Source organism: Lutimaribacter marinistellae, from assembly GCF_042648365.1.
In the GTDB taxonomy this organism is placed as follows: Bacteria; Pseudomonadota; Alphaproteobacteria; order Rhodobacterales; family Rhodobacteraceae; genus Lutimaribacter_A; species Lutimaribacter_A marinistellae.
On record NZ_JBHRXI010000004.1, the window covers coordinates 485,340 to 541,814 of the forward strand.

55 protein-coding genes and 1 riboswitch (2 of these 56 running past the window's edge) are annotated in these 56,475 nt (G+C 60.6%); of the genes, 34 read left to right on the forward strand and 21 right to left on the reverse strand.

All coding sequences use genetic code 11. From position 1 onward, the window contains the following. Nucleotides 1–499 carry the 3' portion of a ParB/RepB/Spo0J family partition protein gene (locus tag ACFORG_RS06845; protein ID WP_386734734.1) on the forward strand. Its footprint begins 335 nt before the window's first position, so the window shows 499 of its 834 coding nt (coding positions 336–834); the start codon falls outside the window, past its left edge; the stop codon is at nt 497–499. Here ACFORG_RS06845 and ACFORG_RS06850 read toward each other — a convergent pair. From ACFORG_RS06850 to rph, 4 genes are read right to left on the reverse strand one after another with little or no spacing between them, the layout of a single operon-like run. After that, nucleotides 489–845 carry a YbaN family protein gene (locus ACFORG_RS06850; protein ID WP_386734642.1) on the reverse strand — a complete coding sequence of 119 codons (357 nt, stop codon included), beginning with the start codon at nt 843–845 and terminating at the stop codon, nt 489–491. The two genes, ACFORG_RS06845 and ACFORG_RS06850, sit on opposite strands and share 11 nt — an antisense overlap. Then, nucleotides 842–2,002, reverse strand: coding sequence for a radical SAM family heme chaperone HemW (hemW, locus tag ACFORG_RS06855; RefSeq protein ID WP_386734643.1), 1,161 nt, complete (start codon nt 2,000–2,002; stop codon nt 842–844). Before hemW ends, ACFORG_RS06850 begins: the two co-directional genes overlap by 4 nt. Further along, a complete protein-coding gene (rdgB, locus tag ACFORG_RS06860) occupies nt 1,992–2,606 on the reverse strand; it encodes an RdgB/HAM1 family non-canonical purine NTP pyrophosphatase (protein WP_386734644.1) in 615 nt (204 codons plus the stop codon). The genes hemW and rdgB overlap by 11 nt, the downstream gene beginning before the upstream one ends. Continuing rightward, on the reverse strand, nt 2,603–3,316 hold the full coding sequence (gene rph, locus ACFORG_RS06865; protein WP_386734645.1) for a ribonuclease PH: 714 nt from the start codon (nt 3,314–3,316) through the stop codon (nt 2,603–2,605). Before rph ends, rdgB begins: the two co-directional genes overlap by 4 nt. Nucleotides 3,317–3,438: 122 nt before the next feature. On the opposite strand from rph, the gene hrcA reads away from it, so the two are divergent. Further along, on the forward strand, nt 3,439–4,503 hold the full coding sequence (gene hrcA, locus ACFORG_RS06870; RefSeq protein WP_386734646.1) for a heat-inducible transcriptional repressor HrcA: 1,065 nt from the start codon (nt 3,439–3,441) through the stop codon (nt 4,501–4,503). 10 nt (nt 4,504–4,513) lie between these two features. Continuing rightward, the gene (locus ACFORG_RS06875) at nt 4,514–5,077 is read left to right on the forward strand and encodes a nucleotide exchange factor GrpE (RefSeq protein WP_386734647.1); all 564 of its coding nucleotides are present in this window, start codon (nt 4,514–4,516) and stop codon (nt 5,075–5,077) included. A 30-nt stretch (nt 5,078–5,107) separates the two neighbouring features. On the opposite strand, the gene mutS is transcribed toward ACFORG_RS06875, so the two are convergent. Further along, nucleotides 5,108–7,723, reverse strand: coding sequence for a DNA mismatch repair protein MutS (mutS, locus tag ACFORG_RS06880; protein WP_386734735.1), 2,616 nt, complete (start codon nt 7,721–7,723; stop codon nt 5,108–5,110). 174 nt (nt 7,724–7,897) lie between these two features. On the opposite strand from mutS, the gene ACFORG_RS06885 reads away from it, so the two are divergent. Both ACFORG_RS06885 and ACFORG_RS06890 read left to right on the forward strand, forming a co-directional pair. Continuing rightward, nucleotides 7,898–10,156, forward strand: coding sequence for an NADP-dependent malic enzyme (locus ACFORG_RS06885; RefSeq protein ID WP_386734648.1), 2,259 nt, complete (start codon nt 7,898–7,900; stop codon nt 10,154–10,156). Between the two features lies 1 nt (nt 10,157). Continuing rightward, nucleotides 10,158–11,033: a ribokinase gene (locus tag ACFORG_RS06890; RefSeq protein WP_386734649.1), complete on the forward strand. Its 876-nt coding sequence runs from the start codon at nt 10,158–10,160 to the stop codon at nt 11,031–11,033. Here the strand turns inward: ACFORG_RS06890 and msrA are convergent. Next, complete coding sequence (msrA, locus tag ACFORG_RS06895) at nt 11,030–11,692, reverse strand: peptide-methionine (S)-S-oxide reductase MsrA (RefSeq protein ID WP_386734650.1); 663 nt, start codon at nt 11,690–11,692, stop codon at nt 11,030–11,032. The two genes, ACFORG_RS06890 and msrA, sit on opposite strands and share 4 nt — an antisense overlap. A 148-nt stretch (nt 11,693–11,840) precedes the next feature. Here msrA and ACFORG_RS06900 point away from each other — a divergent pair, with 148 nt between their 5' ends. The 3 genes from ACFORG_RS06900 (at nt 11,841) to ACFORG_RS06910 (ending at nt 14,172) form a co-directional block, all read left to right on the forward strand. Continuing rightward, entirely contained in the window at nt 11,841–12,563 is a 723-nt protein-coding gene (locus ACFORG_RS06900) for a sulfotransferase-like domain-containing protein (protein ID WP_386734651.1), read from the forward strand. Between the two features lie 134 nt (nt 12,564–12,697). Beyond that, on the forward strand, nt 12,698–13,657 hold the full coding sequence (locus tag ACFORG_RS06905; RefSeq protein WP_386734652.1) for a Hint domain-containing protein: 960 nt from the start codon (nt 12,698–12,700) through the stop codon (nt 13,655–13,657). Next, nucleotides 13,654–14,172 (forward strand): toxin-activating lysine-acyltransferase, encoded by a 519-nt coding sequence (locus tag ACFORG_RS06910; protein WP_386734653.1) that lies wholly within the window; start codon nt 13,654–13,656, stop codon nt 14,170–14,172. Before ACFORG_RS06905 ends, ACFORG_RS06910 begins: the two co-directional genes overlap by 4 nt. Here ACFORG_RS06910 and ACFORG_RS06915 read toward each other — a convergent pair. After that, entirely contained in the window at nt 14,169–14,579 is a 411-nt protein-coding gene (locus ACFORG_RS06915) for a DUF1810 domain-containing protein (RefSeq protein ID WP_386734654.1), read from the reverse strand. The genes ACFORG_RS06910 and ACFORG_RS06915 overlap by 4 nt on opposite strands. Before the next feature lies 1 nt (nt 14,580). Next, complete coding sequence (locus tag ACFORG_RS06920) at nt 14,581–15,807, reverse strand: argininosuccinate synthase (protein WP_386734655.1); 1,227 nt, start codon at nt 15,805–15,807, stop codon at nt 14,581–14,583. A 150-nt stretch (nt 15,808–15,957) separates the two neighbouring features. Here ACFORG_RS06920 and ACFORG_RS06925 point away from each other — a divergent pair, with 150 nt between their 5' ends. Further along, on the forward strand, nt 15,958–16,728 hold the full coding sequence (locus tag ACFORG_RS06925) for a hypothetical protein (protein WP_386734656.1): 771 nt from the start codon (nt 15,958–15,960) through the stop codon (nt 16,726–16,728). A gap of 53 nt (nt 16,729–16,781) precedes the next feature. Continuing rightward, nucleotides 16,782–18,008, forward strand: coding sequence for a threonine ammonia-lyase IlvA (gene ilvA / locus ACFORG_RS06930; RefSeq protein WP_386734657.1), 1,227 nt, complete (start codon nt 16,782–16,784; stop codon nt 18,006–18,008). 3 nt (nt 18,009–18,011) lie between these two features. Here ilvA and ACFORG_RS06935 read toward each other — a convergent pair whose 3' ends face one another. Further along, nucleotides 18,012–18,338: an Hpt domain-containing protein gene (locus ACFORG_RS06935; protein WP_386734736.1), complete on the reverse strand. Its 327-nt coding sequence runs from the start codon at nt 18,336–18,338 to the stop codon at nt 18,012–18,014. 209 nt (nt 18,339–18,547) lie between these two features. Here ACFORG_RS06935 and ACFORG_RS06940 point away from each other — a divergent pair, with 209 nt between their 5' ends. Next, on the forward strand, nt 18,548–19,783 hold the full coding sequence (locus ACFORG_RS06940; protein WP_386734658.1) for a PP2C family protein-serine/threonine phosphatase: 1,236 nt from the start codon (nt 18,548–18,550) through the stop codon (nt 19,781–19,783). Here the strand turns inward: ACFORG_RS06940 and ACFORG_RS06945 are convergent. Further along, a complete protein-coding gene (locus tag ACFORG_RS06945; RefSeq protein ID WP_386734659.1) occupies nt 19,720–20,208 on the reverse strand; it encodes an NUDIX hydrolase in 489 nt (162 codons plus the stop codon). The two genes, ACFORG_RS06940 and ACFORG_RS06945, sit on opposite strands and share 64 nt — an antisense overlap. A gap of 75 nt (nt 20,209–20,283) precedes the next feature. Here ACFORG_RS06945 and hslO point away from each other — a divergent pair, with 75 nt between their 5' ends. The 8 genes from hslO (at nt 20,284) to ACFORG_RS06985 (ending at nt 29,519) form a co-directional block, all read left to right on the forward strand. Further along, a complete protein-coding gene (gene hslO, locus ACFORG_RS06950; RefSeq protein ID WP_386734660.1) occupies nt 20,284–21,270 on the forward strand; it encodes an Hsp33 family molecular chaperone HslO in 987 nt (328 codons plus the stop codon). Continuing rightward, the gene (locus tag ACFORG_RS06955; RefSeq protein ID WP_386734661.1) at nt 21,263–21,859 is read left to right on the forward strand and encodes a CoA pyrophosphatase; all 597 of its coding nucleotides are present in this window, start codon (nt 21,263–21,265) and stop codon (nt 21,857–21,859) included. Before hslO ends, ACFORG_RS06955 begins: the two co-directional genes overlap by 8 nt. Beyond that, complete coding sequence (locus ACFORG_RS06960; protein WP_386734662.1) at nt 21,856–23,013, forward strand: CCA tRNA nucleotidyltransferase; 1,158 nt, start codon at nt 21,856–21,858, stop codon at nt 23,011–23,013. The genes ACFORG_RS06955 and ACFORG_RS06960 overlap by 4 nt, the downstream gene beginning before the upstream one ends. A 192-nt stretch (nt 23,014–23,205) precedes the next feature. Then, nucleotides 23,206–25,044 carry an ABC transporter ATP-binding protein gene (locus ACFORG_RS06965; protein WP_386734663.1) on the forward strand — a complete coding sequence of 613 codons (1,839 nt, stop codon included), beginning with the start codon at nt 23,206–23,208 and terminating at the stop codon, nt 25,042–25,044. Further along, nucleotides 25,041–26,873 (forward strand): ABC transporter ATP-binding protein, encoded by a 1,833-nt coding sequence (locus ACFORG_RS06970; RefSeq protein WP_386734664.1) that lies wholly within the window; start codon nt 25,041–25,043, stop codon nt 26,871–26,873. The genes ACFORG_RS06965 and ACFORG_RS06970 overlap by 4 nt, the downstream gene beginning before the upstream one ends. Before the next feature lie 39 nt (nt 26,874–26,912). After that, on the forward strand, nt 26,913–28,148 hold the full coding sequence (locus ACFORG_RS06975; protein WP_386734665.1) for a class I SAM-dependent RNA methyltransferase: 1,236 nt from the start codon (nt 26,913–26,915) through the stop codon (nt 28,146–28,148). 18 nt (nt 28,149–28,166) lie between these two features. Continuing rightward, nucleotides 28,167–28,946, forward strand: coding sequence for an ion transporter (locus ACFORG_RS06980; protein WP_386734666.1), 780 nt, complete (start codon nt 28,167–28,169; stop codon nt 28,944–28,946). 63 nt (nt 28,947–29,009) lie between these two features. After that, nucleotides 29,010–29,519 carry a L,D-transpeptidase family protein gene (locus ACFORG_RS06985; protein ID WP_386734667.1) on the forward strand — a complete coding sequence of 170 codons (510 nt, stop codon included), beginning with the start codon at nt 29,010–29,012 and terminating at the stop codon, nt 29,517–29,519. A 6-nt stretch (nt 29,520–29,525) separates the two neighbouring features. Here ACFORG_RS06985 and ACFORG_RS06990 read toward each other — a convergent pair whose 3' ends face one another. The 7 genes from ACFORG_RS06990 to cysQ all read right to left on the reverse strand — a co-directional run bounded on the left by ACFORG_RS06990 (nt 29,526) and on the right by cysQ (nt 37,414). Further along, nucleotides 29,526–30,956 carry a nodulation protein NodH gene (locus ACFORG_RS06990; RefSeq protein ID WP_386734668.1) on the reverse strand — a complete coding sequence of 477 codons (1,431 nt, stop codon included), beginning with the start codon at nt 30,954–30,956 and terminating at the stop codon, nt 29,526–29,528. 6 nt (nt 30,957–30,962) lie between these two features. After that, on the reverse strand, nt 30,963–32,663 hold the full coding sequence (locus tag ACFORG_RS06995) for a DUF5927 domain-containing protein (RefSeq protein ID WP_386734669.1): 1,701 nt from the start codon (nt 32,661–32,663) through the stop codon (nt 30,963–30,965). Further along, nucleotides 32,660–33,646 carry a glycosyltransferase family 2 protein gene (locus ACFORG_RS07000; RefSeq protein WP_386734671.1) on the reverse strand — a complete coding sequence of 329 codons (987 nt, stop codon included), beginning with the start codon at nt 33,644–33,646 and terminating at the stop codon, nt 32,660–32,662. The genes ACFORG_RS06995 and ACFORG_RS07000 overlap by 4 nt, the downstream gene beginning before the upstream one ends. 151 nt (nt 33,647–33,797) lie before the next feature. Beyond that, nucleotides 33,798–34,829, reverse strand: a complete 1,032-nt coding sequence (locus ACFORG_RS07005; RefSeq protein WP_386734672.1) for a glycosyltransferase family 2 protein — start codon at nt 34,827–34,829, stop codon at nt 33,798–33,800. A gap of 1 nt (nt 34,830) precedes the next feature. After that, nucleotides 34,831–35,820 (reverse strand): UDP-glucose 4-epimerase GalE, encoded by a 990-nt coding sequence (gene galE, locus ACFORG_RS07010; RefSeq protein ID WP_386734673.1) that lies wholly within the window; start codon nt 35,818–35,820, stop codon nt 34,831–34,833. Continuing rightward, nucleotides 35,817–36,617, reverse strand: a complete 801-nt coding sequence (locus ACFORG_RS07015) for a 3-deoxy-manno-octulosonate cytidylyltransferase (RefSeq protein WP_386734674.1) — start codon at nt 36,615–36,617, stop codon at nt 35,817–35,819. Before ACFORG_RS07015 ends, galE begins: the two co-directional genes overlap by 4 nt. Further along, entirely contained in the window at nt 36,617–37,414 is a 798-nt protein-coding gene (gene cysQ / locus ACFORG_RS07020; RefSeq protein ID WP_386734675.1) for a 3'(2'),5'-bisphosphate nucleotidase CysQ, read from the reverse strand. The genes ACFORG_RS07015 and cysQ overlap by 1 nt, the downstream gene beginning before the upstream one ends. Nucleotides 37,415–37,536: 122 nt before the next feature. On the opposite strand from cysQ, the gene ACFORG_RS07025 reads away from it, so the two are divergent. Next, the gene (locus tag ACFORG_RS07025) at nt 37,537–38,358 is read left to right on the forward strand and encodes an ABC transporter permease (RefSeq protein ID WP_386734676.1); all 822 of its coding nucleotides are present in this window, start codon (nt 37,537–37,539) and stop codon (nt 38,356–38,358) included. Between the two features lie 74 nt (nt 38,359–38,432). Further along, a complete protein-coding gene (locus tag ACFORG_RS07030; RefSeq protein WP_386734677.1) occupies nt 38,433–38,936 on the forward strand; it encodes an SH3 domain-containing protein in 504 nt (167 codons plus the stop codon). Here ACFORG_RS07030 and ACFORG_RS07035 read toward each other — a convergent pair. After that, a complete protein-coding gene (locus tag ACFORG_RS07035; protein ID WP_386734678.1) occupies nt 38,933–39,535 on the reverse strand; it encodes an alpha-ketoglutarate-dependent dioxygenase AlkB family protein in 603 nt (200 codons plus the stop codon). The genes ACFORG_RS07030 and ACFORG_RS07035 overlap by 4 nt on opposite strands. A gap of 213 nt (nt 39,536–39,748) precedes the next feature. On the opposite strand from ACFORG_RS07035, the gene dnaK reads away from it, so the two are divergent. From dnaK to radC, 13 genes are all read left to right on the forward strand, one after another. Then, nucleotides 39,749–41,659, forward strand: coding sequence for a molecular chaperone DnaK (gene dnaK / locus ACFORG_RS07040; protein WP_386734679.1), 1,911 nt, complete (start codon nt 39,749–39,751; stop codon nt 41,657–41,659). A gap of 76 nt (nt 41,660–41,735) precedes the next feature. Beyond that, the gene (gene dnaJ, locus ACFORG_RS07045) at nt 41,736–42,875 is read left to right on the forward strand and encodes a molecular chaperone DnaJ (RefSeq protein WP_386734680.1); all 1,140 of its coding nucleotides are present in this window, start codon (nt 41,736–41,738) and stop codon (nt 42,873–42,875) included. Nucleotides 42,876–43,026: 151 nt separating this feature from the next. Next, nucleotides 43,027–43,128: riboswitch (TPP riboswitch) on the forward strand. A gap of 51 nt (nt 43,129–43,179) precedes the next feature. Next, nucleotides 43,180–43,968: a bifunctional hydroxymethylpyrimidine kinase/phosphomethylpyrimidine kinase gene (gene thiD, locus ACFORG_RS07050; protein WP_386734681.1), complete on the forward strand. Its 789-nt coding sequence runs from the start codon at nt 43,180–43,182 to the stop codon at nt 43,966–43,968. Further along, entirely contained in the window at nt 43,965–44,936 is a 972-nt protein-coding gene (locus tag ACFORG_RS07055; RefSeq protein ID WP_386734682.1) for an FAD-dependent oxidoreductase, read from the forward strand. The genes thiD and ACFORG_RS07055 overlap by 4 nt, the downstream gene beginning before the upstream one ends. Beyond that, entirely contained in the window at nt 44,920–45,114 is a 195-nt protein-coding gene (gene thiS, locus ACFORG_RS07060; RefSeq protein ID WP_386734683.1) for a sulfur carrier protein ThiS, read from the forward strand. Before ACFORG_RS07055 ends, thiS begins: the two co-directional genes overlap by 17 nt. 3 nt (nt 45,115–45,117) lie before the next feature. Further along, nucleotides 45,118–45,888, forward strand: a complete 771-nt coding sequence (locus ACFORG_RS07065; RefSeq protein WP_386734737.1) for a thiazole synthase — start codon at nt 45,118–45,120, stop codon at nt 45,886–45,888. Continuing rightward, on the forward strand, nt 45,885–46,481 hold the full coding sequence (locus tag ACFORG_RS07070; RefSeq protein ID WP_386734684.1) for a thiamine phosphate synthase: 597 nt from the start codon (nt 45,885–45,887) through the stop codon (nt 46,479–46,481). Before ACFORG_RS07065 ends, ACFORG_RS07070 begins: the two co-directional genes overlap by 4 nt. Further along, a complete protein-coding gene (locus ACFORG_RS07075; RefSeq protein WP_386734685.1) occupies nt 46,478–47,443 on the forward strand; it encodes a HesA/MoeB/ThiF family protein in 966 nt (321 codons plus the stop codon). Before ACFORG_RS07070 ends, ACFORG_RS07075 begins: the two co-directional genes overlap by 4 nt. Before the next feature lie 10 nt (nt 47,444–47,453). Next, nucleotides 47,454–48,389 (forward strand): ABC transporter substrate-binding protein, encoded by a 936-nt coding sequence (locus tag ACFORG_RS07080; protein WP_386734686.1) that lies wholly within the window; start codon nt 47,454–47,456, stop codon nt 48,387–48,389. Further along, the gene (gene tenA, locus ACFORG_RS07085) at nt 48,386–49,066 is read left to right on the forward strand and encodes a thiaminase II (RefSeq protein WP_386734687.1); all 681 of its coding nucleotides are present in this window, start codon (nt 48,386–48,388) and stop codon (nt 49,064–49,066) included. The genes ACFORG_RS07080 and tenA overlap by 4 nt, the downstream gene beginning before the upstream one ends. After that, on the forward strand, nt 49,063–49,791 hold the full coding sequence (locus ACFORG_RS07090; RefSeq protein ID WP_386734688.1) for an ABC transporter ATP-binding protein: 729 nt from the start codon (nt 49,063–49,065) through the stop codon (nt 49,789–49,791). The genes tenA and ACFORG_RS07090 overlap by 4 nt, the downstream gene beginning before the upstream one ends. Then, nucleotides 49,788–50,519 carry an ABC transporter permease gene (locus ACFORG_RS07095; RefSeq protein WP_386734689.1) on the forward strand — a complete coding sequence of 244 codons (732 nt, stop codon included), beginning with the start codon at nt 49,788–49,790 and terminating at the stop codon, nt 50,517–50,519. The genes ACFORG_RS07090 and ACFORG_RS07095 overlap by 4 nt, the downstream gene beginning before the upstream one ends. A 36-nt stretch (nt 50,520–50,555) precedes the next feature. Next, complete coding sequence (radC, locus tag ACFORG_RS07100) at nt 50,556–51,311, forward strand: RadC family protein (protein ID WP_386734691.1); 756 nt, start codon at nt 50,556–50,558, stop codon at nt 51,309–51,311. On the opposite strand, the gene ACFORG_RS07105 is transcribed toward radC, so the two are convergent. The 3 genes from ACFORG_RS07105 to secA all read right to left on the reverse strand — a co-directional run. Continuing rightward, nucleotides 51,308–52,867: a phosphate ABC transporter substrate-binding/OmpA family protein gene (locus ACFORG_RS07105; RefSeq protein WP_386734692.1), complete on the reverse strand. Its 1,560-nt coding sequence runs from the start codon at nt 52,865–52,867 to the stop codon at nt 51,308–51,310. The genes radC and ACFORG_RS07105 overlap by 4 nt on opposite strands. Before the next feature lie 24 nt (nt 52,868–52,891). Then, nucleotides 52,892–53,887: a hypothetical protein gene (locus ACFORG_RS07110; protein WP_386734693.1), complete on the reverse strand. Its 996-nt coding sequence runs from the start codon at nt 53,885–53,887 to the stop codon at nt 52,892–52,894. 99 nt (nt 53,888–53,986) lie between these two features. Next, nucleotides 53,987–56,475, reverse strand: partial view of a preprotein translocase subunit SecA gene (gene secA / locus ACFORG_RS07115; protein ID WP_386734694.1) — the 3' portion only. Its footprint extends 235 nt past the window's final position; only the last 2,489 of its 2,724 coding nucleotides appear in the window; its start codon lies beyond the right edge, outside the window — the gene reads right to left on this strand; it ends in the stop codon at nt 53,987–53,989.

Here is a 56,475-nt window from a genome sequence, read left to right on the forward strand (position 1 = left end):
CGCCGATCTAAACGCGGTGGAAGAAGCCGCAGGCTTTCGTCAGCTTATGGATAAGTTTGGCCACACCCAGGAAAAACTGGCCGAAGCGCTGGGCAAAAGCCGAAGCCATATCGCAAACCTCCTGCGGCTACTGAATTTGCCGTCGGATGTGCAGGCGTTGATTGTTGAGGGAAAGTTGTCCGCGGGACATGCACGTGCCCTGGTGACAGCGGAAAATCCGTCAGAGCTGGCAAAGATCGTCGTCAAAGAAGGGTTGTCGGTTCGTGCAACCGAAGCCCTGGTCAAGAAAGCATCGGAAACTCCGGCAAAGCCGCGCTCCAAGACTGCATCCAGCACAGAGAAGGATGCGGATACCCGGGCTCTGGAAAAAGATCTTGCCGCAATTCTTGCGATGAAGGTGTCAATCAATCACAAAGACGGCACCGAGACAGGTCAAGTGGTTCTCACCTACGAAAACCTCGACCAGTTGGACGACCTTTGCGCGAAACTCAGCCGTTAGGTCTAGTCCAAATGAAAATCAGGACGCCGCCCAAGGTAACGACCTGAATAATAAGGACGTGCTGAGGCACGCTCAAAACCACGGAAATTGCAAATACGACGATGATGGAGATCGTTGCAGCGCGTTTTGCGCTAGGTCTGATTGCGCGGTGATGGTGCCAGTCCTCGATCATCGGCCCGAAGGTTCGATGCGTGATCAGCCAATGGTGCAGACGGCTTGACGACCGCGCAAAAAAGAAGGCTGCAAGCAGCATAAAGGGAACGGTTGGAACCAAGGGAAGCGCAACCCCCACCAAGCCGAATACGACGCAGATCAATCCGAACAAGGCAAAGAAATAACGTTTCATGAATCGGCCAAGAGGCGACCAAGAACTGCGTTCAGCACAGCCCGGCCTTGATCTGTTGCGCGGATCCTATCCCCGTTTTGCGACAGCATTCCCATTCCGGCGAGGTCGGCGATGGCAACGGAGGGGATTTCTTGGCCGGAGATGCTACCATGTCGGGATAGACTCAGTCCTTCACTCAGTCTCAACCCCATTACCGCGTGTTCGTACCCCATATCTTGTGGGGATAGATGATGTCTTGCCGATTCACCCGTTTCCTTGAACACTTGATCAAGCCATTTTCCTGGTGCGAGGTAAGTCTCGGTTGCAAGTTTTCGAGCTCCGATTGTGAGGCGGCCATGTGCACCCGGACCGATCCCAACATAGTCGCCATACCGCCAGTAAATCAGGTTGTGCCGGGACACGGCACCGGGGCGAGCATGATTTGACACCTCGTAGGCAGGTAAGCCGTGTGCCGAGCAGATTTCTTGTGTCGCATGATACATATCTGCCGACGTATCATCTTCGGGCAACCCTCGCAGCAGCCCACGCTTGTATCTGTCTCCGAACGCGGTGCCGGGTTCGATTGTCAGTTGGTACAGCGAGAGGTGATCAATCGCCATGGACAGGGCCTCATTCAACTCGGACTTCCAATCCGATAGCGTCTGATCCTGACGCGCATAAATGAGGTCAAAGCTAACCCTGTCAAAAGCAGTCCGGGCGATGTCATAGGCTATTTTAGCTTCTGCGACGCTGTGCAGACGACCTAAGCGACGAAGATCACGGTCATTAAGCGCTTGAACTCCCAACGAGACACGATTGACGCCGGCCTCCCGATAGGCAGAAAACCGGCCCGCTTCCACCGAACTTGGGTTTGCTTCGAGTGTGATTTCGATGTCGTTGGCAAAAGGCCAGTGATGACGGGCGCGCTCAATGACCTTGGCAACCGTCTCGGGTTTCATGAGCGAGGGAGTGCCACCACCAAAAAAGATCGTGTTGAGAACGCGTCCAGATGTTTGGTTTGCGTAACGATCAATCTCAAGTTCATAAGCTTCGGCCCAGCGGGCCTGATCGATAGTTCGGGTTACGTGGCTGTTGAAGTCGCAATAGGGGCATTTGGCCTCGCAAAAAGGCCAATGGACGTAAAGGCCGAAGCCCCCGTTTCGCCAATCATCCTCCAAAACAACCCTTCACGAACTTCTCCACTGCGCGTGCACGGTGGCTGATCTTGTTCTTTTCCCAGCGGTCCATTTCGGCATAGGTCTGATTGTACCCATCTGGAACGAACATCGGGTCGTACCCAAAACCTTCGGCGCCGCGCATTGGCCAGATCAAATGCCCCGGTGCGACACCTTCGAAAACCTCATCATGCCCATCCGGCCAGGCAAGAACCAGAGTGCAGCGAAACTGCGCGAGGCGCGGGTGGGGTGCTTTTCTTGCTTCCAGTTCGTCATTCGCGCGGGTCATTGCCTTGACGAAATCGCGGCCATAAGGGGTTTCTGCCCAGTCGGCGGTGTAGACCCCGGGTGCCCCTTCAAGTGCGTCGATCGTGATACCGCTGTCATCGGAGAGAGCCGGCAACCCTGTTGCCTTGGCAGCGGCATGGGCCTTGATCCGCGCATTTCCGACGAACGTGTCCTCCGTTTCCTCGGGTTCAGGAAGGTTCATTTCACCTGCACCTACTACCTTGACGCCGAAAGGCTCGAGGAGATGTGCCATCTCCTCGAGCTTGCCCTTGTTATGGGTGGCAACAAGCAGAGTATCGCCGTCGAACTTGCGGGTCATTTCGTGGCAGCCTGCTGCGCAGCGACCAGCTCGGCGACGCCTTTCTCGGCAAGGTCCATCAATTCACCCATTTGAGCTCGGCTGAACACCGAACCCTCGGCGCTCATCTGAACTTCGATCAGTTTGCCGGACCCTGTCATGATGAAGTTCCCGTCGACACCTGCTTCGCTGTCCTCGGGGTAGTCGAGGTCAAGGACTGGTTGACCCGCATAGATACCGGAGGATACCGCGGCAACAGGGTCAACAAGTGGGTCAGAGACGACATCGCCGGTTTTCATCAGCTTGTTTACGGCAAGCCGCAGGGCGACCCAGCCACCGGTAATCGCGGCGCAGCGCGTACCGCCATCGGCCTGAATCACATCGCAATCGACGGTAATCTGACGTTCACCAAGCGCGACGCGATCCACACCGGCCCGGAGGGATCGACCGATCAAGCGCTGGATCTCGACGGTACGACCGCCTTGTTTGCCGCTGGATGCCTCGCGCCGCATCCGGGTGTTGGTGGCGCGCGGCAGCATACCGTATTCGGCGGTTACCCAGCCCAGGCCGGACCCCTTGATGAATGGCGGCACTCGATCTTCGATCGTTGCGGTGCACAGCACATGGGTGTCGCCGACCTTGATCAGGCAAGACCCTTCGGCATGTTTGGTAAATCCGGTCTCGATTGAAACCGCGCGCATTTCGCTTAAATCACGTCCAGAGGGTCGCATGGCATTTCCTTTGCTTGGCGGCTTGGGCATAGCGCTGCGACAGGCCGCGATGCAACCCCGATTGACCTTTGTCGGCGGTCAGCTTTAATGACATTCCGACCGGAAACAGGCACCGGACAGCAATGAACGATACGACGAAACTTCTCGATGATCTTAACGATCGCTCACGCGAGGTGTTTCGACTGATAGTCGAGTCCTACCTCGATTCGGGAGAGCCGGTCGGTAGCCGCACCTTGACCCGAACGATGACCGAAAAGGTCAGCGCGGCGACCGTTCGCAACGTGATGCAGGATCTTGAATTTCTGGGCCTGCTGGACAGCCCACATGTCAGTGCTGGCCGCGTTCCCACGCAACTGGGATTGCGGATGTTCGTCGATGGTCTGCTGGAAATGGGTGATCTGAACAGCGCCGACCGCGAAAAGCTGGACGCGACGCTTGGCGGCAATTCCGGCGATCTCGGCACGGCGTTGGACAGGGTGGGGGCCGCTCTTTCAGGTGTGACACAAGGCGCATCGCTCGTCTTGACTCCAAAAAGAGAAGCGGCGCTGCGCCACATCGAGTTTGTCTCGCTCAGCCATGACCGCGCGCTTGTCGTGCTCGTGTTCTCGGACGGGCATGTTGAGAATCGACTGTTCTCGCCACCGCCGGGACAAACCCCGAGTTCGATGCGAGAAGCCGCCAACTTCCTTAACGCGTTGATCGAAGGGCGAACGCTGTCCGAGGCGAGGAATCTTATCCAGCGCGAGATCACGACACGCCGGCAGGAAATCGATCAGCTAGCCCGCGAAATGGTTGATAGCGGGCTAGCTGTCTGGGAAGGAGAGGATCAGGACCCTGCGCGTCTCATCGTGCGGGGCAGATCAAACCTGTTGTCGGAATCAGGTGGCGAAGATGAACTTGAGAGGATTCGCAGCCTCTTTGACGATCTCGAGCGAAAGCGCGACATCGCGGAATTCCTGCAACTGTCCGAAGAAGGTGACGGAGTACGCATCTTTATCGGCTCCGAGAACAAACTTTTCTCACTTTCGGGTTCCTCTCTGGTGGTGTCTCCATATATGAACGCTGACCGAAAGATCATCGGCGCGGTGGGAGTGATTGGACCCACGCGCCTCAACTACGGCCGGATCGTTCCGATCGTGGATTACACGGCACAGCTGGTCGGCAAGCTGCTTTCCGACCGGAGTTAGAGGTAAAGACATGGCAGAGCCAAAGAACGACGAGTTCCTGGACGATATCGAAAGCGCCGAAGCTGAAGCGCTTGCCGAAGAGATGGCGGAAATCAGTGACGAGGCGGCTGAACTGGATTCGCTGCGCGCCGAGCGTGATGCCTTCAAGGACAAGTTCATGCGTGCGCTCGCGGATGCCGAGAATGCCCGCAAGCGAGGTGAAAAGGCCCGTCGCGACGCCGAACAATATGGCGGTTCCAAACTGGCCCGCGACATGCTGCCCGTTTACGACAACATGAAACGCGCCCTGGAATCGGCCACGGAAGAACAGAAAGAGGTTTCGGCAGCCTTGCTCGAAGGTGTCGAATTGACAATGCGTGCCCTGCTTGACGTGTTTTCTAAGCACGGCATCACCATCATTGCCCCTCAGGTCGGCGACAGGTTCGACCCGCAGGTGCACGAAGCCATGTTCGAAGCGCCAGTTCCCGGTACCAAGGCAGGCGACATCATTCAGGTGTCAGGTGAAGGCTTCATGCTCCACGACCGGTTGCTACGACCGGCGCAAGTGGGTGTTTCCTCTACCCCGGCAAGCTGAAGTTTAATTCAGGCTATTTCTTCGAGGCGGTCAGGATCTGGCCGCCTCTTTCAGTTTGTAGACAAGGTCCAGCGCATCCTTGGGCGAAAGCTCGTCGGGGTGGACAGTTTCAAGCAATTCCACAATCGCTGAGGACCTAGGCGTCGGGGCAGGGGGTGGCGGAGCCGCCGAAAACAGCGGCAGATCGTCAATAAGGGCCTTCTGTTTTCCACCCTCGCGTTCCGATTTCTCCAGCTGATCCAGAACCACTCGCGCCCGTTCGACGACCGAAGAGGGCAGACCGGCCAGTTGAGCGACCTGCACGCCATAGGAGCGATCTGCTGCGCCACGCCGCACCTCGTGGAGAAAGATCACCTCTCCCTGCCATTCCTTGACCGCAACCGTGGCGTTCTCGACGCCCTCCAGTGATCCTGCGAGTGCGGTCAGTTCGTGGTAATGCGTCGCGAACAGGGCACGGCACCGGTTCTGTGCATGCAGGTGTTCGAGGGTAGCCCATGCGATCGAGAGGCCATCATAGGTGGCAGTTCCGCGCCCGATCTCGTCAAGTATCACCAGCGCCCGATCGTCGGCCTGGTTGAGGATGGCAGCGGTTTCCACCATTTCGACCATGAAGGTCGATCGCCCGCGCGCAAGGTCATCCGAGGCGCCCACGCGGCTGAAGATCTGGCTGACAAGGCCGATATGGGCCTCGTCTGCGGGAACATAGCTGCCAATCTGCGCCAAAAGAGAGATCAGCGCATTCTGCCGCAGAAAAGTCGATTTACCGGCCATGTTGGGCCCGGTCAAAAGCCAGATCGCTGCACTGTCCTCGGCACTCAGGTCACAATCGTTTGCAATGAAGCTCTCTCCGCCTTTCTGGCGCAACGCAGCCTCGACCACCGGGTGCCGACCGCCGGTAACGTTGAAAGCCCGGGTGTTGTCGACCCGTGGCCTGCACCAATCCTCACCCCGAGCAATATCCGCCAGCGCAGTTACGAGATCCAGTTCGGCAAGCCCACGAGAGGCCGCATTGAGACGGGCTGACTCGGCCAGAATTGCGTCAGAAAGCCTTTGGTAGAGCCGCTTTTCCATCTCCAGCGCCTGATTGCCGGCATTGAGGATACGGGTCTCGATTTCGCTCAGCTCGACAGTGGTGAATCGGACTTGGTTGGCGGTCGTCTGTCGGTGGATGAACGTTTCGGAAAGCGGTGGGGCAAGCATCTTGGCCGCATGGGTCGCTGTGGTTTCTATGAAGTATCCCAGCACGTTGTTGTGCTTGATCTTCAAAGACGCGATCCCCGTTGCATCGACATATGTTTTTTGGAAACCCGCGATGACGGACCGTCCCTCATCCCGGAGCGTGCGGGCTTCGTCCAACTCATCGTCATAGCCCGGTGCAATGAAGCCTCCATCACGTGCCAGAAGCGGCGGGTCGGCCACCAAGGCGGTGTCGAGAAGGGCAAGAAGGTCGTCGAAACCGGTGAGCGTGTGCGCGGCTTCGGACAGTAGCGCCGGCAATTCGGCGCCGCCAATGATGTCAGCGATCGCTTCTGCCTGCGTCAAAGCGTTTCTGATAGCGGCGAGGTCCCGGGGTCCGCCACGGTCGAGCGCCAGACGGGACAATGCCCTGTCCAGATCAGGCGTCTTTCGCAGCGCCTCACGCAGATCTGTCGAAATCAGGCTCTGATCAAGGGAATACGATATCGCATCATGGCGCGCCCGGATGGTCTCGAGGTTGCGAGACGGGCTGGACAGGCGCTGTTCCAGTAGCCGGCCGCCGCCGGGTGTCACCGTCCTGTCAATCACGGACAGCAACGATCCGGCCCGACCACCCGATAGCGATCGCGTCAGTTCCAGGTTACGGCGCGTCGCCGCATCGATTTGGACGACGCGATCCTGTGTTTCGCGCTGCGGTGATTGTAGCCGCGGAAGTTTGCCTTTTTGCGTGAGATCCAGATAATCCACCAGAGCACCCATCGCGGAAACCTCGGCGCGGCTGAAATTGCCGAACGCATCCAGTGTTTCGACCCTGAACAAGGCGCAAACGCGCTGTTCGCCGGAACTGCTGTCAAAAGCAGCGCGTCCGACCGGGGTAAGGGGCAGGCCGAGATCTTCGGCTATGTTGCGCAGCGCTTCCTCCTCGGATTCTGAAACGATCACCTCGGCGGGTGCAAGTCTTGCGAATTCAGGGCTCACCTTTTCAGGCGTGACCTCACAGACGTGGAACGCGCCGGTCGAGATATCGGCCCATGCAATAGCGGCCTCGTCTCTGATGCGCGCGTAACTGGCCAGAAAGTTGTGCCTGCGCGCTTCGAGGAGCGAATCCTCGGTTAGTGTTCCCGGAGTCACCAGCCGCACGACATCGCGCTTGACCACTGATTTCGATCCGCGCTTCTTGGCTTCGGCAGGGCTTTCCATCTGTTCGCAGACGGCAACGCGGAAACCTTTCCGAATGAGCGTCAGCAGATACCCCTCGGCCGAATGAACCGGCACGCCACACATCGGGATGTCCTCGCCACCGTGCTTCCCGCGTTTGGTCAGGGCGATATCCAGCGCCTCGGCCGCAAGGACCGCATCGTCGAAGAACATCTCGTAAAAGTCACCCATGCGATAGAACAGTAGGGCGTCGGCGTAGGCCTCCTTGATCTCGAGATATTGCGCCATCATGGGCGTGACGGTGGACACGGGGGCATTTCTCCAGTTCGGCCGGCTTCGGAACCGCGCGTGACCTTACAAATCCACCCGCTGCGACGAAAGGCGAAAACGCATGAGAGTTGAGGCAGGTCATGCCCTGCGTTAAGAGGCAAAAGCCCAGCCGCAAACCCACACGCCGGAGACATCATGCCCAAAGCCAAGATCACCAAGGAAGAGGCACTGGCCTTTCATCTAGAGCCGACGCCTGGAAAGTGGGAAGTGCAGGCCACGGTCCCGATGACCACGCAGCGGGACCTGAGCCTTGCCTATTCGCCAGGGGTGGCGGTTCCGTGCGAGGCGATCGCGGAAAATCCGGAAACAGCCTATGATTACACCAACAAAGGCAACCTTGTCGCCGTCATCTCAAATGGAACCGCGGTGCTTGGCCTTGGTAATCTTGGTGCCTTGGGGTCGAAACCGGTGATGGAGGGCAAGTCGGTCCTGTTCAAGCGTTTCGCCGATGTGAATTCGATCGATATCGAGCTCGACACCGAGGATCCCGATGAATTCTGTCGGGCGGTGCGCCTGATGGGTCCCACGTTCGGCGGCATCAACCTCGAGGATATCAAGGCCCCGGAGTGTTTCATCATTGAGCAGCGGCTTAAGGAAGAAATGGACATTCCCGTGTTCCATGACGACCAGCACGGTACGGCGGTGATCTGCGCGGCCGGCCTGATCAACGCGCTGCATCTCTCCGACAAGAAGATCGAGGACGTAAAGATCGTTCTCAACGGCGCAGGCGCGGCTGGCATCGCCTGTATCGAGCTTCTCAAGGCGATGGGCGCGCGCCACGAAAACTGCGTTGTCTGCGACACCAAGGGCGTGATCTACCAAGGCCGAACCGAAGGTATGAACCAGTGGAAATCGGCGCATGCGGTCCAGACCGAACTGCGTACGCTGGAAGAAGCGATGGAGGGTGCCGACGTGTTCCTGGGCGTCTCGGTCAAGGGTGCCGTGACACAAGACATGGTCGCGTCGATGGCCGACAATCCCGTGATCTTTGCAATGGCGAACCCGGATCCCGAAATCACCCCGGAAGAGGCACATGAAGTGCGCGTTGATGCGATCGTCGCAACGGGCCGCAGCGATTATCCGAACCAGGTGAACAACGTCCTCGGCTTTCCTTACCTGTTCCGCGGCGCGCTCGACATTCATGCGCGCGCCATCAATGACGAAATGAAGATCGCCTGCGCCCATGCGCTGGCCAAACTGGCGCGCGAGGACGTGCCTGACGAGGTCGCCGTTGCTTATGGCAAGTCCCTGACTTTTGGACGGGATTACATCATTCCCACACCGTTCGATCCCCGTCTTATCCATCGTATTCCGCCCGCAGTGGCCAAGGCGGGCATGGATACGGGCGCCGCGCGTCGACCGATCATCGACATGGAGGCTTATGAACTGAGCCTCAAGACGCGCATGGATCCGACTGCGAGCATCCTGCGCGGTCTCAGCGCACGGGCACGTCAAGCACAGGCCCGGATGATCTTTGCCGAAGGGGATGACCCCCGCGTTCTGCGTGCGGCTGTCACCTATCAGCGCTCGGGCTTTGGCAGAGCACTGGTCGTCGGCCGGCAGGACGATGTCAAAGCCAAGCTCGAAGCCGCAGGGCTGGGCGATGCTGTCCGTGAGATCGAGGTGGTCAATGCAGCCAATACCTCGCATCTCGAAACCTACAAGGATTTCCTCTACAAACGGCTTCAGCGTACCGGTCACGATCAGAAGGATATACACCGGCTTGCGGCCCGGGACCGGCATGTCTTTTCTGCGCTCATGTTGGCCCATGGTCACGGCGACGGTCTGGTCACGGGCGCGACACGCAAGTCCGCGCATGTTCTAGACCGGATCAACGACGTGTTCGACGCCGATGCAGCGCATGGCGCTGCGGGTATCACGGCACTTATCCATAAGGGTCGGATCGTACTTATCGGGGATACGCTGGTGCATGAATGGCCCAGTGCCGAAGATCTTGCCACGATAGCCGAGCGCGCGGCCGATGTTGCGCGTCACATGGGTCTTGAGCCTCGCGTCGCCTTCGTCAGCTTTTCGACCTTCGGATACCCCATATCGGAACGCGCCGAAAAAATGCACCGGGCGCCCCGTGTCCTTGAACAGCGCGGCGTGGACTTCGAATTCGAGGGCGAGATGACCGTTGATGTCGCGCTGAATTCTCGCGCGCAGGAAGCATATCCCTTTTCGCGGCTGAGCGGGCCGGCCAATATCCTGATCGTACCGGCGCGCCACTCGGCTTCGATATCGGTGAAACTGATGCAGGAAATGGGCGGTGCGAATGTGGTCGGCCCGATCCTGACCGGTGTTGGTAAACCGATCCAGATCTGCTCCACAGTCTCAACCGCAAATGACATCTTGAACATGGCGGTTCTGGCTGCCAGCGACATCGGCGGTTGACATGGCTGTCTGGAACCTCGGCTCGATCAACGCTGACATGGTGTATACCGTGCCCCATCTTCCGGGGCCCGGTGAGACCTTGGCGGCACTGGAGCTGAACAGGTTCCTTGGTGGGAAAGGCGCCAACATGTCGGTCGCTGCGGCCCGCGCGGCTGCACATGTGCGCCATATCGGTGCAGTCGGGCGCGATGGAACCTGGGCTGTCGAGCGGCTGATGGAATATGGCGTGGATACGCGCCATATCACGGTATCGGAGGAACAAACCGGCCATGCGATTATCGCGGTCGAGCCGGGTGGAGAGAACCAGATACTCATCTATCCCGGCGCCAATCGCGTTCTGGACATGGACCGTTTGAACGCCGCCCTGTCCGAGGCGGATGCGGGTGACACGCTTGTCCTGCAGAACGAAACGAACCTTCAGAAAGAGGCGGTGCAACTGGCACGTCGGTTGGGAATGCGCGTCGCATATGCCGCGGCTCCGTTTGAGGTCGATGCAGTGAACGCGGTCCTGCCTTCGCTCGACCTTCTATTTCTGAACGCGGTCGAGGCCGAACAACTTCGGGTGGAAACCGGCATGTCACCCGAGGGGCTGCCCGTTCCCGAGGTAATCGTGACCTCGGGCGGAGAGGGCGCATGGTATTTCGACACCAAAACTGGCCAATCGAAGCACTTTCCGGCCCATAAGGTTACGGCTGTCGATACCACGGGCGCTGGCGATACCTTCACCGGCTATGTTCTGGCCGGTCTCGACCGTGGTTTGCCCATGGCTCAATCCATCGCGCAAGCAATGCGCGCCGCGGCCATCATGGTCACGCGGCACGGCACGGCGGATGTTATCCCGGACTTGAAAGACGTGCAGGACGCGGCTCTCGCCTAGCTGCCTGCAAAAGGGGCGTCTGATCCCCACAATTGGCGGATCCGTGCATCTCGACCGCAGGCTTCTCGGTAGGCCTTGTAGGCCTGCGCCTGCCTTTTTGGCCCGAACCGCGTCACGACCAGCGACCGTCCCTTGTAATAGTCCTGATGGTAATCCTCAGCCATGTAGAAGGCACCAGCGCTCAGGATTGGGGTTACGACCTTTTGGCCCAAGGCACGTTGCGCGTTTGCCTTTGCCGCATCTGCTATCGTCTTTTCCTGCGGATTAGAGACGAAAATCGCTGTGCGATAGCTTTCGCCCCGGTCACAGAACTGTCCTCCGGCATCGGTCGGATCCACGGAGCGAAAGAACAGCTCCAGAAGTTTCGCGCGCGAAACCTTGTCCGGGTCAAACCTGATTTGCACGGCCTCGTAATGCCCTGTCCCACCTCGCGTCACATCCTTGTAGGTCGGGTTTTTGACGGTGCCACCGGTATAGCCCGACACCACCTCCTTGACGCCCCGGACGGATTCGAAATCCGCCTCGACACACCAGAAACACCCACCGGCGACGGTAAGAACCTGCGCTTCGGCGGCCGAGGCGTGTTGGCAGCGCAAGACCGCCGTGAGGGTAATCAGAACAAAAAGAGCTATTGGTTTGATATTGTCTGCCCAGGTCATTGGAAATCTCCTTTGATCTGAGCGTGGCAAGGGCGCTTGAGTCCTGCAAGATGGTGACATGGAATGTCACGCTCAGGTGATGGCAGTTTATCTGCTTGGCCCGGTTCGGAGACAGGTCTAGCCTGCGCCGAAAATCCGGGAGGAAGTCATGAAAATCGCGATGTGGTCGGGGCCGCGCAACTTGTCGACCGCCATGATGTACAGTTTCGGCGCACGCACTGATTGTGCAGTGGTGGATGAGCCGTTCTACGCAGCCTACTTGGCGATGACAGGCCTCGAGCACCCGATGCGGAACGAAATACTCGCGGCCCAATCGCAGGACCCCAAGGATGTTGCCGCGCGGCTCAGTGGTTCGAATCCGGGAGCGCGCCCGTTCTGGTATCAGAAACACATGACACAACACATGATTGACGGGGTTCCGCGCGAGTGGATGAAGGACGTGGTCAACGTCTTTCTGATCCGGCACCCGGCGCGGGTGATCGCCAGCTACGCGGCTAAGCGCGAAAATCCCACACTGGACGATATCGGGTTCTGGCAGCAATCCGAGCTTTTCGACGCGGTCTTGGGTTGGGGTGGCGATCCGGTGGTAATCGACAGCCACGATATTCGTGACGATCCGGCAAAGATGCTACAAGCGCTTTGCGACCGCATCGGTGTGCCCTGGTCGCCGAAGATGTTGACCTGGCCCAAGGGCGGCCACCCGGATGACGGCGTCTGGGCGCAACACTGGTATGGCGCGGTGTGGAATTCCACCGGGTTTGCGGGACCAGAGGGTGACCTGCCGGATGTTCCGGACCATCTTGTACCTGTTTTGAAAGCGGCGATGCCCCATTACCAGAAAATGCAGGCCGAGCGGCTGACAGTCAGTTGAGGGCGCGGCGGGCATTCCTGCAATAGCGTCCCAAAATCTTGTGCGGGACACATCCCAAGGGTTGCACCAACCCGCCAGACGGGCAACGTATACGTTAAAAGGCCGCTCAAGCGGTGTGATCGAGCAGGATCAACATGGGATACAATATCAGCGATGTCGGTGGCGAGGCTACCGGCGGAGTCGATGTCTGGGAAGCTACGCTGGACCTCAACCTTTCCGGTGCAACGACCGTAAGTGGCGATTTCGACGTCGTACCGCTTATCGGGGGTGGTGGATCGATCGGGGACGCAACGAACGGCTATGTCTTTTCCGGATTGTCCAACCCGGCCCTGGGTACTCTATCGACCAATTCCACAACCGGCGAGTACACCTTTACCGCCGATTGGTCCGCAATCCTTGCTACCGGCAGCGACCAGGTCGTCAGCTTTACAGTCACCGGCACCAGCGGAGGAAATTCCGACACCGATACGGTCAACATCAACCTGCTGATCTGCGTCGCCCGTGGCACCCGGGTGGAGACGACGAATGGCCCGGTAGCGGTCGAGGATTTGTCGGTTGGTGATCTGGTGGTGACCCTTCATGGTGATGTCGAGCCGGTTCGCTGGATTGGCTCTCGTAAACTCGGAGCGGCTGAATTGGCGGCGGATCCCTCCAAGCGTCCGATCCGCTTTGCGCGCGGTTCCCTGGGGCCGAACGTGCCAAGGCGACCGCTCCGCGTGTCTCCGCAACATCGCATGTTTCTCGAAGACTGGCGTGCGCAGCTGATGTTCGGAGAAGAGCGTGTGCTTTTGCCTGCCAAGAGCCTCGTCAACGACAAGACCATTCGCCGTGTCGATTCGGCAAAAGAGGTCGAGTATTTTCACATCCTGTTCGACACCCATCAGATCATCCTCACCGAAGGTGCACCTACCGAAAGCTTCCACCCTGGCGCATATACGCTCGGAGAGCTCGACGCTGCCGCCCGCGAGGAATTGCTAAGCCTGTTTCCCGAGCTGGAACATGCAGACAGCTACGGCGACACGGCCGCTGTCACGTTGCGTACTTGGGAGGGCAAATTGCTCAGCGGAGCCATCAGACGCAAGAGCGCCGCATGAGTCAGCTTTTCGACAGCGAGGGACGTCCCCTGCCGGAGGTTGAGGTGCCTTCACCCGAAAAGCTTCGGATTTACGGCGATATGACCTTTCTGGCTTTCCGAAGCACCAGGCATGCACGGATGAGCGTTGGCCAGTTGCGGACCTATCTGGAACCGGCGGTCGAGTTTGGCCAGTTTCGCGTTTTTCGGTTCGATGACGTGCCACGCGCCATGATCACCTGGGCCTATATGGGGCCGGACAGCATTCGCAAATTGATTCAAGGCGAGCCGCTGGAACCGGCCGACTGGCAATCAGGACCCGATCTATGGGTAATTGACCTAATTGCACCCTACCGTCGCCTCACCGGCCAATTGGTTCGTTGGATGATGGTACGCGGGAACTTTGCTGCGCGCGAATTTTGGTTTCGACGCGTCGGGGACGAGAACGAAACAAGGCGCATCGTGCATATCGATTTCGAGGCTGAGAGGCTGAGCAGGGTTTACTCCGCCCCAGGTTTTCTCAAGACGCTGGATTAGGCGATCTCTTGCAAAGTCACTGGACAGCCCGCGCCATCGAAAAAGCGGTCTAGAACGTGGGCAAAGATCCGTGGCGAGCCCGGAACTGCTGCGAACAGCGTCATCGACGACCGCAGCTTCATCGCGTCGACCTTGCCCAGAATGTCTTGGGCTGAAAGGCCTTGGTGACGGAGCATGAGTTGGCTGACCTCGACGAGTCGTTCACGCAGAACGGGGTGTGCGAGGTAACTGGCCGCATCATCCAAGCCCCTCAGGCCGAACCGTTTCGCGGTTGCAGAGCGACCAAGCGCGTCGAGCTGCGGAAAGACGAACCACATCCAGTGCGATGTCTTCCGCCCCTGTTCCAGTTCGGACAGGACCACGGGCCAGACGCGGTCCTGTGCCGACAGGAACAGTTCGGGGTCCATATCAGTTGTGGCTGTGCCGCTCGCGCTGGGCCAGAAGCCGCAGGCGCAACGCGTTCAGCTTGATGAAACCGGCTGCATCCTTTTGGTCGTATGCTCCCGCGTCATCCTCGAACGTCACATGTTGTTCGGAATAAAGCGAATGGTCCGACCACCGCCCGACGGTGGATGCCAGCCCTTTGTACAGGCGGATCCGCGTCGTGCCGGTCACGAATTCCTGGCTTTTGTCGATGGCAGCCTGAAGCATTTCGCGCTCTGGGCTGAACCAGAAGCCGTTATAGATCAGTTCGGCATATTGCGGCATCAGCTGATCCTTGAGGTGCATCGCACCACGGTCCATCGTGATCGACTCGATCCCGCGATGTGCTTCGAGCAGGATTGTCCCGCCCGGTGTCTCGTAAATGCCGCGCGACTTCATTCCCACGAAGCGTCCTTCGACAAGGTCGAGCCGCCCAATGCCGTGCTTGCGCCCATATTCGTTAAGGGCCGTCAGTATGGTGGCAGGGCTCATCGCCTCGCCATTGATGCTGACCGGATCGCCTTTTTCAAACCCGATCTCGATGTATTCGGCCTCATTGGGTGCGTCCTCGGGGTGGACGGTACGCTGGTACACGTAATCTGGGGCTTCTTCGGCCGGGTCTTCCAGCACCTTGCCCTCGGACGAGGTGTGCAAAAGATTGGCATCGACCGAGAACGGCGCTTCGCCGCGCTTGTCCTTGGCGATCGGAATCTGGTTTTCTTCGGCAAAGGCAAGCAGCTTGGTCCGGCTGGTCAGGTCCCATTCGCGCCACGGTGCGATCACCTTGATGTCGGGGTTCAACGCATAAGCGCTGAGTTCGAAACGAACCTGGTCATTGCCCTTGCCCGTCGCACCATGCGCCACGGCGTCCGCACCGGTTTCGGCGGCGATCTCGATCAGCCGCTTCGAAATCAGTGGCCGCGCGATCGATGTGCCCAAAAGGTAGAGACCCTCATAGACGGCATTGGCGCGGAACATCGGGAAGACGAAATCGCGCACGAATTCTTCGCGCACGTCTTCGATATAGATGTTCTCGGGCTTGATCCCCAGCAGTTCGGCCTTGGTGCGCGCGGGTTCCAGTTCCTCGCCCTGGCCAAGATCGGCGGTGAAGGTCACGACCTCGCACCCGTACTCCGTTTGCAGCCACTTCAGGATGATCGAGGTATCGAGGCCACCGGAATAGGCCAGAACAACTTTCTTGGGCGCGGACATCTGACGTTCCTTCATGAGAATGACGGAACGCCACCTAGCGGGTTTCGGTGACAGGAGCAAGCTGCGAGCGTTGACATGGCAAGCCGGGCCGGACGATCATGCAGAGGTTGTATTTGGTAAAGGGTAGGCGATTTGCTTGGAATAAGAATTTTGACCCATGCTATCGGGATGGTTCTGCGTAATTTCAAAGAAACTCTTCAGATAACTATTCTGCCCGGGCTTTTCGGGATTTCAGCCCTTTTTCTTTTGGCATGGATTACGGGGTCATTCGAAGCGGTTTGGAATGTCTTGACGGCACCGAACCAGGGTCAAGGCTCCAATGTAATTCAAACACCGGCTTTTGGCGTTGTCCTGATCCTGTTACTGGTTTGGATCGTCATATCCGCTTGGATCCTTGTTTCATGGCATCGCTTCATCCTTCTGGAGGAACGGCCTCAGGGATGGGTGCCTCCATTGCGAGCGGACCGCCTCGCTTTCTACATCGGACAGGTTTTCGTGCTCTGCATCCCGATGGTGATCGGCTTCATTCCGTACGGCATGCTGATCTTTGTGCTGGGTGATTTGGTGGGCGATCTGGGTTTTGTCGTCATGATCGTCGTGACCATCGTTTACGTTGTGGCAATGATGCTTGCGTTCGCCCGCTTGTCCGTGACGTTACCCGCGCAAGCGATCGGCGCCGAACTGACACTTGAAGGCGCTTGGAAAGCCACCGGAGGCTCTACTGCCACGCTGATCGTGCTCGGAGTCGCGAATGCCTTGTTCCAGTTCTTTCTGCAGTTTCTCTTTCAGGGTTTTGCGCTGATACCGATGGCCGGCCCCCTTCTGCTGCTCATTCCTTCGATCCTTTTCGTGCCACTCGTGAATGCCAGTATCCTCACAACCCTGTACGGGATTTATGTCGAGGGCCGCTCCCTGAGCTGAACAGCGTCATGAATTCCTTGCCTGTGCTCAATGGATGCGGCAAGGAACCGGGCATGAGCGATTTTCAGACCCGTGCCCGCGCCGCCGAAGCTGCGATGCGCAGCGTTTTCGATCCGACACCCCTGCAGCGAAACGTCCATCTGTCCGAACGGTTCGGCGCGGATATCTGGCTGAAACGCGAAGATCTCAGCCCGGTCCGCTCCTACAAGATCCGGGGCGCGTTCAACGCGATGCGCAAGCAGGAAGGGCGCGACCTGTTCGTTTGCGCCAGCGCCGGCAACCACGCGCAGGGCGTCGCCTTCATGTGCCGGCACATGGGTGTGCGCGGCGTGATCTTCATGCCGGTTACGACGCCTCAGCAAAAGATCCAGAAAACCCGCATGTTCGGTGGAGATCAAATAGAGATACACCTCATCGGCGATTACTTCGACGATACTCTGGCCGCCGCCCGGGCATGGTGCGAACGCGAAGGCGGCCATTTCCTGTCGCCCTTTGACGATGACGACGTGATCGAAGGTCAGGCTTCTCTTGCGGTCGAGATCGAGGAGCAACTCGGTGGCGTTCCGGATCATGTGGTGCTGCCCGTCGGTGGTGGGGGCATGTCTGCCGGGGTCGCGACATGGTTTGGTGACCGGACGCATTGCCTTTTTGTCGAGCCGTCGGGCGGGGCATGCCTGCGCGCGGCCATCGCGGCGGGCCATCCGGTCACGCTGGACCACGTCGATACCTTCGTGGACGGCGCCGCTGTCGGACGGATCGGTGAGCGACCGTTCGCATTGTTGCGCGACCGGCCCCTGTCGGACCTGTTCGTCCTGTCCGAAGATCGGATCTGTACGACGATCATCGAGATGCTGAATGTCGAAGGGATCGTGCTGGAACCTGCAGGCGCGCTGGCGATCGAGGCAATCGCAGATGTCCAAAGCTTCATTCGCGGCCGCAGTGTTGTCTGCGTGACTTCGGGCGGCAATTTCGATTTCGAACGGTTGCCAGAAGTAAAGGAACGCGCCCAGCGTTATTCGGGTGTAAAGAAGTACTTTCTTCTGCGTTTACCACAGCGACCTGGTGCCTTGCGCGATTTCCTCGACATTCTTGGTCCGGACGATGACATTGCCCGTTTCGAATACATGAAGAAATCGGCGCGAAATTTTGGCTCGGTGCTTATTGGCATCGAAACGTCGAAGCCCGAAAATTTCGTCCGCCTGTTTGCCCATCTCGACGACGCCGGGTTTACCTATACCGATATCACCAACGACGACACGCTCGCCCAGTTCGTGATCTGACGGTCATGGGGCTTTGGTGATCCCGCCCAGAAAGGCCATTTTGGAACGTTCGAACTCATTTGCCAGTTCTGCGATATCGACATGCTCGGGCTTGCCCTCGGCAGCGGTTCTTTCCCCTTCCTGACACATATTGGAAAAGCTCTGAAAGCCCAGCGACAGTGCGCTGCCCTTGAGAAAATGAAGATCCTTGTCCAGCAGGCTCATGTCAGGCCAGCTCCGCAGTCGAAGAATGACCTCTTCGACTTCTTCGAGAAAGATCGCGACAACCTCCTCGAAATCCTCGGCGCCGACCTCGTCGCGAAGCTGCGTAACACGGGACCAGTCGATCATCATCTCGGGCTCCATCTGACTGTGTCTGGTGATAGCTGGCCAGCGCTTAAGGTCGGGTTAAACTGCGCCGTGAGTGAATCCCCCTTGCTGATTCAGATGGTGTTAAACCCCTCGTGTCTAGTTTCGTCGCTGTTGGATCCTTCAGTACGAGTGGAAAAGTGGCGGCAGTGCAGGGCAGGGATACCGATTCTCAGGCCAAGCAGGAAATGTTGGCGATACGACGTGTCCTTGTCGTCGACGATAGTCGGCTGCAAAGGCGAATACTTGTAAGTTCTCTCAAGAAGTGGGGGTTCGAAGTTGCCGAAGCCGATAGCGGCGAAGCCGCGATGGAGATTTGTGCCACCGACCCGCCGGATCTGGTGCTCAGCGATTGGGTAATGCCGGGGATGAGCGGGCTGGAGTTTTGCCGGGCGTTCCGCGCACTGGAAAACCGGGCGTACAGCTATTTCATCCTGCTGACGTCGAAAAGCGACAAGAACGAGGTGGCACAGGGGCTGGACGCCGGGGCGGACGATTTCCTGATCAAGCCGGTCGATGCTGACGAGTTGCGCGCCAGGATCTCGGCCGGTGACCGGATACTCGGAATGCAGCATGAACTTTCGGCCAAGAACCGGCTCATCGAGCGCGCGCTCGAAGAACTGAAACATGCGCATGAGGCGATCGACAAGGATCTGATTCAGGCGCGAAAGATACAAGAATCCCTGGTTCCAGAGTTATCACGGAGCTTTGGCCGCTCGCGCGTCAGCCTGCTGCTGAAACCCTGCGGACATATCGGCGGCGACCTGGTCGGAATGTTTTCACCGGACAGGAACCGCTTGGGGTTCTACAGCATCGATGTCTCGGGGCACGGGATCACCTCTGCTATGATGACCGCCCGGTTGGGCAGTTACCTTTCCAGCCAGCATTTTGACCAGAACCTCGCGATGGAGAGGCGTTTCAACCGCTTCTTCGCGCTCAAACCACCCGAAGACGTCGCCGCAACGCTGAATGCGCGTTTGCTGGCCGATACAGGGATCGAGGAATACTTCACCATGGTTTATGCCGTGGCAGATCTTCGGTCCGGTATCCTGAAGATGGTACAGGCGGGCCATCCTCATCCCCTGATGTTGCGCCGTGATGGGTCGGCCGAGTTCCTCGGACAGGGGGGTGTGCCCATCGGGCTGCTTCCGGATGTGCCGTTCACAAGGTTCGAAACGGTGATGCAACCGGGCGACCGCTTGCTTCTTTACTCGGACGGGTTCACGGAATGCCGCCTCGCCGATGGAGAGATGTTGGAGCCCGAGGGTCTCTTGGATCTCGTCAGGTCCTGTGACCCCGAGAGAGGCGGGCAAGAGTTTCTCGATGATCTGTTCTGGCAGTTGAAACAGGTCATGTCACCCGATCACGGGATGGAAGATGACGTTTCGGCGACTTTCTTTGAATTCGGTGTGAACGAACTGGCATAGCGCCCGGCGAACCATCGATCGCCCGCATTTCCCAAACGGTTGACCGCCGCGTCAGGGGACATCCAGACCGCTTCGTGATCAGTTTCGACCGGATCACCCAACCGAAACACGGGCCGCGCGATGAAGATCGTGCAGACCTTCTCTGCCCACAGGTCGTATTCCGGCATATAGACAAAACGCCGGAACGCGCCAAGCCGCCGCGGAGAGGCAATCCGCCAGCCAGTTTCCTCGTAAACTTCGCGGTGCAGGGCCACCACTGCCGATTCATCCGGGTCGATCCCGCCGCCCGGCAGTTGAAGGTCTGGATCGGGCGACATCTGGCAGGTCAGTAGAAGCTTTCCGTCACGCGGAAGCAGGGCATATGCCCCTGCGCGCAGCCTGTATCGCAGATCCGCCCGGGGACGGTCGCCGAAACGACGGATCATCTGACCCCCTTTCAACCCAGCTTGTCCGTATTATATGGACGCGGTATGCCAACCCGTGGCGTTGAAGGAAACCCCATGTCTTTCGGATCAAAAATCGCGTGGGACGATACCGTCCTGCCCTTCCAACTCGATGTCTCCGACATGCGGGGACGCGTGGCGCGTCTTGACGGTGTCCTTGATGGCATCCTGAAACAGCACGACTATCCCCCGCAGGTCGAGGCTCTGGTCGCCGAGATGGCCCTTCTCACCGCGCTGATCGGTCAGACGATCTCGTTGCGGTGGAAGCTGTCGTTGCAGGTTCAGTCCAAGGGACCGGTGCGGATGATCGCAACCGACTACTTCGCGCCCAAGGCCGAAGGTGAGCCGGCGCGGATCCGGGCCTATGCCAGCTTCGATGCGGACCGGATCGGTGCCGGCACTCCCTTCGACCAGATCGGAGAGGGGTATTTCGCCATCCTGATCGACCAGGGCAAAGGCACGACGCCGTATCAGGGCATCACCCCGCTCGACGGTGGGTCGCTCAGCAAATGCGCTGAGGCCTATTTCGCGCAGTCGGAACAATTGCCAACCCGTTTCGCGCTGAGCTTCGGCAAGTCGACCGAGCCGGGCGTGGGTGAGCATTGGCGCGCGGGCGGCGTGATGCTGCAGCACATGCCAAAGGCTTCGCCCTTTGTGGCCAATGCCGAGGGCGAAGGCAGCATCCTGACCGCGGATGACCTCGTCGATGGCGAAGAGGGCGAGAACTGGAACCGCGTCAACGTGCTGCTCGACACGGTGGACGATCTTGAACTGATCGGGCCAATGGTTCCGCCGACCGACCTGCTCGTCCGGTTGTTTCACGAGGAACAACCGCGCGTGTACGACTCGCAGCCGGTGCGCTTCGGATGCACCTGCTCCGAGGATCGCGTTCGCCAGAGCCTGTCGATCTATTCCGCGCGCGACATCGAAAAGATGACGACGCAAGAGGGAACGGTCACCGCCGACTGTCAGTTCTGCGGCGCTCATTACGTGCTCGACCCTGAAACGGTCGGCTTCGAAGCGGATCAGGGTGACAGTGTCTGACTGGGCAGACAGGTTATCGGCGGCGTTGAACCGTCCGGGGCCGGGGTCGAGTGATTTCGACCTGAACCCCGAGGCGGTTCTGCCGCCGAACCGCAAGCTGCGGCCCGCCGGTGTCCTCGTTCCCATTTCGCTGGTCGAAGAAGAGCCTCGGCTGATCCTGACCAAGCGGTCTTCGGCGCTCAAACATCACCCCGGTCAAATCGCTTTTCCAGGCGGCAAGCAGGACGAGGGCGATGCCAACGTCACCGAAGCAGCCTTGCGCGAAGCATACGAGGAAATCGGCCTACCTCGCGACCTGCCCGAGGTCGTGGGCCTGCTGCCCGCACATGAAACGGTCACCTCTTTCATGGTGACGCCGGTTGTCGCGGTCCTGCGTGAGAACTTTAGCGTCATGCCTGAACCCGGCGAGGTCGAGGAGGTGTTTTCAGTCCCGCTCGCCCATGTTCTCGACCCTGACCGCTATTCGGTGCAATCGCGCAGATGGCGCGGACAACGCCGCTACTACTACACCGCGCCGTTCGGTCCATATTATATCTGGGGCGCGACGGCGCGGATGCTGCGGGGATTGGCGGCGCGGATGACCGAATGACCCGTATCACCGACGATTGGCTGCACCACCCCGCCACGCAGGCAGTTTGCCGCGTCCTGACGGATGCAGGGGCGCAGGCGCTTTTCGTCGGTGGATGTGTTCGCAATGCCCTTCTCGGCGTGGCCGTCTCGGACATCGACATTACCACGGACGCGCGACCTGACCATGTGATGCGACTGGCCGAAGCAGCCGGTATCAAGGCCGTTCCCACGGGAATCGATCATGGCACGGTCACGCTGGTTCAGGACGGTATACCGCATGAGGTCACGACCTTTCGGCGCGACATCGAAACCGACGGGCGCCGTGCGGTGATCGCGTTTTCCACCCGGATCGAGGAGGACGCTGCGCGCCGCGATTTCACGATGAATGCGCTTTATGCGCGACCGGATGGCGAGGTCCTCGACCCGCTCGGCGGTATGCCCGACCTCCGTGCAAGGAGGGTGAGGTTCATCGGCGATGCGCAGGCCCGCATCCGAGAAGACTACTTGCGGTCGCTGCGTTATTTCCGGTTCCACGCCTGGTATGGCGATGCCGCGGCCGGGTTCGATCCCGATGCGCTGGCCGCGATCTCGGCAGATCTTGACGGTCTCGATCTGCTGTCGCGCGAAAGGGTAGGGCACGAAATGCTCAAGCTGCTCGGCGCGACGGATCCTGCGCCGTCGGTGGCAGCAATGCGCGCCACGGGCGTTCTGGTGCATCTTTTGCCGGGGGCAGACGATACGGCGCTGGCGCCACTGGTCCATCTTGAACAGATGGCCGGGGCAGCGCCCGGGCCGCTGCGGCGTCTGGCTGCCTTGGGTGACGGGCTTGCGCCGGGCCTTCGGCTCAGCAAGGCGCAACAGCGCACCGTCGAACATATGCGCGAGGCTGCGCAGGGCGCGGCCGGTGCTGCGGAACTGGGGTATCGTCTTGGCCTCGATCACGGGCGCGATGCCCTCCTCTTGCGATGCGCGCTGTTTGAGAATGCCTGGCAGTCCAAGTGGAATCAGGCTCTGACAAAGGGAAATTCGGCGGAATTCCCTGTCTCCGCGCGTGATCTGATGCCACGCCTCAAGGGGCCGGAGCTTGGCGCCGAGCTTGCAAGGCTTGAACGATTGTGGATCGAGTCGGGCTTTACCGCTGACCGGCAGGAACTGCTTGCGCAGGCCAAGTAGCAATTTGGGACAAAACAGGTGACACCGCTACACCTTTAAGATAGTCCTGAACAGGTTACATGAATGGGAGTGATGCGAATGTATCGCGGGATCTGGTTTCACTAAGGCCAGTCTGACCGAACCCCGCGCGGCGGTCACATTGGTCCGCCTGAGTTTGCATGTCTTTTCTTTTGCTCGATTGGGGCACCCATCATGTTTCGGTACTTCGAAAATCTCGTCGATCCTTATGTCGCCTATGAAGAGAAGGACGCCCCGCCGACGCGGTTGTGGCCCTTCATGCTGGAATACTCCCGGCCGTTCTTTCGCGTCTTTTTCTGGACGGCCCTTCTGTCCATCGTCGTTGCTGGCGTCGAGATCTGGCTCATCTCCTACATGGGCCGCGTTGTCGATCTTTTGTCCGGCTCTCCGGCCGAGGTCTGGGATGCCTACGGGACCGAACTGGTCCTGATGGCAGCCTTCGTGCTGCTGCTTCGCCCGGCGCTGCACGTGCTCGACGTTTTGCTTCTCAACAACGCGATCCTGCCGAACTATGGAACGCTGTACCGCTGGCGGTCGCACAAGCATGTGCTGCGTCAATCGGTGGGCTGGTTCGAAAACGATTTTGCCGGCCGGATCGCCAACCGGATCATGCAGACCCCGCCCGCAGCGGGCGAGGTGATCTTCCAGGTATTCGACGCGATCTCGTTTTCGCTCGCCTATCTCGTGGGGGCAGCGATCCTGCTGACAGCGGCGGATGCCCGGCTGCTGATCCCGCTGCTGATCTGGTTCGTCCTTTACGCCTTTTTGGTGCGGTGGACCGTGGCGCGCGTCGGCCCGGCGTCGCAGGCCGCGTCTGATGCACGCTCTACCGTCACAGGGCGCGTGGTGGACAGCTACACCAACATTCACTCGGTCAAAATGTTCGCCCATCACGCGCGCGAACTCGACTACGCGAAAGAGGCGATCGAGGAAACGCGCCGCACCTTCCAGGTCGAAATGCGCATCTTCACCATCATGGACGCCGTGCTGGTCACGCTGAACGGTGTCCTGATCGTGGGCGTTGTCGGCTGGGCCATCGCGCTCTGGATGCAGGGGCAGGCTTCGGTGGGTGTCGTGGCTGCGGCGACGGCGCTGACATTGCGCCTCAACGCGATGACCGGCTGGATCATGTGGGCGCTGACCAGCTTCTTTCGCCAGCTTGGCGTCGTCGCCGAGGGCATGCAGACGATTGCCCAGCCCATCGAACTGGCAGATGACCGCGACGCGACCGAGTTGCAGCTGACGGATGGCCGGATCGACATCAGGAACCTGTCGCACCATTACGGGCGCGAGGCGGGCGGGCTCGACAGTATCGACCTGACCATCGCGCCGGGCGAAAAGATCGGCCTGATCGGGCGCTCGGGCGCGGGGAAATCGACCTTGGTCAAGCTTCTCCTGCGCTTCTACGATGCTGAAAAGGGCGTGATCGAGATCGACGGACACGACATCCGCCGCGTCACCCAAGATAGCCTGCGTCGCAATATCGGCATGGTCCAGCAGGACAGTTCGCTGCTTCACCGCTCGGTGCGTGAAAATATCCTCTATGGCCGTCCGGACGCGACCGAGGACGAAGTGATCGCCGCCGCCAAACAGGCCGAGGCGCACGAATTCATCCTCGATCTCGAAGATCCGCAAGGCCGCACCGGCTATGACGCCCACGTGGGCGAGCGTGGGGTCAAGCTTTCTGGTGGGCAGCGTCAGCGGGTCACTCTTGCCCGTGTCATTCTCAAGGATGCGCCGATCCTGTTGTTGGACGAGGCGACATCCGCGCTGGATTCCGAAGTCGAAGCCGCGATCCAGAGCACGCTTTACGGCATGATGGAGGGCAAGACCGTGATCGCGATCGCCCACCGCCTGTCGACCATCGCCCAGATGGATCGCATTCTGGTCCTGGATGCCGGCCGGATCGTCGAGCAGGGCAGCCATGCGGACCTGCTGGCACAGGGCGGGCTTTATGCCCAGTTCTGGGCGCGCCAGTCGGGCGGGTTCCTCAACCCCGAGGCCGCGGAATGAGGCTCGCCGACCTGATCGATCCGTTCCGCCCTGCGGACGCCCCGCCACCGCAGACGCTGGGCGCCTTCATTCGCTGGTGTCTCTCCGGTGCGTGGCCGATGCTCTTCGTGGCCGCTTTTTTCTCGGCAACGGCAGGCGCGATGGAGGCCGGCACCGCGTGGATCCTGGGCCGTGTAATTGATACCGCCGTCACCAGCGGGCCCGACGCTTTTTTTGACGCTTCCAACATGGCGATGGTCATCGGAGCGGTCCTGTTCTTCATGCTTCTGCGGCCCGCGCTTTTCGGGCTGTCGTCCCTGTCGAACAATTACATCGTGATGCCGAACATCACGCCGCTGGTCCTGTCCAAGCTCAACCGCTGGACGCTGGGCCAGTCGGTCACGTTCTTTGACGACGATTTCGCAGGGCGGATTGCGCAGAAACAGATGCAGACCGCCAACGCGATGGCCATGGTCGTGTCCGAAGTCATCAGCGCAATCGTCTTCTCCCTTGCCTCCCTTATCGGAGCTCTGGCTCTGCTTGGCGCGATCCATCCCTTGGTGGTTCTACCCTTCGTGCTATGGCTTGGCGTCTATTTTGGCCTCATCCGCTGGTATCTGCCGCGGATCCGCCAACGCTCGGCCGCACGGGCCGGGGCGCGTGCCATGGTCACGGGGCAGATCGTCGACACGATCACCAACATCAAGACCGTCAAGCTCTTTGCCCATGCCAGCCATGAGGATGATGCCGCCCGGGTCGCGATGGGCGATCTGCGCAACCGGTCGCTGGAGTTCGGCGCTCTCTCCGCCTCCTTCAGGCTGTTCCTGATGGCCTTGGCTGGCGTTCTGCCTGTCATCCTGCTGGGCATGACACTGTGGCTTTGGCAGCGTGGAGCGGCAAGCACGGGTGACATCGTTGCCGCCGGTGCGATTTCGATCCGCATCGCGCAGATGACCGGATGGGTGAGCTTCACGTTGATGGCAATCTACTCCAACGTGGGCGAGGTCGAAAATGGCATGAAGACACTTGCCGTCCGCCGCCGGATGGATGACGCGCCGGATGCCGACGACCTCGAGGTTCCGCAGGGCCAAATCGTGTTCGATGATGTCGGCTTTGCCTACGGGCGTGACGTCGGTGGGGTGGACGGTATCGCGCTGACAGTTCGTCCCGGGGAAAAACTGGGCATCGTCGGTGCGTCGGGTGCAGGCAAATCCACGCTAGTGTCGCTTCTGCTCAGGCTCTACGAACCTGAATCCGGCCGTGTTATGATTGATGGGCAGGACATTTCCCACGCTTCGCAGGACAGTCTGCGCCGCCAGATCAGCATGGTCACGCAGGAAACGGCGATGTTCAATCGCTCGGCAATGGACAACATCCTGTACGGGCGACCCGATGCCACGCGGCAACAGGTGATTGCCGCCGCCGAAAAAGCCGAGGCGCACGAGTTCATCACGCAACTGGCCGACGCCCGAGGCCGCAAGGGCTACGAGGCTCATCTGGGCGAGCGCGGCGTGAAACTCTCAGGCGGTCAGCGTCAACGCATCGCTCTGGCCCGTGCGATACTAAAGGACGCGCCGATCCTTGTCCTCGACGAAGCGACCTCGGCGCTCGACTCCGAGGTCGAGGCTTCTATCCAGATGGCGCTGCACCGCGTGATGGAGGGCAAGACCGTGCTGGCCATCGCCCATCGGCTTTCCACCCTGTCCGAGATGGACCGCATCATCGTGATGGACGCGGGCCGTATCGTCGAAAGCGGTACACATGATGACCTGTTGGCCATGGATGGTCTTTACGCGCAATTCTGGCGACGACAGTCGGGTGGATTCATCGGGGCCGAGGCCGCGGAATAGGGGCTTTTTCCCTGCCTCCGACCTCGGTATCACCGCCACATGACCACCAGCTTTCATATTCGCAGACTGGGCCATCAGGGCGATGGCATTGCCGACGGCCCGGTTTTCGCGCCGCGTACTTTGCCGGGCGAAACGGTAACCGGCACGCAGGTCGGAGACCGGTTGACCGAGATCCGCATCGTCGATCCCTCGGGTGATCGGGTCAGCCCGCCCTGCCGGCATTACAAATCCTGCGGTGGCTGCCAGTTGCAGCACGCCTCTGACGATTTCGTGGCAGCGTGGAAGCAGGATGTCGTACGCACCGCGCTCGCCGCACAGGATATCGAGGCAGAGCTGCGCCCGATCCATACCTCTCCATCCCGCTCACGGCGCCGTGCAACCCTTGCCGTGCGTCGCACGAAAAAAGGCGCGCTTGTGGGTTTCCACGCGCGGGCATCGGACATCATAATCGAGATTCCCGATTGCCACCTTCTTCTGCCTGAATTGATGGCGGCCCTGCCCGTGGCCGAGGATCTGGCCACGCTGGGCGGCAGCCGCAAGGGTGAGCTTGCCGTGACGGTGACCCAGTCGATGGCGGGGCTCGACATGGCTGTTACCGGTGGCAAATCCCTGGATGGCCCGCTCGAGCTTGCGCTGGCGCAAGCGACGGAGCGGCACCGCCTGGCCCGTCTTGCGTGGGATGGCGAGGTGATCGCCATGCGCGAACCACCTGCCCAGCAGTTTGGTCCTGCCGCCGTGGTTCCGCCGCCGGGTGCGTTCCTTCAAGCCACCCACGACGCAGAGCAGACGCTTCTTGCCGCCGTGCAAGAGGCCGTCGGCCCCGCTGCACGGGTGGCAGACCTGTTTGCGGGCTGCGGAACCTTTTCATTGCCTCTCGCCAAACGGGCCGAGGTACACGCCGTCGAAGGCGCCAAAGATATGGTCGTGGCACTGGATCAGGGCTGGCGCCGGGCAGAGGGCTTGAAGAAACTGACGACAGAGGCCCGCGACCTGTTTCGCCGGCCCTTGATGGTCGATGAACTTGCCCGGTTCCACGCCGTCGTGCTCGACCCGCCCCGCGCCGGCGCCGAGGCGCAGGTGGCCGAGCTGGCCCGCGCACAGGTTCCGACGCTCGCTTACGTTTCGTGCAACCCGGTCAGTTTCGCCCGCGATGCAAAGACGCTCGTGGCGGCGGGTTACCGCCTTGAATGGGTGCAGGTCGTCGACCAGTTCCGCTGGTCACCGCATGTGGAACTTGCGGCGAAACTCACGCTCGACCATATCGGCGCCGAGTAGCACGGAAAGGGAAACATCATGAGGCAGACGCTGACGCGATTCATCGCGCGCCCCGCGTTCGGTCAGTTCATCACGGCCGTGATCGTCGCCAACGCCATCCTGCTGGGGATGGAGACATCGGATGAGCTCATGGCCCGATATGGCCAGGTGATCCTGTTCCTCGATAAGCTCTGCCTTGCCATTTTCATTATCGAGATCGCGTTGAAACTGGTGGCGCAGGGCGGGCGCTTCTTCCGCGACGGATGGAACCTCTTCGACTTCACCGTTGTCGGGATCGCCCTGATTCCGTCGACCGGCGGTCTGTCCGTCCTGCGGGCGCTGCGTATCCTGCGGGTTCTCCGCGTCATCTCGGTCGCGCCCAGGCTGCGGCGGGTGGTCGAGGGGTTCATCACCGCGCTGCCGGGTATGGGCAGCGTGTTCCTGCTGATGGCGATCATCTTCTACATCGGCGCTGTGATCTCGACCAAGCTGTTCTCGGACAGTTTCCCGGACTGGTTCGGAAATCTTGGCCTCAGCTTCTATTCCCTCTTCCAGATCATGACGCTCGAATCCTGGTCGATGGGTATCGTCCGCCCCGTGATGGAGGTCTATCCCTATGCTTGGGTGTTCTTCGTTCCTTTCATCATGATCACCACCTTCGCGGTGGTGAACCTGCTGGTCGGTCTTATCGTCAACTCGATGCAGGATGCCCATCATGCCGAGGACGAGGTACGCACCAACGATTACCGGGACGAGGTTCTGTCGCGTCTCGACACGATCGAAAAGATGCTCATCGAACGCGAGTCGGCGAAAAAGTGATTTCCCGAACCCGGTGACCCTTGGTAAAAGGCGCCCAGAAGAAACGAGAAGGCAGTGGAAACCATGGATCGTCGCACATTCGCCCTTGGCGGAATGGCCATGCTGGGCCTCTCCGCTTGTTCGAGCAAATTCCGGACCTACAACGGACCCCCGGTCACCTCTGTCGTTGTCAACAAGGGCGCGCGGCGGATGTACCTTCTGCACAATACCGAGGTATTGAAGGAGTATAACGTCGACCTGGGCTTTGCACCCTATGGCCACAAGACGACAAAGGGCGACGGCAGAACGCCCGAGGGTACGTACCTCATCGACCGCCGTAATCCCAACAGCAGCTTTCACCTGTCGGTGGGAATCAACTATCCCAACGCGCAGGACAGGGCGCTGGCCCAGGCCGCAGGGCGTAACCCCGGGGGCGATATCTTCATTCATGGGGAACCCAACGACCGCGATGACCGCAAGCGCGCGCGCAAGGTCAAGGATTGGACCGCAGGCTGCGTTGCCGTCAGGAACCGCGAGATCGAAGAGATCTACGCCATGGTCCTTACCGGAACACCGGTCACCCTACGCGCCTGATGAGGTTCAGCCCTTGCGCCAGGGCCCGAAACCAAAGGTGACATAGTCCCGCTGGTAAACATCGGCGGCAAGCGCCTCGAGTTCGGCATCATAGATATGGGCCAGAGTGTATGGCCGGTCGAGTGCGGCCGACCCCGGAACCGGTGGTTCCGGGTGTCCATACAGCGTCGCAAGGGCCGGCAGGGCGTCCGGCAACTCGTCTTCGCGATAGACGTGGTCGGGCAACGCAAAATCTGAAAAGTTCGAAACTGCCTGCGCCTGGGTGCACCAATGCCCATCCACCCTGATCGGCGTCTGGCCCGCAAGGTTCATCCGCACGAATTCCAGAAACGCCACAAAGGCCGCGCGATGCTCCGACAGGCTGTAACGCGCGTCGGGTTCGCCCTCGGGAATCGGGAGTTTGAACTGGCGCCTCAACGTGTTCCGAATCTGTAGAAACGCCCCCTTCTCCTTGGTCAGGATCCGTTCGCAAAACGTGGCATGCGCGCGTGCAAGGGGGTGACGCAGCACGGTAAAGCGGCGATGCCCCGTATTGCCCCGCATCCACTGGCGCGCCTGTTTCTGGTTCATCCCGGTAATCAGGGTCGGCTCTGGCACGCCATCCAGCGCGGCCATCCAGTTGCGCACCTCCCGCTCAGGTCCGCCCCGCACCGGCAGGTACATGAGCGGCGTCGCCGTGCCCAATACATAACTCGGCACCGCGGGTCCGCGCCGCGGCTCGAAATTCGGGGTCCGGGTCAGGTTAAACCGGTCCAGCCCGCCCAAAGCTTCGATCATTTCGTTCGCGTTGACCACCTTTGACGTCACCGGGCTCGGGTTCTGTCGTTTCAGGCTCTGATCCAGCTTTTCCAAGCGCGCCCCGACCCCCATCCATTGCGCCAACCCGTTCATGATCTCCACGCTCTGAAGATCCTCGTATGCAACATAGAAGGGTGTCTGCCCCGATCTTTGCAGCGTATTCAGCAGGTAGACCTGGAAATCCTGCAACGCCTCGACATGGCGGGCGAATTCTTCGGGTTCGAACCGGGCCTGCGCCTCGCGCCGGCGCTTGATATTGGTCAGCTTCCACTGCCCGGTTTCCTGCGCGATCTTCCATGACACGTAACTGTCCAGCGGATTGCGCGTCAGGATGATCTTGGCGCAGCGCCGATCCTCCATCGCGATATCCAGAACGCGGGAGTCGTGATCGTGGAAATAGCGGAATCCGCCCAGCCCCGCGGTATCGCGGATCGCGTCGATCAGGCAGTGCGGATCGCTGTCGCGCCGTTCCTGGCTGATATCCAGGATTTCGGTCCGGTTGGGATAACCGATGAAATGCGGGTTGAAAGCCTCGCCAAAGCAGGTAACGCCATCCATCGCGTTCAGGTTGGTTTCAAGGAAATTGGACCCTGTCCGCATTTCGGCGAACACGATGAAATAGTCGAAAGCGGCGGTCATGCGGATTTATCGTACCAGATAGGGTTTGCGGTTCTGCTTGGGCACTGTGGACGGTTCCTGCCCAACGGGGAAGTCCCCCATGAGGTATGGATGCATCCCCTGGTTCTTGAGATTCTGCAGGAACTGCCCGAAACCCGTCAGGTCCACCATCTTGGGCGCTTCCGACAGGCGGCGGGGATTGGCCGGGCCAATCTCGTCCACGATGGTCTGAATGGGTTCCATCGGGGCCTCGACGAATTCAGCCATGGTCCAGATGCGCACACGCGCCTTCGTCCAGACGGACCGCAGCACCTCGAGGTGTTCGCTTTCGATTTTCTGCAGCTTGGCTGCCTCCTTGCGCAACTCGGCAAAGTTGCGGTTCGACCGGAACAGGGGAACAGCCCATGCCCCGGTGATGACCGAAACCTGCGCGTTCGGGTCGCGCGCCATCAGCCAGCTGATTTTCTGGTTGTCTGCCGGGCCGAATTGGAAACACTGCCGCTCGCCGCGCGTGTTCCAGACGAGGTTGGTCAGGAACGCTGTGGGATTGTAGTCACGCAGCATCGCGTTGTCGCTTAACGCCCCTTGGATCATCGTTTCTCCACCCGCGAAATGCGCGCGGTCGGGGGCGAAGAGATGCCCGTGGACGCGACTGTCTGTGGCCCGGCCCAGCCAGGTCTCGAAATCCTCGAACAGCTCCGAAAACCCCTCGAAAACCGAATAGGGGTTCGAGGTCAGCCCGTTTTCGTTGCCGTGGCGGGGAAAGCGGCTCTGCATGTAAAGCCCGTCGCGCCCGCGTGTCCGACGCTCGACAGCCTTGGCAAAGATGCGGTCGATCTTGCCGGGGTTGGGCTCGGTCCGGTTCATCGCACCCGCTTGATCGGTCAGGAACGCCTCGTACAGCCTGTGGGCGTGGGGCCATATCTTGCGCGCGACGAAACAGTCCGACCGCCGCAGCAATTGCAGGTGGTCGTCATAAAAGATGTGCGGCTTTCCTTGGAAATCGAACTTGCTCAACGTCAGTGAGCGGCTTTCGATGTTGCTGGAATAAAGCCGGGCCAACGTCTGGTAATAGCTTTCGTCAGGAATCCAGACATAGCGGAAATACTGGTCATAGGTAGCGCGTTCCGGATCTTCGAGGATCGCCGACAGCGTCCTCCGCGTCAGGCACCACCATTGGCTGCCCATATGCGGCACCAGCCCGGCCGGGATCTTGCGCTTGAACCGCAAGCGGCGCTGCAGATCGACATAGCGGTCGAACAGCCAGCGGCGCTTTTTCCACGAAAACGGAAACCGCAGGGTAAACCGTTCGGATTCCAACCCCCCGACCGTCCAGGGCACATCGGCGGTGGTCGCGCTTTCGATGAAGTCGGTATGCGGCCGCGCAGCTAGGTAATCGATCAATTCCTGAACGGGCCGCAAAGGCAGGCAGGAGCCCGACGCGAGGTAGACATGCCGCACATCCGGGAATTGCGCCAACATCAGCTCCGAGGCCGATTGCGAGGCTGCGACGATTCCCCAAGAGCCCCACTCGCATCGGTGACGTTCGCAAAACAGGATCAGTGGGTTGTCGGCGCAGGCCTTTTCGAACGCGGCATAGGTTCGGCGCGGTACGTTGCGGTCGACATGGATCACCACCGGGCAGCCCGAAGCCGTCCAGTGCCGCGCGACCTGCTCGGCCCGGTCAAGTGCGTTATGCACTAGCATGACGATACCGACCGTGCTCATGCCCAATTCCCTTTGGACATGAGGCCCAGGATCTCAAGCTGGCGCCAATTGATGTATTTCTCGGACCACTTGCACCACAGCTCGGGCTGTTCGCGCAGCTTTTCGGCATAGGCGATGTATTCGGCCGATCCCGAGTAATGCTCGCGCCGTGACAGCTCCTCTTCGGCCTTTGCAGTGAACGTGTCGAGGAACTTGGTGTGCAACAGCGCGCCACTGGCCTTTTCGCCGCCCCACTCCTCGTAGACCTGGTTCAAACCGCGGGGCAGCAGGGCGTGGGTTGAACTGACATAGCAATACCGCTTGTTCCACTTCACCAACGGTACCTTGTTCAGGGCTGGCGCCTTCTTGGGCCTGTCGGCAAAGAATATGCGGCTGCGCGGTCCACCCTGAATCCAAAGGTTTCCGTATGTCGGGTTCTTCTTGATCGAATAATTTCCGCTGTCGAACCAGTTCGCGATCTCCAGCGGGTCCTGCCCGGCGCGATAGGGCTGCTCGTCGATTCGGCCCTTTGGATAGACGTCGATCAGCATGGCCGAGAAGCTGCGGATCGAGGAATTGTCCAGCCAGTCGGTCAGCGCCTGGATGGGGCGGGTATCGCAGAACGGGTAGATGAAGAACTCGTCGGGATCGACCACCAGTGTCCAATGCCCATGCGCATAGCTGCGCTTGAGATAGTTCATCCAATCGACGCCATAGGTCGCGCGCTTGTAACTGGCTTTCGTATGCCAGACAGACACGTCCTCCATCCCTTCGAGATAGCGCAGCGTGCCGTCCGTGCTGTCATTGTCCACGAACAGGAAATGATCCACCCCCAGATCGCGATAGTAACGCAGGAACCAGGGCAGCCGGATCTGTTCGTTTCGAAAGGTACTGACAAGCAGAACGTCACCGGGCCGGATGCGGGCTGTGTTGTTCTGAACCTGGGTCAATTCGCGAGACTTGCGCAGACAACGCACGATGCGGCGCTTGCGCCGTATTCTCATGCGATAGGAATCCCACAAGCTCACGAATGCTCACCCTCGTTCGGATACGCGCTCAACCCCCTCGAACACGCGTCCGGCCACAAACCTATAAGTTACTTTTTATCTTTATGAAACAATGCATGTAGAAAGGGTTACCCTTTTCCGTGGGCTGTTACCACTCCACCGATGTCATGAGGCCCAGATCGGCCAGTTGCCGCCATCCCTCGTACCGGACAGAGCCGGGATACCACAGGTCGGGCGCATCGCCGATCCGGTCATAGTAGTGATCGAACAAAGCCGGGGTATGGAAATGTTGCGCGCGGCTTTTCTCGACACTCGATTTTTCGACCACTTCGGGAAGGAATTTGGTGTGCAACAACACGCCTGACGGGCAGCTACCGCCGGGTCCGTCATAGAATTCGTTCAGCCTGCGCGGCAGGGCGGAATGGCATGAATTCACATATGCATAGCGACGATGCCAACGGACCAGCGGGATCTTGTTCAGAGTCGGTGACCGGCGCGGCTCGTCAGCAAAGAAAACCCGTTCCCGCGCGCCCCCCTGAACCCAGAGATTGCCCATCGGATATTGCCTGATGGCCCGGTAGGGGCCGGGGTCGAACCAGTCAATCACCTCGACCGGATCGGTCCCGGCAGCATAGTCCTGGGTGCCCAATGGCCCCTTGGGATACAGTTCCAGCATGAGCGCGCCGAACGCCTGCTGCCCGCGCGCGTCAAGCCGCCGGGTCAGATCATGCAATCCATGGCTTTCATGCTCGGAATAGACCAGCAACTCGTCGGCATCGACCATCAGCGTCCAGTGTCCGTGCCCAAACCGCATCTGCAACCATGTCAGCCAATCCAGCGCAAACCGGGCGTCGCGGTAACTGGCACGGGTTTGCCACAGCGATACGTCCGGCTCGTCCCGCAGCATCTCGACCGTGCCGTCGTCGCTGCCATTGTCCACGATCAGGAAATGATTCACGCCGAGCTGACGGTAGTGCTCAAGAAACCAGGGCAGGCGCGCCGCTTCGTTCCGCAGGGGGGTGAAGGCCAGGATGTCATTCTGCGCGATCTTCCCGGTCCGGTCGGCCAGGGGCGTCAGCGCGTGGCGGCTGCGAAAACTGCGCCAAAGCAGTCGGCGGCGTTTCCAGCGCAGGCGATACGCGTCCCACAACCCGATCCGGTTCGGGTCCGCGTCCGCCATGTCAGCTCTCGTAATGGCCGGATTGATGCCAGCGCCATGCGTCGGCGATCATCTGGTCCATGGTCGAGCGCGAAGGCTGCCAGCCCAGTTCTTCTTCGGCGCGGGTCGATCCCGAAACCAGCCGCGTTGCATCGCCCGCACGGCGCGGCCCGATCTCATGGGGAACGGCGCGGTTGGTCACGGCCTTGGACTGCGCGATGACCTCCATCACCGAAAACCCGCTTCCCGTGCCAAGGTTGAAGACACGGCTTCCTTTGTCCTGTTCCAGCCAGTTCAGGCCAAGGATATGCGCATCCACCAGGTCGCAGACGTGGACATAGTCGCGAATGCAGGTTCCGTCGGGAGTGTCGTAATCGGTGCCGAAAACCGTCAGCGCGGCGCGCTTGCCATCGATCGCGTCCAGCATCAGTGGCACAAGGTGCGTCTCCGGTCGGTGGAACTCGCCCACCTCGGCCTCCGGATCGGCGCCAGCCACGTTGAAATAGCGGAAAACCACGCTGCGCAGGCCGTGCGCAGCCTCGAAATCGCGCAGAATTTCCTCGATCGCGCGTTTCGACGCGCCATAGGCGTTCAAAGGTTCTTGCGGCGTGTTCTCGTCCAGCACCACGTTGTCATGCTCGCCATAGGTGGCGCAGGTCGAAGAGAACACGAAATCCATGCACCCGGCCGCGACCGTGGCCTCGATCAGCGTCAGCGACCCGCAGACATTGTTGCGCCAGTAGCGTCCGGGCTCGGCCATCGCTTCGCCCACCTGGCTGAGCGCCGCGAAATGCATCACCGCTGTTGGCTGATATTTCGCAAACACTTCATCGAGCCGCGCGCGATCCATCAGGTCGCCCTGCTCGAACGGGCCGAACTTGACCGCGTCCTGCCAGCCGGTGACAAGATTGTCATAGGTCACCGGCGTGTAACCCGCTTGCGCCAGCGCCTTGCACGCGTGAGAGCCGATGTATCCGGCACCGCCGGTCACGAGAATGGTCTTGCCGGTCATTCCAACCCCATCTCCGCCATCATCGCCTCGATCCGCGGCACATCCTCGGGATTGTTCAGCTCCCAGAACTGGCGCCCGCGTGCTTGGACCTCGACGCACAGAACCTTGCGCCCGTTTTCCAGGAACCGGAGTTGTTCCAGCCCCTCCAGCGTCTCCAGCGGCCCGGTGGGCCACGTCGGATAAGCCGCCAACGCGTCGGGCCGGTAGGCATAGACGCCCACGTGATGGAAGACGGGGGTCGCATCCGCGTCTTCATAGGCTGCCGCGCGATAAGGGATGACTTCTTTCGAGAAGTAGAGCGCCGAATGATCTGTTCCGAACACCGCTGTCGTTCCGCCTACACGGCCCTCGCGCCGGTCGGCCAGCAGGCTGTTCAGCGTCGCCCCGTCACAGCGCAGGACCGGCGTCGCAATCTCCGCCTCGGGCGCGCCGCGCAGACCATCGATCAATCCTTCGACGAACCACGGCGGCGTCAGCGGCGCGTCGCCCTGCAGGTTCACAACGATCTCAAAGCCGCCGCCAAGCGCCTCATGCGCCTCGGCGCAGCGTTCGGTCCCGTTTGCGCATTCCGTCGAGGTCATGACGACCTCGGCACCGAAGGCTTGTGCCGCCTCGCGGATGCGGTCGTCATCGGTCGCTACCACCACGCGGTCCACACCCGTGACCGACCGCGCCGCGCGCCACGATCTCTCGATCAGCGTCATCGACCGTCCCGACAGGCCTTTCAGCGGGACAAGCGGTTTGCCCGGAAACCGGGTCGAGGCATAGCGGGCGGGAATGGCGACCAGAACCGACATCAGGCGTCTTTCAGGTCCACGCCCGGCGCGTAGGCAATGAAGAACGGGTTGGCAAAACCATCCTTGCCATAGGTTAGCGGTTCGTGGGTATCGAACCGCACGACTTTTCCGCCCGCACCGGCCAGCACGGCATGGCCTGCGGCAGTGTCCCACTCCATCGTGCGGCCCAGACGCGGATACAGATCCGCCTCGCCGGTCGCCACCAGGCAGAATTTCAGCGAAGATCCCGCGCTCTTGCTGTCCTTTACGCTGTACTTGCCGATGTAATCGTCCGTCGCCTGATCGCGGTGCGATTTCGAGGCCACGACCATCAGCGCGCCATTGTCGGGTGTGCTGACGGACAGCGGGCGCAGATCGCCGGGGGTGTCCTTGTGCAGCGCCCCGGTTTCTTCGACCGTGCGGCCATCGGCCCCGGTAAAGAACATCCGCCCCTTCGCCGGGGCATAGACCACGCCGCGCGTGGGCACGCCGTCCTCGACCAGCGCGATATTCACCGTGAAATCGCCGCGCCGGTTGATGAACTCCTTGGTGCCGTCCAGCGGGTCGACGATCAGGAAGGTGCTGCCGGACTGCGTGTGCGATGCCGCCTGTTCCTCGGTCACCAACATCATGTCGGGAAAGGCCGCGCGTAGCCCGTCCGAGATCAGCGCATCTGCGGCTTCATCGGCCTCGGTTACCGGGCTGGCATCCGACTTGGCCTTCACGTCGAAATCATCGGCCTCGTAGATCTCCATGATCTTGTCGCCTGCTTCGAGCGCCAGCCGGCGAATGACAGGAATTAGCTCGTCATATGTCACAAAAATGCTCCGATCCCGAGTTTTATTGATCGATGAAACCAAGGCCCTTATGCTTTGGCGACAACGGATCGGCAAGAAGTCCGTGAGAGAATCCGAGCAGAGACGACCTGAAAGGCGCCCAATTGTTTCGCTATCGCCAACACAAATCGTTGCTGAGTGGCGCGCTCACCATGGCCGAGCTGATCTTTCACTCGGTCGTGCGCTCCGTGCGGTCCGGCCACAACAACGCCATCATCGCGCTGGGCAAGAACATGCTCCAGGTGGTGATCTTTGCCGGGGCATTCTACCTGATGTTCTCGATCCTCGGCCTGCGCGGCGCGGCGCTGAGGGGTGATTTCCTGCTCTACATCCTGTCGGGCATCTTTCTCTACATGTGCCACATCAAGGCTGTGAACGCGGTGATGGGGGCCGAAGGGCCCAACAGCCCGATGATGCAGCACGCGCCGATGAACACCATTGTCGCGATCGTCTCGGCGGCAGTCGGCTCGCTCTATACCCAGTTGCTGACACTTTTCATCATGCTTTTCGGCTATCACGTCGCCGTCAAACCGGTCGAGATCGAGGATCCCGGCGGTGCTTTCGCGATGCTGATGCTGGCGTGGTTCACCGGCTGCACCGTCGGTCTCGTCCTGCTGGCGTTGAAGCCGTGGTTCCCAACCGTGGCGGGAATCATCGCCACCGTCTATACTCGGGCGAACATGATCGCGTCGGGCAAGATGTTCGTGGCCAATTCCATGCCGGGCTACATGCTGGCAATGTTCGACTGGAACCCGCTGTTTCACGCGATCGACCAATGCCGCGGTTTCGTGTTCCGCAATTACTTTCCGCATAACAGCAATTGGGAGTATGCGTTTTGGGTGGGTATCGTTCTTCTGATGATCGGGTTGATGGGAGAGTTCTATACCCGTCGGCATGTCTCCAACAGCTGGTTTGCGCGGCGCTGATCGCGCTGGGGGCCTTCGTCTTCGCAACCGTTGCGCGTGCGCAGGATCTGCCGGCCCTCTATTCCGTATCTGGTGTGGCTGCTGACGATGTGCTCAACATTCGGGCAGAGCCGAACGCGCAGGCCGACAAGATCGGCGAACTTGCCCACGATGCCACCGATGTCGAGGTGGTCGACCTGAACGACGATGCCGGTTGGGGCCTCGTGAATTCCGGCGAAGGCAGCGGCTGGGTCTCGATGCGGTTCATGACTGCTCAGCCGGTCGGCGATCTTCCCATTGCCGCGCGCCTGTCCTGCGGCGGAACCGAACCGTTCTGGTCGCTGGATCTGCGCCAGAATGGCGAGGCGGTTTATTCGACGCCCGACGGCAGCGCCCTCAGTTTCATGGCCGGCGAACTGGTCCCCGCCGATGGACGGCGCGACAGGTTCCTCGTCACCCTGGGCAAAAACGGTTGGGCCGTGATGCGGCGCACACTGTGCTCCGACGGCATGTCCGACATGGCCTTCGGCGTCGATCTCGACCTCTATCTCGGGTCCGGCGCCCTGCGGTCGGGCTGCTGTTCCATCGCGACCGATTAGATCACCACCCGCAGCGTCAGGTTGATCCGCCCGCCCTTGGGCAACAACCGGGATGAGCCGAACCGGATCCTGTCCACGCCGTGATACCTCAATCGGGCGTCGCCCCCCATGACCACCACGTCGCCCGAGTTCAGCCAGACCGACTCGGTCTTGCCGCCCCTGATGTCGTTTCCCATCCGGAACAGGGCGTCATCGCCCAGGGACACCGACACCACCGGGTAGGAAAAATCGGCCTCGTCCCGGTCCTGATGCATCCCCATGCGCGCGCCTTCTCCGTAATAATTGACAAGGCAGCTGTCGGGCATCCGCTCCAGCCCGGTTGCCCCGCGCCAGATATCCAGCACCTCATCGGGTATGGCGGGCCAGTCCGACCCACGCGGGTGGGCCTGCTCGTAACGGTATCCGAGCCGGTCCGAGACCCAGCCATGCGTGCCGGCCGAGGTCATGCGAACCGACATCTCCTGCCCGCGCGTGGTGGTCGGCCTGAACAGGGGCGCGGATTTCAGCACAGGCCGCAAGACCTCGATCAGCCGGGTCTGGGCGCTCGTGTCCAGATACCCCTTGTGAATGTCGAAACCGCGGATCGTGATCCGTGTCATGCTACTGCCCCAATGCTTTGCAGACCCTTGACGAAAAGCGCCAAGATTCCCGAAAACCTGCGTTTCAGGACGCTTGCAGCGCCCAAAACAGGCCCCTATATACGCCGGGACGCGGGGCGGTGCATTACCCCTCGCTCTTCAGATCGGGGTCCGGATGCCGATACGGGTTCTGACCTCGGGATATCGCCTTGAACAAAAAAAGGGATCGAAAACATGGGTAAAGTTATCGGGATCGACCTCGGGACAACCAACTCCTGCGTTGCCATCATGGACGGCACGCAACCCAAGGTCATCGAAAACTCCGAAGGGGCGCGGACCACGCCCTCGATCGTCGCCTTCACCGATGATGAGCGACTGGTCGGTCAGCCGGCAAAACGCCAGGCGGTCACCAACCCCTCCAACACCATCTTCGGCGTCAAGCGCCTGATCGGCCGTCGGTTCGATGACTCCGATCTTGCCAAGGACAAGAAGAACATGCCGTTCGACGTGGTCGATGGGGGCAATGGTGATGCATGGGTTGAAGCAAAAAGCGAGAAATACTCGCCCAGCCAGATTTCCGCCTTCATCCTTGGCAAGATGAAGGAAACCGCCGAAAGCTATCTCGGCGAAGAGGTGACGCAGGCCGTCATCACCGTTCCCGCCTATTTCAACGACGCCCAGCGTCAGGCCACCAAGGACGCCGGCAAGATCGCGGGCCTCGAAGTGCTGCGGATCATCAACGAGCCTACCGCTGCCGCGCTCGCCTATGGCCTCGACAAGGAAGAAAGCCACACCATCGCGGTTTATGACCTTGGCGGCGGCACCTTCGACGTGACCATCCTCGAAATCGACGATGGCCTGTTCGAGGTGAAGTCGACCAATGGCGACACCTTCCTCGGCGGTGAAGATTTTGACATGCGGATCGTCAACTACCTGGCGGACGAGTTCAAGAAAGAGCACAATGTCGACCTGACCAAGGACAAGATGGCCCTGCAGCGCCTGAAAGAGGCGGCGGAAAAAGCCAAGATCGAACTGTCCTCTTCCAGCCAGACCGAGATCAACCAGCCGTTCATCTCGATGGATCCGTCCTCGGGCACGCCGCTGCACATGGTCATCAAGCTGACCCGCGCCAAGCTGGAAAGCCTCGTGGCGGATCTCATCAAGCAGTCGCTGGCCCCCTGTAAGGCTGCGCTCAAGGATGCCGGCCTGTCGGCTTCCGACGTTGACGAGGTCGTCCTGGTCGGCGGTCAGACCCGGATGCCCAAGGTTATCGAAGAGGTGACCAAGTTCTTCGGGAAAGAGCCACACAAGGGTGTGAACCCCGACGAGGTCGTCGCCATGGGCGCCGCGATTCAGGCGGGTGTTCTGCAAGGTGACGTCAAGGACGTTGTCCTGCTCGACGTTACGCCGCTGTCGCTGGGTATCGAAACGCTTGGCGGTGTCTTCACCCGCCTGATCGACCGCAACACGACGATCCCGACCAAGAAAAGCCAGGTCTTCTCGACCGCCGAAGACAACCAGAACGCCGTGACGATCCGGGTCTTCCAAGGTGAGCGTGAAATGGCTGCCGACAACAAGATGCTCGGCCAGTTCAACCTCGAGGATATTCCGCCGGCACCGCGCGGCATGCCCCAGATCGAGGTGACCTTCGACATCGACGCCAACGGTATCGTCTCTGTCAGTGCCAAGGACAAGGGCACCAACAAGGAGCAGAAGATCACCATCCAGGCGTCGGGCGGCCTTTCGGACGACGACATCGACAAGATGGTCAAGGACGCCGAAGAGAACGCCGAGGCCGACAAGCAGCGCCGCGAGCTGGTCGAAGCCAAGAACCAGGCCGAATCGCTCGTGCACTCGACCGAGAAGTCGCTGGAAGAGCATGGCGACAAGGTCGATCCGGCAACGGTCGAGGCGATCGAACTGGCCGTGGCGGCGCTCAAGGACGAGCTGGAAAAGGACAATGCCGACAAGATCAAGTCCGGCATCCAGAACGTGACCGAAGCGGCCATGAAACTGGGTGAGGCGATCTACAAGGCGCAGCAGGACGAGGGTAACGACGAACCCGCCGCCGCCGATGCCGGTCCTGGTGAGGATGACATTGTGGACGCCGAGTTCGAAGACCTCGACGATGACAAGCGCAAGTAACGCATAAGCGGGCCAAGACGCGGGCCGGTCCGGTTCCGGACCGGCCCGTCTTCGTTGAGGCAAGGGGATATAACGGATGGCAAAACGCGATTTTTACGACGTGCTGGGCGTCTCCAAGGGCGCCTCGGCGGAGGAAATCAAGAAAGCCTACCGCAAGAAGGCAAAGGAACTGCACCCGGACCGGAACGCTGACAATCCGCAGGCCGAATCGCAGTTCAAAGAGGCCAACGAGGCCTATGAAATTCTCAAGGATGCAGAGAAGAAAGCCGCCTATGACCGGTTTGGTCACGCCGCCTTTGAGGGTGGCATGGGTGGTGGGCGGCCCGGCGGCGGGTTCGGCAGCGGCGACTTTTCCAGCGCGTTTTCCGATGTGTTCGACGACCTGTTCGGCGATTTCATGGGGCAACGCGCCGGGGGCGGCCGACGCGCCGCACGTGGATCGGACCTGCGTTACAACCTTCGCGTAACGCTTGAAGAGGCCTTTTCGGGTCTGCAAAAGACGATCAACGTACCAACCGCGGTGGCCTGCTCCTCCTGCGAGGGGACGGGTGCCGAAGGCGGGGTGGAGCCCACGACCTGTCCGACCTGTTCGGGCATGGGCAAGGTGCGTGCGCAACAGGGTTTCTTCACCGTCGAACGAACCTGCCCGACCTGCTCGGGGCTGGGACAGATCATCAAGAACCCCTGCAAGGTCTGCAATGGTTCGGGCAGGGTCGAAAAGAACCGCGCGCTCAGCGTGAACATCCCCGCAGGCGTGGAAACCGGCACCCGGATCCGTCTGGCGGGCGAGGGCGAAGCCGGGATGCGCGGCGGGCCTCCGGGCGATCTCTATATCTTCGTCGAGGTGGTCGGCCACGAGCTGTTCGAACGCGACGGCGTGAACCTTTACTGCCGGGTACCCGTCAGTATGGCCAAGGCCGCGCTGGGCGGCCAGGTCGAGGTGCCGACCATCGATGGCGGCCGCGGCAGGGTCCAGATCCCGGCGGGCAGCCAGTCCGGACGCCAGATGCGCCTGCGCAGCAAGGGGATGCCCGCCCTGCGCGGCGGCGCAGTTGGGGACATGTTCATCGAGCTTGCGGTCGAGACGCCGGTCAACCTGACCTCGCGGCAAAAGGAACTGCTGCGCGAGTTCGAGGAGTTGGCAGATGACAACAACCCGGAAACCAAGAGCTTTTTCTCGTCCGTCAAATCCTTTTGGGACGGGATGAAGGGCTAAGAGCTTTTCCAACGTTTTGCACAGGCCGGCCCTATTGTGGCCGGCCTTTTTTGTTGCGGGGGCTCTGCCCCCGCACCCCCGGGATATTTCTGGCAAGAGGAAAGAGCGGTCCGGAGCTCTTGAATCCCGCCTGCGACAGTGTAACTGTGCCGTAACACCGTTGGGGTGCCCTTTGGGCTGAGAGGCGTGTTTGCGTCAACCCATCGAACCTGATCCGGGCAATGCCGGCGTAGGAAACGGTCACATCGTCATTTCGAACGACGCCCCCGTCCGCGCAGCGCCCCTTTTTTACAGGAGGGAACTCGTGGCGGCCATTGCCCTCACCATAGCAGGATCAGACAGCGGCGGCGGGGCCGGGATCCAGGCCGATCTGAAGGCCATGTCCGCACTTGGCGTCTATGGCGCGAGCGTCATCACTGCCGTGACCGCGCAGAACACGCGGGCCGTAACGGCGGTGCATCCTGTACCGCTCGACGTGATTGCGGATCAGATCGCGGCGGTACTGTCCGATCTGGATGTTGCTGCGGTGAAAATCGGCATGTTGGCGACGCCCGAGATCATCGACACGGTGGCAAAGGGGCTGGAAAAATATCGCGGACCCATCGTGCTCGACCCCGTGATGGTTGCGAAATCTGGTGATTCGCTGCTGGCATCGGATGCGATCGAGGCGCTCCGCGCGAGGCTCGTACCACGCGCGACCGTCCTGACGCCGAACCTGCCCGAGGCGGTGGCGTTGCTCGGGGAGGCGGAGACCTCCGACGTTCACGCGCAAGGGAGCGCCCTGCGCGCGATGGGGGCGCAGGCGGTGTTGATGAAAGGTGGTCATGCGCAGGGGGCAACCTGCACCGATCTTCTGGTCAGCGGCGACGGGGTCATGGAATTCACCGCGCCGCGCCTGCCCACGCGGAACACGCATGGTACGGGCTGCACCTTGTCCTCGGCCATTGCCGCTGGTCTGGCCAGGGGGATGCCATTGCCGGATGCGGTGCGCGCGGCCCACACCTATTTGCAGGGCGCGATCGCCGCCGCCGACCAGTTGCGTGTGGGGCATGGTCACGGCCCGGTGCACCATTTCCATGGGATCTGGGCGTGACAGTCTATTCGGTCGTGGGCGCGGGTGTCGCGGGATTGACGGTTGCCACCGAACTGGTGGAGCGCGGGGCGTCCGTGCGGGTTTTCGACCCCGCTGGCGGACCCGGCGCGCACGGATGTTCATGGTGGGCGGGCGGTATGCTCGCTCCGTGGTGCGAATACGAGAATGCCGAAGAACCTGTCATGCGCCATGGACAACACGCGCTGAACTGGTGGGGCGACCGGACGTCCGTAACCCGCAAAGGCACGCTCGTGGTGGCCTCTGCCCGCGATACGGCTGACCTCAGACGCTTTGCCCGTCGTACGGAACAGTTCGAGGAAACCAGCGAGATAGCCGGGCTAGAGCCGGATCTTGACCGTTTCCCGCGCGGCCTGTTCTTTGCGGGCGAGGCGCATCTGGATCCTCGGCACGCTCTCGGCGATCTTGTTATCGGCCTGCGGGAAAAGGGCGTCGAGATATGCGCGGAACACGCGCCCGCGGACGCTTCGAACCTGATCGACTGTCGCGGCCTTGCCGCGCGTGAAGCGCTTCCCGACCTGCGTGGCGTCAAGGGAGAGATGCTGGTCATCCGCGCGCCGGATGTGTCCCTAACAAGACCTGTTCGCCTGTTGCATCCGCGCATACCGCTTTACATCGTGCCGCGCGGTGACGGGGTATACATGCTTGGCGCCACGATGATCGAGGCCGAAGATCGCCGCCGGATCACGGCTCGTTCAATGCTTGAACTACTCAGTGCCGCCTATGCGCTGAACACCGCTTTTGGCGAGGCGGAAATCCTCGAGATCGGCACCGATCTGCGCCCCGCCTTTCCCGACAACCTGCCCCGCATCCGCCAAATAGACGGGGTCACCTATGCCAACGGGCTCTATCGCCACGGATACCTTCTTGCGCCCGCGCTTGCGCAGGGCGTGGCTGACCTGCTGCTCGAAGGCAAGACATCGGAGTTTCACGATGAAAATCACGCTTAACGGCGAGGCGAAGGAAACCAACGCCGCTACGCTTGCCGAACTGCTCAGCGAACAGGGTGTTTCGGGCCGGGTCGCCACCGCGGTGAACGAATCCTTTGTCCCGTCATCGCTGCGAATCGCCCACGCCCTGAACGAAGGCGACCGGGTCGAGATCCTCGCGCCGATGCAGGGGGGCTGAATGATGCGGGCCTTTTACGGAACGGAACTTGCCAACCCGCTGATGCTTGGCACGGCGCAATATCCCAGCCCGTCGATCCTTGCACAGGCCTTTCGCGACAGTGGCGCCAGTGTTGCCACGGTCTCGCTGCGGCGCGAGGGTGCGGGCGGCGCGGGGCAATCCTTCTGGTCGATGATCCGCGATCTGGGCGTGCATATCCTGCCGAACACCGCCGGTTGTCATAGCGTGAAAGAGGCGGTGACGACCGCCCACATGGCGCGCGAGGTGTTCGATACGCCCTGGATCAAGCTTGAACTGATCGGCCATACCGACAGCCTGCAACCCGACGTGTTCCAACTGGTCGAGGCCGCACGCATCCTGACCGATGAGGGATTCCAGGTCTTTCCCTACACGACCGAGGACCTGATCGTGGGAGAGCGTCTGCTCTCCGCGGGCTGCGAGGTGTTGATGCCCTGGGGCGCGCCCATCGGATCGGGCCGGGGGCTGGCCAACGAATATGCCTTGCGCGCGATGCGGGCCGAGTTTCCCGACATCCCCCTGGTGGTCGATGCGGGGATAGGGTTGCCATCGCACGCCGCCCGCGCGATGGAACTGGGCTATGACGCGGTGTTGCTTAACACTGCCGTTGCCCGCGCGGGCAACCCTGTGGCTATGGCACGGGCCATGGCGCTTGCTGTCGAATCAGGCGCGCTGGCCTGTCAGGCAGACCCGATCGAACCGCGCGACATGGCCGAACCCTCCACCCCTGTCATCGGCAAGGCGTTCCTGTCATGACGCTGGACCGGTTCTATCCCATTTTCGATACGCCCGCCTGGATTGCCCGGATGTTGCCGCTTGGCGTCAGGTTGGTGCAATTGCGCATCAAGGACCGTCCGGATGATAAGCTTCGCACCATGATCGCCGAAAGTCAGGCGCTTTGCCGTCAACATGGTGCGGTGTTGGTCGTCAACGACTACTGGCAGGCGGCCATCGACCTGGGCTGTGACTGGCTCCATCTCGGGCAAGAGGATCTGGACGAGGCCGACCTGCCCGCGATCCGTAAAGCGGGTCTGAAACTGGGCGTTTCCACCCATGACGATGACGAGCTGGAGCGCGTTCTGGCGATCGACCCGGATTACGTTGCGCTCGGCCCGGTCTATCCGACGATCCTGAAAAAAATGAAATGGCATCAGCAAGGTTTGCCCCGCGTGACCGAGTGGAAGGCGAGGGTCGGTGACATTCCCCTGGTCGCGATCGGCGGCATGAGCGTCGAACGCGCGCAGGGCGCCTTTGACGCCGGTGCCGATATCGTCTCGGCCGTGACCGACATCACCCTGAACGCCGATCCCGAGGCCCGTGTCCGGGACTGGATCGAGGTGACAAGATGAACCGCTACGCCCGCCAGATGATCCTGCCCGAAGTCGGGCAGGGGGGGCAGGACCGGCTCGCCGCTGCTCGGGTCCTCGTGGTTGGCGCGGGTGGGCTCGCTGCGCCGCTGTTGCCGCTGCTCGCCGGCGCCGGTGTGGGTGCGATCACCATCATGGATCCCGACACGGTCGAGTTGACGAACCTGCATCGACAGACGTTGTTCACCGAGTCCGATTGCGGTCGCCCCAAGGCCGAGGTCGCCGCCGAACGCTGCCGCGCGATCAACTCCGAGGGGGTACATCATGGTACAAACCGGTCAATAACCCCCGAAAACGTTGTACAAAACGGTCAAAAGGTCGACCTGATCCTCGATTGCGCCGACAGCTACGCGGCAAGCTATCTGCTCAGCGATGCCTGTCTGGCGCTCGGCAAACCGCTTATCACCGCGTCGGCGCTCGGGATGTCGGGATATGTCGCGGGCGTCTGCGGTGGGGCACCCTCGCTCCGCGCCCTGTTTCCCGATGCACCGGATGGAACCGCGACCTGCGCGACTGCCGGGGTGCTTGGACCCGTGGTCGGAATACTAGGCTCTATGCAGGCGCAAATGGCACTTTCTGTCTTGCTTGGCTTGTCGCCGTCTCCGCTGGGACAGCTGGTGCAGTTCGACGCCGCCACCCTCCGATCCACCAGTTTCCGCTTTGACGAGGCACACGAACCGCAGCGGGTATTTTCCTTCGTCTCTCCCTCGGACCTGACCGGAGAGGACACGATCATCGAGTTGCGCGACACGGTCGAAGCACCGGTACCGCTGCATCCGAAGGCGCAGCGTCTCGCACCTGCCGATCTTACCAAAATAGAGACTAACAGGGGCAAACGCCTTGCCCTGTGTTGCGCCACCGGCTTGCGCGCCTGGCGTGCCGCCGAAGAAATCTCAACCCGCTGGCCCGGCGAAATCGTCCTCGTCGCCGCCAGAACCTCGTAAGGAGAGCTCCATGAAACACCTCCTCGCAGCGGTCGCGCTGCTTGCATCGACCCCAGCTTTTGCACAGGACAAGATGACCGTCCTGCTGGATTGGTTCATCAACCCCGATCACGGCCCGATCATCATCGCCGAAGAACAAGGCTATTTCGCCGAAGAAGGTCTTGAGGTCGAGATCATACCGCCCGCCGACCCCTCGGCCCCACCACGGCTTGTCGCTGCCGGACAGGCCGATCTGGCCGTATCGTACCAGCCGCAACTGCACCTCCAGATCCATGAGGGCTTGCCGTTAAAGCGCGTGGGTACCTTGGTTGCCACCCCGCTGAACTGCCTGCTCGTCCTTGCGGATGGCCCTGTACAGAGCCTGTCTGACCTCAAGAACCGCAAGGTCGGTTTCTCCGTCGCCGGCGTCGAAGAGGCCGTGCTGCAGGCCATGCTGGGCCATCACGGGGTCACACTGGACGATATCGAGATGATCAACGTGAACTTCTCTCTTTCGCCCTCCTTGATGTCGGGGCAGGTCGACGCCGTCATCGGTGCGTTCCGGAATTTCGAGCTGAACCAGATGGAGATCGAGGGCATCGAAGGCCGTTGTTTCTTTATCGAGGAAGAGGGTGTGCCGCCCTATGACGAGCTGATCTATGTCGCAAATCCCGACCGGATGGATGCCGACATGGTCAGACGCTTCCTCGCCGCTACGGAAAAGGCCACGCAGTTCATCATCAACAACCCCCAAGAAAGCTGGGAAATCTTCGCTGCGACCTCGACCGAACTACAGGATGAGTTGAACGAAAAAGCGTGGGTCGACACTCTTCCACGGTTCGCCCTTCGCCCCGCGGCCATGGATGCCGGACGCTACGCCAGGTTCGAGGAATTCCTGAAGGAGTCCGGCATGATCGACAGCATCAACCCCGTCGACGCAATTGCAATCGACGTGACGGCGCAATGAAAGGGCCGGATTACGGCCGTGCCTTCGGCCTGATGCGAGAGGCTGCGGGCGACACGTGGCATGGGTATGTCCGCCACCCTTTCGTGCAGGCGTTGGGTGACGGCTCTCTGCCGAAGGCGGCGTTCCTGCACTATCTCCGGCAGGATTACGTGTTCCTGACCCACTTCTCGCGCGCGTGGGCCCTGGCCGTGGTCAAGAGCGAAACGCATGACGAAATGCTCGTCGCCGTCGGTACGGTAAACGCGCTGGTGGTCGAAGAGATGAAGCTGCATGTCGGCATTTGCGAGGCGGTCGGCATCGCGCAGGAAGAGCTGTTCGCCACGGCAGAACGCCCGGAAAACCTCGCCTATACTCGTTTCGTGCTCGAGGCGGGGTACAGTGGCGATCTGGCGGACCTTCTGGCGGCGCTCGCGCCCTGTGTTCTGGGCTATGGCGAGATCGGTGCGTGGTTGTCGCAGGTGGCTGCGTCGAAAACCTATCGCGACTGGATCGACACCTATGGTGGACCGGACTACCAATCCACGTGCAAGGAAGTTGGGGCCTTGATGGATCAGGCTCTATCAAGGCGAATTGGTGCCGATTTCAAAGCTTCTCCTCGGTGGGACAGGTTGTGCGCAACCTTCCGAACGGCCACGGAACTGGAACAGGGGTTCTGGCAGATGGGCCTGACCCCGTGATCACTGCTCCGGCGATAACGCTGACGGGTGGCGCGCGGATTGACGAGACGCAATTGTTTGCGCCCCTCTCACTCGAACTTGGGGCCGAACGATGGACCTGTTTGCTTGGAGGTTCGGGCGTTGGAAAATCGACGATCCTGCGCCTGATCGCAGGGCTTGAAACAGGCGCGGTCTTCGATGGCGAAATCACGGCAAATGATGGTGCGCCACTCACGCCGCGGGTGGGATACATGGCGCAAGACGACCTGCTTTTGCCTTGGGCGTCGGTAAAGAAAAACGTGAGCTTGGGCGCGCGCCTGCGTGGAGAGCGCCCCGATGCTGAAAAACTGGACGAACTGCTACACCGGACCGGATTGATTTCGCATGTCGACAAGAGGCCATCAGAGCTCTCTGGTGGACAAAGGCAACGCGTGGCGCTGGCGCGTACGCTGATGGAGGACAAGCCGGTCGTTCTGCTCGATGAGCCTTTTTCGGCGCTAGATGCACGCACCCGTGCGGACATGCAGGACCTCGCCTTCGACCTTCTGAAAGGGCGAACCGTGCTGCTGGTGACCCATGATCCGGCCGAGGCGGCCCGGCTGGGCCACGCGATTCACGTGATGTCACCGCAGGGGTTGACCGAGGTCGCACCGCCCGCTGCGCCCGCGCCACGCGACGTCGACGATGAAGAGACGCTGAAGACGCAAGGTGCCCTGTTGCGGCTTCTTCGGGAGAAGGCCGCATGAAGGTGCTTCCTCCGCTTCTCGCCACGGCTTTTGCCCTCTTGGTGTGGCAGGTGGTGGTCAGCCTGACCGGTTTGCCGCGGTTCATCCTGCCGGGTCCGGCCCTGGTTGCCGAGACCTGGTGGACCAATCGTGCGGTGATCGCCGAGCATACCCTTGTCACGGCGCTTGAGGTTCTGCTGGGTCTGGCATTGGGAGCGGGGCTGGGTGTCGTTACCGCCATACAGTTGGCCACATCCCGGATCGCGCGGCTTCTGGTGCAACCCATGCTGGTCTTTACGCAAGCCCTGCCGGTTTTTGCCTTGGCGCCGATCCTGACGTTGTGGCTGGGCTACGGCCTGTGGTCCAAGGTCGCGATGGCCGTGCTGATTATCTATTTCCCCGTCACTGCATCGTTTTTCGACGGATTGATGCGCACGCCGCGCGGATATCTGGACCTTGCTCAAACGATGCAGGCCAGTCCTAGGGCGGTCTTGTGGCGCATTCGCGTTCCCGCCGCGTTGCCTTCGCTTGCCTCTGGTCTGAGGCTGGCGGCTGTTTATGCGCCCATCGGAGCAGTCATAGGTGAGTGGGTTGGCGCTTCGCGCGGGCTGGGATACCTGATGCTACTGGCCAATGGCCGGGCCAAGACCGATCTCATGTTCGCGGCGATGCTGACGCTGGGGGTTTTTTCTGTCCTGCTGCACCTTGCAGTGCGCCGTGCAACCGCCCGAATGGCAGGCGAACGTTAACCATCTGGCAACCGATTCGGACGCAGGTTCGGCGGCATGAGCCAGAACGCCTTTCACGATGCGCAGAGCCTGTTTGACACCGATGAGGCACCGGCAAGTCCGTTGCCTTCGGGGCGACTGCCTTCCTACATCAAGGATCACCGCAAGCGCCTGCGGGAAAGGTTCATAACGGGCGGAGCCGGTGCCATGCCGGATTACGAACTGCTTGAACTGGTTTTGTTCCGTTCCATCCCACGGCAGGACGTCAAACCACTCGCGCGCGAACTTCTCGAACGTTTCGGGGATTTCAATCGGGTGCTGACAGCTCCGGCCGAACGGTTGCGGATGATCAAGGGGGTCGGTGACAGCGTCATTACGGATCTCAAGATCGTCGAAGCCTGTGCACACCGGATGGCCCGAGCTCGCGTTATGCAGCGGCAGGTCATAAGCAGTTGGGATGCCTTGCTGGATTACTGCCACACCACGATGGCACATCGAGAAACCGAACAGTTCCGAGTCTTTTACCTTGATCGCAAGAACGTGCTGATCGCGGATGAGGAACAGGCACGCGGCACGGTCGATCATGTGCCCGTCTACCCGCGCGAGGTCGCCAAGAGGGCGCTGGAACTGAATGCCTCGGCCCTGATCCTGGTTCATAACCACCCATCAGGCGATCCGACGCCGTCACAGGCTGACTTGGACATGACGCATCAGATCCAGAATGCTTGCACGGCCCTTGGACTGACGCTGCATGACCACCTGATCATCGGCAAGGAAACCGAGCTGAGCTTTCGTGCGCAGGGATATCTCTAGCGGATCCAGATTTCGACGCGGCGATTTACCTGTCGGCCCCAATCGCTGTCGTCGCATGCCATGGGCAAAGCTTCGCCAAAGGCGTCGACGCCGATCGTCACGCGCTGTTGGTTTGCAGTCGGAGCCGCGGCCAGAACGGCATCGCGAACGGCTTCGGCACGTTTCATCGCGATCTCGGAATTGGCTTCGGCTGGTCCGTCCCCGTCGCTGAAGCCGACGAACAGTACCTGTTCACCGTCATGCGCGCCGCTTTCCAGCGCCTGTGCGAGACTCAGGATGTTTGACCGCGACTGCGCGTCGGGGCGTGAAGACCCAGCCTCGAACCGAAAAGAGGTGGTCAGGCGGGTCATGGGCGACAAGGTCTGCACGAGGCGCTGAAGGTCACTCAGTTCCACTTCGATCCCTGCCGCGGCGATTGCATTTGCCAAGCGCCGCCCTTGCGCGCCGAGCGGGATCTCTTCGGGGGCCTGATCGACGAAACCGGCCCTGCGAATCACGACCTGCGCAGCCGGGCTTGTGGTGTATCCGAGGAAATCCCGGGCAATTCGTGGCAGCCTGCGTGCTGGCAGATACAAGAACATCGGTGATGTAAGAGGGTAGTCCTCGGTCTTGATTGTCCATCGGTCAGCCGAAAGAGAAAAGCCGCATGATCCGCTCAGCGTCAGCGCGCGCGCGGTTCCGGTTTCGGCATAGCTGGCGATGCCAAGTGCGAAGGGGTCCGTAACGACGGCCTGAGCCAAGGCGCTGCTGCGCGAATGATGAATCGTTTCGGTGGACAGTGTTTTTCCGGCTGGCCGCAAAAGCCTGTCCTCGACGGCCTGCGTCAGCCCGGATTCCGCGTCGGGCAAGTGCAGTGCAATTGGCGCATCTGGCCCGCCAAGAACCTGCCAATTCGTGATCTCACCGGCAAAGACACGCGCCAGATCCGGGGTCGAGACCTGCCGAACCGGGTTATCGGGCGCCGTGACCGGCACCATTGCGTCGAGCGCCAGCACGCGGCTGCGATTGGGACGTGTCATGTCACCCATACCGGCCTCGCGCGCACGATCACGTTCATCTGGTCGGATCTCGCGAAGGGCCATCACGATGTCGGCCTCGTTCGCGAGGAGATCGGCAAAGCCTTCATCCGTCGTTGTTATGCGAAAGTCGAACCGAGCTAGCGGTGTGGCACGCTCCGGGTTGTAAACCAGATAGCTGAAATGGGTCTGGTCGCGGTTCTGTCTTTCGGTGCGATACCCGTTGCGCAGCGCGAAGCCTTCGATCAGTGCCGGCAGCAGAACTTCGGCCATGGTCGAGGATCCGGACAGGGCGATTTCGGCTACGAAATCGGTCAGGCTCGGGCAGGCGGGTCCATCACAGGACACACCTGTTCCATCCACGGTCAATTCTCCGAATTGCGTGTCAACACGGTAGAATTGACCGTCGAAACCCAACAGGGTGCCGCTGATTTCAACCGCTCCATCGCGCGAGGTAAGCGTGATGTCCTGAGCGGATAGCGGCGCGACTGCTCCCAATGACAATAGTGCGGCGATGAACGCCGCACGCAATCCGATCATGTGACCTCTGAAATTCGCCCGTTCTTACTTGGCGGCGATCTTCAGGTCTTCGACCAGATTATTCAACACCAGAAAGTCTCCCGTCGCGTCGCAATCCGGCATGGCCAGGATCAGGTCGCGTGTGCGCAGCGAGGACGCGCCGCGTCGTTCCAACGATTGCGCGCTGATATCCCTGCCGCAATTGGCTGAGGTTACCTCGGCTTCGACGGTCAGATCGATCGTTCCTGCCTGTACGTTCCGGGCAAGTGGAAAGCTGTATACCTCTGCCAGCTGGGGCGCAAAGGTTTCCGCGTCGCCAAGGCGGACGACATGGCCATACCCTTCGGCGGCGGCGTGCCAGACATGACCTTGTTCGCCATAGCTCGCGCCGAACTCACGCGCGTGGATCTGCAGCCCGTCTACGCCGGACCATTGCAGTACGACCCGCTCATAGTCGTCGAGGTCTGACACCTTTGCCATCGTGACTGCGCCTTTGCCGTTTGGAAAAGCAACGACGAAGACGGCTGTTTCGGACAGGGCCGGTACCGTGACCTGTAAAGCGCCTGTTTCGTCGGTGACGTCGGTAAAGACCAGCCCGCTATGATGAATTGCTGCGCGCTGATTGCCAAAACAGGGGGCTTCTACGGTCAACTCGACGCTTGCCATAGCGGCCGGTTGGGCCCGTGCCGTCACGTCGCAGCCAAGTTTTGGCGCGACCGGATCGCGAGGCGTGTCGGCCAGAACGATGGTGTCAATCGCGTCGCCTGCGCCTTTCGCATCCTCGAATGCCGGTTCTGTCAGGCGACTTGGGGCGCCGCGATCAGGAAGTGCGGATGTCAGTGTGATCTGCTCGACATTGAAGAGAGCGAAATCGTCGACATCCGATACGCCGGACGGGGCCGCGACTTCCTGTTGCACAGCGCCAGGTGCGCGTGCATGGAGCGGTGCAGCTGAATCGCTGCCCATCTGCATGAAGTAACCGGTGCCCAATGCACATGCGACCGTGCCGCCGATTGTAAGGGCTCTGCGCTTGATAGACATGACACTCTCCCTCGAGCTTTCGCCAAGAAGCAGTGTCGTTAAAGAAGCAGGCCAAGTTATGGCCTGCCTGCGGAGTCATTGCGGCGTGATTGCGACGGATCAGGTGAGACGCCCGTGACAATGCTTGAACTTCTTGCCGGATCCGCAAGGGCATGGCTCGTTCCGGCCAGGGTTGCCCCAGGTCGAAGGATCGTTCTCGTCGAACCCGGCAATGGCCTGACCTTGGGCGGGAGCATTGCCGGTGGGCTCGGTCCCTCCTGCGGGCTGTGCCGCGTCTGTCTGCTGTTGCAGGGCCGCTTGCTGCGCCGCGATCTGTTGCAGCATCTGCTGCTGCTCTTCTTCGGTCAGTGGACGGACGCGGGCAAGCTGCTTGGTGACCTCTTCGCGCAGCCCGTCGAGCATGCCTTCGAAGAGCTGGAAGCTTTCGTTCTTGTACTCGTTCAACGGGTCGCGCTGGGCGTACCCGCGGAAACCGACGACCGAGCGAAGGTGTTCCAGCGTCAACAGGTGTTCACGCCACTTGGTATCAATGGTCTGGAGCAGCACCTGTTTCTCGATGTTGCGCATCGTGTCGGCACCAAACGCCTCGGCCTTTTTCTCCATCATCTCGTCGCTGGCCTTGGCAAGCCGTTCACGGATGTCCTCGTCGTCTACGCCCTCTTCCGCAGCCCATTCCATGACGGGCTCGTCGATGCCGAGCTTGTCGATCACTTCGGCGTAAAGGCCTTCGGTATTCCATTGGTCGGCATAGGACTTGGCCGGCATGTGGTGATCGACAAGATCGTCGATGACCTGATGCCGCATGTCACCGACAATTTCAGACAGGTCCTCGGTCGACATGATTTCACGGCGCTGAGAGAAGATCACCTTGCGCTGATCGTTCATGACGTCGTCGAACTTCAGGATGTTCTTGCGCATGTCGAAGTTGCGGCCTTCGACCTTTGCCTGTGCGCGTTCGAGCGACTTGTTCACCCAGGGGTGGATGATCGCCTCGCCTTCTTGCATGCCAAGGGTTTTGAGCACCTTGTCGAGACGGTCGGAACCGAAAATACGCATCAGGTCATCTTCGAGACTGAGATAGAAGACCGTGCGCCCCGGGTCGCCCTGTCGGCCAGAACGACCGCGTAGCTGGTTGTCGATCCGGCGGCTTTCATGGCGTTCGGATGCCATGACATACAAGCCACCGGCGTCGATCACCTTTTGCTTTTCCTCGGCGTGGCGCGCCTCTTCCGCGGCGCGCAAATCGGCCGGGTCCGCGTCGGGGTTTTTCTCGAGGCTGTCCATCACGCGCATGTCGACATTGCCGCCCAGCTGGATATCGGTGCCGCGTCCGGCCATGTTCGTCGCGATGGTCACGGCACCAAGCCGACCGGCCTCGGCCACGATCTGTGCTTCCTGTTCGTGGTGGCGGGCGTTCAGCACGTTGTGCTTGATCCCTTCATTGCCCAGCATCTGGCTGAGCATTTCCGATTTCTCGATCGAGGTAGTACCGACAAGAACAGGCTGGCCCTTTTCGTGCGCCTTGCGGATCTCGTTGATCATCGCCTGATACTTTTCGTTGGCCGTGCGATAGACCTGATCGTCTTCGTCAACGCGAGCGATGGGGCGGTTGGTGGGCACTTCCACGACGCCAAGTCCGTAGATTTCGGCGAATTCCTCGGCCTCGGTCGACGCGGTGCCGGTCATACCGGCGAGTTTATCGTAAAGGCGAAAGTAATTCTGGAAAGTCACGCTGGCCAAGGTCACGTTTTCGGGCTGGATCTTGACGTTTTCCTTGGCCTCGATCGCCTGATGAAGGCCATCGGACAGGCGGCGGCCCGGCATCATACGGCCGGTGAACTCGTCGATCAGCACCACTTCGCCGTCGCGAACGATGTAGTCCTTGTCTTTCTGGAAAAGCTTGTGCGCGCGCAGACCCTGGTTGACGTGGTGGACAACCGTGGTGCTTTCCGGGTCATAGAGCGTGTGCCCCTCCGGCAGCAGGCCGCGAATGCGTAATTGCTCTTCGAGAAACTCGTTGCCATCGTCGGTGAAGGTCACGTTGCGTGATTTCTCGTCGAGCGTGTAATGGTCGTCGGAGAGCGACGGGATGACCGCGTCGATGCTGACATAGAGTTCCGAACGGTCCTGCGCAGGACCGGAGATGATGAGCGGGGTTCTTGCTTCGTCGATGAGGATCGAGTCGACCTCGTCAACGATCGCGAAATTGTGCTGCTTCTGGTAAACTTGGCTAAGTTCAGACTTCATGTTGTCGCGCAGATAGTCGAAACCCAACTCGTTGTTGGTCGCGTAGGTGATGTCGCTTTCATAAGCGGCCATCTTCTCGGCGTCGGGCTGACCGGAGTAAATCACCCCGGTGGTCATGCCGAGCTGTGCGAAAACCTTGCCCATCCATTCCGAGTCGCGCTTGGCAAGGTACTCGTTCACCGTGACGACGTGAACGCCCTTGCCCGTCAACGCATTCAGATAGGCCGGTAGGGTAGCGACCAGGGTTTTGCCCTCGCCCGTCTTCATTTCCGAGATATTGCCCTGATGGAGAAAGATCCCGCCCATCAGCTGAACGTCGAAGGCTCGCAGGCCCAGGGCGC

What these genes read in the sequence shown, in the direction of transcription:
- ACFORG_RS06850 (WP_386734642.1), bottom strand. Translation starts at nt 845, where the DNA reads ATGAAACGTTATTTCTTTGCCTTGTTCGGATTGATCTGCGTCGTATTC.
- rdgB (WP_386734644.1), bottom strand. Translation starts at nt 2,606, where the DNA reads ATGACCCGCAAGTTCGACGGCGATACTCTGCTTGTTGCCACCCATAAC.
- rph (WP_386734645.1), bottom strand. Translation starts at nt 3,316, where the DNA reads ATGCGACCCTCTGGACGTGATTTAAGCGAAATGCGCGCGGTTTCAATC.
- hrcA (WP_386734646.1), top strand. Translation starts at nt 3,439, where the DNA reads ATGAACGATACGACGAAACTTCTCGATGATCTTAACGATCGCTCACGC.
- ACFORG_RS06875 (WP_386734647.1), top strand. Translation starts at nt 4,514, where the DNA reads ATGGCAGAGCCAAAGAACGACGAGTTCCTGGACGATATCGAAAGCGCC.
- mutS (WP_386734735.1), bottom strand. Translation starts at nt 7,723, where the DNA reads ATGATGGCGCAATATCTCGAGATCAAGGAGGCCTACGCCGACGCCCTA.
- ACFORG_RS06885 (WP_386734648.1), top strand. Translation starts at nt 7,898, where the DNA reads ATGCCCAAAGCCAAGATCACCAAGGAAGAGGCACTGGCCTTTCATCTA.
- ACFORG_RS06890 (WP_386734649.1), top strand. Translation starts at nt 10,158, where the DNA reads ATGGCTGTCTGGAACCTCGGCTCGATCAACGCTGACATGGTGTATACC.
- msrA (WP_386734650.1), bottom strand. Translation starts at nt 11,692, where the DNA reads ATGACCTGGGCAGACAATATCAAACCAATAGCTCTTTTTGTTCTGATT.
- ACFORG_RS06900 (WP_386734651.1), top strand. Translation starts at nt 11,841, where the DNA reads ATGAAAATCGCGATGTGGTCGGGGCCGCGCAACTTGTCGACCGCCATG.
- ACFORG_RS06905 (WP_386734652.1), top strand. Translation starts at nt 12,698, where the DNA reads ATGGGATACAATATCAGCGATGTCGGTGGCGAGGCTACCGGCGGAGTC.
- ACFORG_RS06910 (WP_386734653.1), top strand. Translation starts at nt 13,654, where the DNA reads ATGAGTCAGCTTTTCGACAGCGAGGGACGTCCCCTGCCGGAGGTTGAG.
- ACFORG_RS06915 (WP_386734654.1), bottom strand. Translation starts at nt 14,579, where the DNA reads ATGGACCCCGAACTGTTCCTGTCGGCACAGGACCGCGTCTGGCCCGTG.
- ACFORG_RS06920 (WP_386734655.1), bottom strand. Translation starts at nt 15,807, where the DNA reads ATGTCCGCGCCCAAGAAAGTTGTTCTGGCCTATTCCGGTGGCCTCGAT.
- ilvA (WP_386734657.1), top strand. Translation starts at nt 16,782, where the DNA reads ATGAGCGATTTTCAGACCCGTGCCCGCGCCGCCGAAGCTGCGATGCGC.
- ACFORG_RS06935 (WP_386734736.1), bottom strand. Translation starts at nt 18,338, where the DNA reads ATGATCGACTGGTCCCGTGTTACGCAGCTTCGCGACGAGGTCGGCGCC.
- ACFORG_RS06945 (WP_386734659.1), bottom strand. Translation starts at nt 20,208, where the DNA reads ATGATCCGTCGTTTCGGCGACCGTCCCCGGGCGGATCTGCGATACAGG.
- hslO (WP_386734660.1), top strand. Translation starts at nt 20,284, where the DNA reads ATGTCTTTCGGATCAAAAATCGCGTGGGACGATACCGTCCTGCCCTTC.
- ACFORG_RS06960 (WP_386734662.1), top strand. Translation starts at nt 21,856, where the DNA reads ATGACCCGTATCACCGACGATTGGCTGCACCACCCCGCCACGCAGGCA.
- ACFORG_RS06965 (WP_386734663.1), top strand. Translation starts at nt 23,206, where the DNA reads ATGTTTCGGTACTTCGAAAATCTCGTCGATCCTTATGTCGCCTATGAA.
- ACFORG_RS06970 (WP_386734664.1), top strand. Translation starts at nt 25,041, where the DNA reads ATGAGGCTCGCCGACCTGATCGATCCGTTCCGCCCTGCGGACGCCCCG.
- ACFORG_RS06975 (WP_386734665.1), top strand. Translation starts at nt 26,913, where the DNA reads ATGACCACCAGCTTTCATATTCGCAGACTGGGCCATCAGGGCGATGGC.
- ACFORG_RS06980 (WP_386734666.1), top strand. Translation starts at nt 28,167, where the DNA reads ATGAGGCAGACGCTGACGCGATTCATCGCGCGCCCCGCGTTCGGTCAG.
- ACFORG_RS06985 (WP_386734667.1), top strand. Translation starts at nt 29,010, where the DNA reads ATGGATCGTCGCACATTCGCCCTTGGCGGAATGGCCATGCTGGGCCTC.
- ACFORG_RS06990 (WP_386734668.1), bottom strand. Translation starts at nt 30,956, where the DNA reads ATGACCGCCGCTTTCGACTATTTCATCGTGTTCGCCGAAATGCGGACA.
- ACFORG_RS06995 (WP_386734669.1), bottom strand. Translation starts at nt 32,663, where the DNA reads ATGAGCACGGTCGGTATCGTCATGCTAGTGCATAACGCACTTGACCGG.
- ACFORG_RS07000 (WP_386734671.1), bottom strand. Translation starts at nt 33,646, where the DNA reads ATGAGAATACGGCGCAAGCGCCGCATCGTGCGTTGTCTGCGCAAGTCT.
- ACFORG_RS07005 (WP_386734672.1), bottom strand. Translation starts at nt 34,829, where the DNA reads ATGGCGGACGCGGACCCGAACCGGATCGGGTTGTGGGACGCGTATCGC.
- galE (WP_386734673.1), bottom strand. Translation starts at nt 35,820, where the DNA reads ATGACCGGCAAGACCATTCTCGTGACCGGCGGTGCCGGATACATCGGC.
- ACFORG_RS07015 (WP_386734674.1), bottom strand. Translation starts at nt 36,617, where the DNA reads ATGTCGGTTCTGGTCGCCATTCCCGCCCGCTATGCCTCGACCCGGTTT.
- ACFORG_RS07035 (WP_386734678.1), bottom strand. Translation starts at nt 39,535, where the DNA reads ATGACACGGATCACGATCCGCGGTTTCGACATTCACAAGGGGTATCTG.
- dnaK (WP_386734679.1), top strand. Translation starts at nt 39,749, where the DNA reads ATGGGTAAAGTTATCGGGATCGACCTCGGGACAACCAACTCCTGCGTT.
- dnaJ (WP_386734680.1), top strand. Translation starts at nt 41,736, where the DNA reads ATGGCAAAACGCGATTTTTACGACGTGCTGGGCGTCTCCAAGGGCGCC.
- thiS (WP_386734683.1), top strand. Translation starts at nt 44,920, where the DNA reads ATGAAAATCACGCTTAACGGCGAGGCGAAGGAAACCAACGCCGCTACG.
- ACFORG_RS07065 (WP_386734737.1), top strand. Translation starts at nt 45,118, where the DNA reads ATGCGGGCCTTTTACGGAACGGAACTTGCCAACCCGCTGATGCTTGGC.
- ACFORG_RS07070 (WP_386734684.1), top strand. Translation starts at nt 45,885, where the DNA reads ATGACGCTGGACCGGTTCTATCCCATTTTCGATACGCCCGCCTGGATT.
- ACFORG_RS07075 (WP_386734685.1), top strand. Translation starts at nt 46,478, where the DNA reads ATGAACCGCTACGCCCGCCAGATGATCCTGCCCGAAGTCGGGCAGGGG.
- ACFORG_RS07080 (WP_386734686.1), top strand. Translation starts at nt 47,454, where the DNA reads ATGAAACACCTCCTCGCAGCGGTCGCGCTGCTTGCATCGACCCCAGCT.
- tenA (WP_386734687.1), top strand. Translation starts at nt 48,386, where the DNA reads ATGAAAGGGCCGGATTACGGCCGTGCCTTCGGCCTGATGCGAGAGGCT.
- ACFORG_RS07095 (WP_386734689.1), top strand. Translation starts at nt 49,788, where the DNA reads ATGAAGGTGCTTCCTCCGCTTCTCGCCACGGCTTTTGCCCTCTTGGTG.
- radC (WP_386734691.1), top strand. Translation starts at nt 50,556, where the DNA reads ATGAGCCAGAACGCCTTTCACGATGCGCAGAGCCTGTTTGACACCGAT.
- ACFORG_RS07105 (WP_386734692.1), bottom strand. Translation starts at nt 52,867, where the DNA reads ATGATCGGATTGCGTGCGGCGTTCATCGCCGCACTATTGTCATTGGGA.
- ACFORG_RS07110 (WP_386734693.1), bottom strand. Translation starts at nt 53,887, where the DNA reads ATGTCTATCAAGCGCAGAGCCCTTACAATCGGCGGCACGGTCGCATGT.